Below are 57,671 nucleotides of genomic sequence, written 5' to 3'. Positions count from 1 at the left end.
AACTAATAGTGCACTTACTGCTAAGGCCAAGATTGTATTTTTCATAAAATATCTCTTTTTTAATTATTGATTAAGTGGATTTTTATCACATTTTACACATAAATTAGATCTAAGTGCGAGTCTACTTTGTGTCTAATTGTAATTAGCTATGTAAAGTTCACTTTAATGATTTTAAAGTATATTTGATTTCTGTATCTGGTTAAGCTTTGTTACACTTGTACTGTTGAGGCATTACTAAAAGAGAATGACATGCGAGCGAATTGGGATTCAGTGGTAGAAACAGTTTTAAGTCATCCTAAAACAGATGAACTGGGCATTTTGTTTCAATTATTATTTACTGAAGAAGAACGAAGTGCAGTTGCTGGTAGGCTTAAAGTGTTCCAACTACTTCTTCAAGGTGAGTTAAGTCAACGTCAGATATCATCGGAATATAAGGTTAGCATCGCGACAATTACACGCTGCTCTAACTACCTTAAAAATATGCCTCAAGAACAAAAAGAAAAAGTTAAACTGCTAATATTGGATTGAATGGATAATGAGGTCTGCAGTTTGGCTAAGGTTAAGATTACTTGATGGGATATGGCGCTTTTTTTGAGCGGAATCAGCTAAAAGCCTTCGCTTTTGAGCTAAGGCTTTCAATTAATCTAGATACCGAATTCAAAAGAATAAGCACTATATTATGAGCTATAAATGTAGAGCTATAAAAGTAGAGCTATAAAAGTAGAGCTATAAATATAGAGCTATATATTGATTAATATTTTGCTCTAAATGCTGGTGGCAGTTTATGGTGTCGGTAGCTAATTCGACGTATCAAGATGTAAGCACCGTAAGCTAATAGGCAGGCTGCAATTAATACACCTGAATCTTTAGGCAAAAAACGGAATATCAATCCTGCTGACATGATATAGATAAATGGAGTGTATCCATATAATGACTCTGGTATGAAACCGTCAACTCGTTTTCTTTTTTTATCTGTGCGACGATTTTTAGAACGTTGATTCCATATATGGGCGCCATAGAAAAAGACTAACAAGGAAGCAATTATTGCGTAGGGCTCTTGCAAAAATACCACACTGCCACCGCCTACAATGATGTAAGTTAGGGGTAATATTTCATAAATCGGTTTAATTAACATAAGCACTCCTTCGCTTTTTATTAATTGTTATTTAGCTTAAAAGATTAAGTCTTTAATCTTAACAACATTGTTATCAGCTAATCAGTAACAGTAAGCTTGCTTTAGAAAACATAAGCTGTAAGCACAATGATTGTAGTAACGATTGGAAATGTAAGAGTAGACTTACAATTCATATACAATGAATAATAACTCAAAAAAAATACGTTACCCAAAAAAATGGCTAACGCATTATTGATTTCAAACTTTAGTTTGATGTTACAATTCCTAAGCTATTGAATCTTTGTCTATGGCAATTCCAATCACTTAAAATTTAGTGGCAGCCACAACCGCCGTTACCATCACATCCAGGTTTTTCAGTGTCACATGCTTCATGTTCATGAGCGTGCTCGCTTCCACCACAACCGCCAGCGCCATGAACGTGTCCATGGGCAAGCTCTTCAGCCGTTGCTTCACGTACATCCACCACTTCAACGCTAAAGTTTAATGCTTGACCTGCTAGTGGATGGTTGCCATCAACAACGACAACAGTATCTTTCACTTCTGTTACTTGAACTGGACGTTGACCCATTTCTGTTTCAGCGATAAAGCGCATACCTGGAACGATGTCTTCAACATCACCAAATGCTTCAATAGGTACTTCTTGTTTTAGGCCGTCATGGTATTCACCATATGCTTGCTCAGTTGGAATATTCGCGTCAAATTTGTCACCGACCACTTTCCCTTCTAGCTCAGTTTCTAAGCCTGGAATTAAGCCTTCAGTTCCATGAAGATAAACCATAGGTTCAGCTTCAAATGAGCTTTCAATTAAACGACCTTCTTGATCGGTTAAACTGTAGTGAATAGTTACTGCTGCATGTTTTGTGATTTTCATAACGACTCCAATTCTTAATGTGGCGGCATAATACTATTGTTTTTACAAAGTCGCGATAATTTGTATCAGCTTTTGCTTATTCAATCACATGTTTTTAAGTCTAGGCTTTAAACACATTAATCTTACTTAATAGTAGGAAAATATCTGGCTGTTCGACTTCTAGTCATCTCGTATTCATAGCCGAGTCGATCATGAGTTCAATTATGGATAGCTAAAATTTACTGCCTTCTAGTTAATGATGAATCATTTTCATATGGTTTTTAGTTATAACTTGTATTTAATGTATGCTTTTAGATGTTTAGCTATGCAATTCGATTGAAAACCAATATTTTATCTATGGAGATTATTGTTTTCTAGGTTTTTAATTTAAGTTAATGAAATGAAAGTATAAATAAAGTCATTGGTTATTTCTTTACGTTGACGTAAACATACTTTAGTGCTGATTTATGGTTATGTAATTAGTCTAAAGCTCCCATTTTTATCGTTCTCAAAGCATAACCGCGCTAATGTGAGTCTTGTGCTTAAAAATAAACCGCTATTAGGGGTTGACAACATACGTCAAAAAAAGCAATTCTGTTATTAATTCAAAACAAATACATATTAAATCGAGTGTAATGATGAAGTCCTTTAACCATGTTGTAATTACCATTATTACAACCACCACAATTAACATTGTGGGGGCGGGCTGATTACACCCTAAAGATTTATTACAACAAGCCCGCTTCCCAAAAAGAAGCGGGCTTTTTGTTTTCAGATTTAAATTTATTATTTAGCGCTATCGAGTTAATGGAGTAAGAAGATGAAAGTGATGAAATTTGGTGGGACTTCGTTAGCCAACTGGCAACGATTTTTGATGGCTGCAGATATAATTGAACAATCAGCTGCCGATGAGGCTATTGCGACAGTATTGTCTGCACCAGCTACGATCACTAATGCATTATTAGAGCTAGTGAGCCTAGCGCAAAATAATCAAGATACAACAGCGGTTTTAACCCATATTGAAACCGTGTTCAGCGGATTATTTTCTGATGCGGCAAAGAGTGTCATTTCACCACAACAAAAGGCATTACTTGATGAAAAGTTAGTGCTGCAATTAGCTGATTGGAATGACAAGGTCACTGGTATAAAGCTGCTCAATGAATGTCCCGATCACGTTCAAGCACAAGTTATTGTTTCTGGTGAACGCTTATCTGCGGCGTTAATGGAACAAGTGATGTTGGCTAAATCATTAACTGCTGCCCAATTTGATCCAACTAAACTCTTTTTAGCCCATGGTAAACCACTTGAATCTATCGTTGATATCAATGAAAGTAAGCCTCGATTTGCACAATTACCATTAAGTGAAGCCAGAGTTTGGATCATGCCTGGTTTTACTGCTGCAAACGAGCAGGGTAAAACAGTCACGTTAGGGCGTAATGGTTCTGATTATTCAGCTGCGGTATTAGCTGCGTGTCTTGACGCATCAAGCTGTGAGATTTGGACTGATGTCGATGGGGTGTATAACACTGACCCAAGAGTGGTGTTAGACGCGAAGCTGCTTGAGCAACTTAGCTACCAAGAAGCTATGGAGCTTTCTTATTTCGGCGCCAAGGTACTGCATCCAAAAACCATTGCTCCTATTGCTCAATACCATATTCCTTGTTATATCAAAAATAGCTTCAACCCTTCAGCACCAGGCACATTAGTATCAAACCAAGCGGATAAAACAGGCTTACAAGTTAAAGCTATTTCAAATCTTGATGACCAAACCATGTTTAATATTTCAGGCCCTGGCATGAAAGGCATGGTGGGTATGGCGAGCCGAACGCTGGAAGCCATTTCTCGTAGTGGTATTTCTGTTTCATTAATCACCCAAAGCTCATCTGAATACAGTATCAGTTTTTGTGTTAATACTGATGAGGCTCATAAAGCGAAACAAGCATTGGAAGTTGAATTTGAATTAGAGATTCAATCTGAATTACTTGAGCCAATCGAACTAAGACAAGATTTAGCGATAGTGTCACTTATCGGCGATGGCATGAAAACCCACAAGGGCGCCGCGGCTAAGTTTTTCAGCGCACTGGCAAAAGCGAGCGTGAACATTATTGCTATTGCGCAAGGTTCATCTGAGCGCTCAATATCAACCGTTATTCAGCAGCGTAAAACAAAACATGCGATTTCAGCATGTCATCAGGCATTCTTTGACGTACAACAATATTTAGATGTGTTCTTAGTCGGTAGCGGTAATGTTGGTGCAGGCCTGTTAGAGCAAATTAAACAGCAAACGGCGATGCTAAAAGAGCAACACATCACCATGCGTGTATGTGGCATAGCGAACTCACGTAAAATGTTACTTAACAGCGATGGTGTTGATCTAGCTAATTGGCAAGCGCTGCTTGCTGATAGTGAAACCCAGTACAACCTTGCTGAAATGCTCGCATGGGGTAAAGAGCAGCAACTACTCAACCCTGTGTTGGTTGACTGTACTTCAAGTGAGTTAGTGTCAGATCGTTATTTGGATGTGATGAATGCAGGCTTTCATGTCGTGACCCCAAATAAGAAAGCTAACACCCGTGATTATGCTTATTACCAGCAATTACGCACCACAGCATTATTGCAACGTCGGCTATTCTTGTATGAAACAACAGTTGGTGCAGGTCTCCCAGTTATAGATAATTTGAAAAAGTTATTATTTGCTGGTGATAAATTACAGCGATTTAACGGCATTTTATCAGGGTCGTTATCGTATATATTTGGCATGCTGGATGACGGTATGAGCTTATCAGAAGCAACAGCTATCGCCCGAGATAAATGTTTTACAGAGCCTGATCCTCGTGAAGATTTAAGTGGTTTGGATGTGGCTCGAAAAGTATTGATTTTAGCCCGTGAAGTCGGCATGCCGTTAGAGCTGGATGATATTAATGTCGAATCTGTCCTGCCAAGCTCATTTGATGATTCAGGTGATGTTGAAACCTTTATGAGTCGTTTACCGCAACTTGATGCACAAGTCAGTGCGCGAGTTGAAGCAGCAAAAGCTGAAGGTAAAGTACTGCGTTATGTGGGCCAGATTGAAGCGGGTAAGTGTCATGTGCGTATTGTAGAGGTTGATTCATCAGATCCTTTATACAGCGTTAAAGGCGGCGAAAATGCGCTGGCATTTTATAGCCGTTATTATCAGCCTATCCCTTTTGTGTTACGCGGTTATGGCGCGGGTACTGATGTGACGGCTGCTGGCGCGTTTGCTGACGTATTAAGAACATTAAACTGGACTCGTGAGGTGGGGCTATGAGTAATAAAGTAACCTCAGAGCAAGCAATTACCGTTTATGCTCCAGCCTCTATGGGCAATGTGGGTGTCGGGTTTGATTTACTCGGCGCTGCACTTGCGCCAATTGATGGCAGTTTACTAGGTGATAGAGTGATGATTGAGGCTGCTGATGCAGGTGTTCATTATTCTCAAACTGGCCCTTGGGCGCATAAGCTACCAGAAGAAGGCAAACAGAATATCGTCTATCAGTGTGCTGAGTTTTTTCTTGAAAAACTCAATGCTAAACAAGGTGTGGCCATTTGTTTAGAAAAAAACCTGCCTGTTGGTAGTGGTCTTGGTTCTAGCGCAAGCTCTGTTGTCGCAGCGCTTTATGCATTAAATGAGCATTTTGAACAACCTTTTGATGAGCAAGCCTTATTGCTATTAATGGGCGAGTTTGAAGGTATGATTTCAGGTAGTGTGCATTTTGATAATGTCGCGCCTTGTTATTTGGGTGGCATGCAGCTGATGCTAAACACACCTGATAAAGTATGTGCAGGTATTCCTACTTTTAAGCAATGGTATTGGGTGGTCGCATACCCGGGTATCTCACTATCAACAGCGAAAATGAGAGACTTATTACCGCAGCAATATGATAAAGCGGTCGCTATTGATTTTGGCCGCCACTTAAGCGCATTTGTGCATGCAAGCTACCAACAAGATCCAGAGCTTGCTATTGCTGTGCTAAAAGATGTAATGGCTGAGCCATATCGCGCAGATTCAATTCCTGGTTATACCGATGCTCGTGCACAGCTTAAAAAGTTAGGTATGCTAACAACAGGGATTTCAGGCAGTGGTCCAACGCTGTTCTCTGTCACCGATAGCTTAGAAAAAGCTGAAACAGCTAAAGCGTGGTTAGAACAACATTATTTATCGCAGGCTGGTGGTTTTGCCCATGTCTGTCAACTTGATGAACACGGTACTCGTCGAGTTTAGTCCACCAATTTTAATTTAAAGGCGTTTAAAAATGGAATTATATAATTTAAAGCACCCATCACAAGTGGTGAGTTTTAGTGAAGCAGTAAAGCTTGGGCTAGGTAAAGATAGAGGGCTGTTTTTTCCTAAGTCGATTCCTGTACTTGAGAATGTAGACGAATTACTTGCACTGCCGTTTGTAGAACGAAGCCAACGTATATTGGGTGCATGGCTTGCTGATGAAATAGGCCAAGATAAAGTGAATGAGCTAGTGAATAAAGCTTTCACTTTTGAAGTGCCATTAGTGAAAGCTGATGATAAACGTGCGTGTTTAGAGTTATTTCATGGGCCTACATTGGCATTTAAAGACTTTGGTGCTCGCTTCATGGCGCAATGCGTTAATTTATTAGCGGGTAATGAAAAGCTGACTATTTTAACCGCTACATCTGGTGATACCGGCGCCGCTGTTGCTGATGCTTTCTTCGGGCTTGAATCTGTACAAGTTGTGGTGATGTACCCGAAAGGGAAAATTAGCGAACTTCAAGAAAAAATGTTCACCACCTTAGGTAAGAATATCCATACGGTCGCCGTTACATCTGACTTTGATGCTTGTCAGACATTAGTTAAACAAGCATTTGATGATAGTGATGTCCGTGATGGATTACATTTAAACTCTGCGAACTCTATCAATATTAGTCGTTTGTTAGCACAAATTTGTTACTATTTTGAAGCTGTTGCAAAAGCAAAGAAAACCAGTAATGACGACATAGTGTTATCAGTGCCAAGCGGTAACTTTGGTAATTTAACCGCAGGTTTATTTGCTAAAGCGATGGGCTTACCCATAAAACGTTTTATTGCCGCCACTAATTCAAATGACACAGTACCGCGTTATCTTGCAGCGGGTAATTGGGCGCCAAATTCAACCATTGCGACCATGTCTAATGCGATGGATGTGTCTGAACCATCAAATTGGCCGAGAGTTGAAGCTATCTGTGAAGCGTTGCATTGGCCATTATCTTCAGTTACAGGGGTCGCCCTTAATGAAGCGCAAACCGCAGCAGCGTTAAGTGATTTATATCAACTTGGTTATCAATCTGAACCGCATGCAGCGATTGCTGCTCAGGCTCTGTCTGATGAGCTTAAAGAGGGTGAAACAGGTATCTTCTTAGGGACTGCGCATCCTGCCAAGTTTAAAGATGTGGTTGATGAGCAATTAAATATTGATTTGCCGCTACCACCTGAACTTGCTGCAGTAGTGAACAAACCGATTTTATCTGCTGAACTTGACGCTGATTTTAGTGCATTAAAAGCGCACCTATTTAGTGTTATCAAGTAAGCTATTTTATCAGTATTTTAAAGCACCTTAGGGTGCTTTTTTATTGGTTGTTTATCAACCTTTTCTGCTTTTTCCCATTTTATGATCTTGGTCATAACAACCGCTTATTCATTGCTGTAGATTAAAAATCATAATGTTTGTTTACTCTTTAGACATGAAGGAATTGTGATGATGGATAAAATGATACTTAAAAGGCTAATGAATGATCATAAAAACATTGCCATATTATTGGATGTTCTAGCGAAGAAAAATCACAAACTTTCCGAAGGTGAAGCCGTTAATTTCGCCCTTATCAGAGACGTTGTTGAATACATGCAAGTTTATGCTGAACATAGCCACCATCCCTTAGAAGACATTACCTATGACTATTTTGTTAAAAAGTTTTCCAGCCCTTGTAATCAACAATTACATGAAGAACACAGCAGTTTAGCTGAGTCTTCTGGTGCACTCATGTACAGCTTAAACTTGATACTGTCTGATGTGGTGATTTCAAGAGAAAAATTGATTTCTGATTTAAAAGCCTATGTTGAAATGCAAAAGGCACATATGCAGTATGAAGAAAGTGAACTGTTCCCTCTATTTGCCAAACAGTTAGAAACTGATGACTGGGATAAGATTAAACTGCAGTGTGAACAACGCTTGGTTGATGATCCATTGTTTAGTGATACTGGTGACAATATTTTTGAAGACTTAAAAGAACATATAGAAGCGGGTTAATCAAAGTAGAAAGCATACCTATTTAAGTCGTAACTAGTTAGATGATCTTACTTCAATAGGAAGGGGATATTATTCAGGCGATTAGCAGGCAACAAAAAGAGCGCATCTAGCGCTCTTTTTAGTTGTTGGTTTGAATAACTATTCACTTAGTTATAAAACCTATAAAGGCATTGCTTCAAAATCAAAATCAAAACTAGTATCGATGTCTTGAAGTTCTTTAAGTAAGCGTTGTCTGTCCTTTAATTCCTCTATTTCTCGCCATTTACGTTTTTTGTTTGAGCTTTTTGAGCGAGTGGGTCTTTCAACAACTTGGTCTAGCGCACCACCATAGTCTAAACGATCCATGGTAAACCTCCCCTGTTATTATGATGTCTCTATGCAAATAAATACCATATTTCATCGTTATAGTGCAATAGTTATGTTTCATTAATGTTAATGAGATCTTAATTCTTCATGAATGTTGGCTGGTATAAATAGAGACTTGTGCTATGAGAAGGGACTTTAGATGTATAAAAAAGCCAGCTTTCGCTGGCTTTTTTAGTGTTTAAATCTGACCTTTACGATACAAATTAATTAATGAATTACTGGAGCAATCGAGCTCGCTAGCATCATTTTCGGCGCCAATGCGGTCTAGTACATCATTTCCGAGAACTTTACCTAACTCCACTCCCCATTGGTCAAATGAGTTAATTCCCCAAATAGCGCCTTGAACAAAAGTGCGATGTTCATAAAGGGCAATTAACGAACCTAGAGTTGTAGGAGTGAGTTTATCCATTAATAAAGTATTGCTTGGTTTATTACCTGACATCGCCTTGTGCTTTGATATAAGCACTTTTTCTGCATCAGGGATGTCTTTGTCTGCTAACTCAGCTAAGGCTTCTTCATAGGTGCGCCCTTGCATCAATGCTTGGGTTTGGCCAAAGCAGTTAGAAGCAAGTTGATTATGATGTTCACCTAATGGATTGTGACTTTGTAGTGGCATAATAAAGTCAGCAGGAATAAGCGCAGTACCTTGATGCAATAACTGATGATATGCATGTTGGCCATTAGTGCCTTCTCCACCCCAGATAACAGGGCCAGTGCTAAAATCAACGCCAGTACCATCTAGCATTACTGATTTACCGTTACTTTCCATGTCAAGTTGCTGGAAGTAAGCAGGAAGACCACGCAGGTAATGGTCATAAGTCAGTACAACATGTGATTGGGCATTATGGAAATTGCCATAAAGCACAGACAGCATGCCCATAATAACCGGCATATTTTGCTCAAGTGGTGCTTGGGCAAAATGTTGATCCATTTGGTTGGCACCCTCTAGCAACTGCTTAAAGTTATCCATACCGACTAACAGTGCAATAGGTAAACCTATTGCTGACCACAATGAGTAACGCCCGCCGACCCAATCCCACATAGGGAAAATGTTTTTAGCATCTATACCAAATTCAGTTGCCTTAGCAACATTGGATGTAACCGCTACGAAATGTTTAGCTACATCATTTTGGCTAGCGCCATTGGCCAGGAACCAATCTTTAGCACTTAAGGTGTTGGTCAGTGTTTCTTGGGTGCCAAAAGATTTTGATGACATAACAAATAATGTTGTTTCATTATCTAAACTTTTCAGCTTTTCACAGATAGAGCTGGCATCAACATTGGCAACAAAATGACAACTAAGTCCTTTTTGCCAATAAGGTCTTAATGCTTGAGAAACAATTTTAGGCCCAAGGAATGAACCGCCAATACCAATACTGACGATATCAGTGATAGTCTTGCCGGTATAACCTTTCCATTCGCCTTGAGATACTGACTCTACAAACTGAGTCATCTTTGCCAGTGTTTGCTGTACTTCAGGGACAATATTTTCCCCTTCAGCCATAATCACTTGCTCAGGCTGACTTCTCAGTGCGGTATGTAAAACCGCACGTCCTTCAGTATTATTGATAATGTCGCCATTAAACATGGCTGAAATTTTAGCGGATAAATTAGCTTCTTCAGCTAATTTAAAGAGCAAGGCTAAACCATCATTATCCACTCGGTTTTTAGAGTAATCTAATAATAAACCACAGCTCTTAAGGCTCATTTCTTCAAAGCGGTTATTATTTTGTGCAAATAATTCACGCATATGAGGTAACGCAGCAGCGTTTAACTTTAACTGCTGCCAGGTATTACTCTGAGTTAAATTAGTCATGCAAATCACTCCGTTGATTAGCTTAGTTTTGCGTTTAACATGACCTCAAGTTTACCTTGGTCAATGGCGAAATTACGAATTCCTTCAGCCAGCTTATCAACTGCCATTGGGTCTTGGTTATACTCCCAACGAAATTGCGCTTCAGTTAATGGCGTTGGTGCAGGCGCTGATGAAGTTGCTGGTTTAAGTTTTTGTGTAATAACAGCATCACTATTGGCTAGCTCTTCTAATAGTGCTGGGCCAATCGTTAGACGATCACAACCTGCTAACTCGATAATTTCACCGGTATTACGGAAACTTGCGCCCATGACTACTGTGTTATAGCCATGAAGCTTATAGTAGTTATAGATGTCGGTTACAGAAACTACACCAGGATCGGTTACAGCGGTGTAATCAAGACCAGTATCTTTTTTGTACCAATCTAAAATACGACCAACAAAAGGTGAAATAAGGTAAACACCCGCTTCAGCACATGCTCTAGCTTGAGCAAAACTGAATAACAGCGTTAGGTTACAGTTAATGCCTTCTTGTTCTAGTACTTTAGCGGCACAGATACCTTCCCATGTAGAAGCTAACTTAATCAGAATACGTGATTTATCAATACCAGCGTCTTTATATAACTTAATTAATTTGTGTGCTTTTTCAATCGACCCTTCTTTATCAAATGAAAGTCTCGCATCTACTTCTGTAGAGATACGGCCTGGGACGATTTTAAGAATTTCTACGCCGATATTTACGGCTAATTTATCACCAGCATCTTCAATTTGTTGGGCGACATTATTCGACTGTACTTTTGCCCAAGCGATAGCGTCATCAATGAGTGGAGCATACTCAGGGATTTGTGCTGCTTTAAGAATTAGAGAAGGGTTTGTGGTTGCATCTTCTGGTTGGTAGCGCTTAATTGCTTCAATGTCGCCGGTATCAGCGACGATAGTGGTTAATGCTTTCAGTTGAGCTAACGTGTTCGCCATGGAAATTTCCCTCTCAGTAACAAAGTTATTTTGTTCAATGCGGTTATTAGAAGCGATTTTACTGTATTTTCCAACAGATTATGTAAAAAAATTACAATAAAAAACGAAAAATGAACCGATAATCTGTAAAAGGTGTTATTTAATGTCTGATTTATTTGATATTTAGTTGGGAAAAGTTGTTAACTTACTCATTTGGAGGGTTAACACTCCTTTGCTTTCAAGCTTTGAATATTTCTGTCGGTAAACTTTTAAAAGCAAAAAGTCGCTGCAAGCAGCGACTTTAACAAGTTTGTATGACTGTTTAGTTTATTTTAGTACAGGGCGAGTTTCTGCACCACTAACAACAGCATCAATACGACGGTTCTGTTTGTTAGCTTCAGCTGAACTACCTTCAATGATTGGGCGAGTTACACCGTAACCAACAGCTTCAAGTCTATTTGCATCAATACCGTAATCTTGCACTAAGGTATCAACAATCGTTTGAGCTCTACGCTCTGATAACGCCATATTATAATCAGCATTACCTACGTTTGATGCATGGCCTTCGATAACTACAGTTGTGTGTGGGTTATCTTTAAGGTACTTAACTGCTTTTAATAGACGATCATGTGACTCAGCTTTCAAATCTGCAGAATCATTATCAAACAGTACTCCTTCTAAACGAGAAGACACAGGTGAGTCCTCATAAAGAGTACAGCCTTTTTCATCAACTTTATGAGTTGATGGTGTATCCGGACACATATCCATATCATCAGTAACGCCATCGTTATCTGAATCAATTGGTGCAGCTGCGACAACAACTGGTGCAGGTTTAGTTTCACCAAAGCGGTAGCTTAATTCTAAGCCCCAGTAGTTACTTTCCATTGAAAGCGTATCGTATGCATCGTCATCAAGGTTTTCATAGCGACGATACTTAGCTTGTAATTTTAAGTTTTCGGTAAAGTTATAACCAACACCAACGCCAACATACGGTGCAATACCACTGTCACTGTAGTATTCAGTATTATAATTTTTTTTGTTAGATAATAGATAGTTCATTGCACCGGCTTCTGCAGATAAACTCCACTTTTCAGCAAACGGATAAAAACCAACTAAACCTAAAGCCATGCCTCTAGCGCCGACATCGTTACGTTTGTCGCTGTAATCAGTCCATTCAGCGCGTCCCAAGTCTCTATAACCTAACTCAACACCAAAATAGTCATTAAATAAGTATCCACCAAAAACATCCCATGCATAAGGATCGTCTTCACCACATACTTTCATTGTTTTTAGGTCACAGTTAGGTTCATAGTTATTAATACCTAATCCACCACCGACATACCAAGGGGTTAACTCTTGTTCAGCCACCGCTGCAAAAGGTAACATTGAGGTGAGTAATACTACTTTTAACGTGTTCTTCATCATATATAGTCCATTGTTATTTTACTTCACCAAAACAAATGTTAAGCAGTTGTTTGCTACATGTGTTGCCGACACTTATGCGGTGTTCCTATTATATTATAGCCAGCAGGCTAATTATCGTTGTATTTTCAGCGGTTTTCCATAGCCAAAAGGATTAATTTTATATTCATTTGATAAAACTTATTTAAATTCGCTCTGCAATTGTAATTAAAGGTGGTGGGTATGTTGATTTTGTTGCCACGATTAACGTGGTTGATTGTATTAATGAGTAAACATAAAAAAAGCGCCCTAAGGCGCTTTTTTAGTGGATAACATTATAAAAGTCATAGAGTTTAGGACTCTATCAACGCGTCCAAACCCAGTTTTCAATCTCTTCAGGGTCAACACCGTTAGCTTTAATATAGTTACGATGCTCAACTAATCGTTGTAGCATGTTAGTTGTTATTTCAACATGTTGAGTTTCGTCGATAACACCTTGTTGGAATAACTTGTAAGCCATATCAATCACTAGGTGATAACGGGAAGTCCCATTTCGAACGCCCATATCAAATGGCGTCGTTGTAGAACCTTCTTCCTCATAACCTTTAATACGGAATCGTTTACTACCTTTATAGTCAAATACCAATTTCTTGATGGTATTTGGGTAGCCATGGTAATTAAATACTACGCCTTTATCTTCGGTGAATATCTCATCCATCAACCAAGGTTTATTTTGGAATTTACGACTACCTAAGCCGTTGCTATTAAGTTCAGTTACGCTGACGAAACGAATGCGAACTCTTGGCAGTAGTTCTCTGATGAGTACTAAAGATGCCATACATTCCTGGGTGACATAATCGCCACAACCAGCAAGTACCACATCAGGGTTGTCATCAGAGGCAAAATCCCAAACCATCACGCCATCTTTAGTTTGTTTACGTGCTTCATCAAGTGATAGCCATTGAGGTAAATCTTTTTTACCTGCCACTAAAATATTGAGCTTATCGCGATCTTCATAGGCGCGTTCTGTATAAGTCAGTGTGCTATTGCCATCTGCAGGTAAATAGGCAGAAATGATATCTGGATGCTTCTCTAGCATGGCGCCTAAGAATGAAGGGTTTTGATGCGAGTAACCATTGTGGTCCTGACGTTCTAATAAAGAAGACAGAACAACGTTGCAAGAAGGCACTGGTTTACGGAAATGAACCCCTTGGCTGGCATAAACGTACTTACAGTACTGATCAGCCATTGATGAAACTACTTGTGAGAAAGCTTCATATGTAGGGAACATGGCATGACGGCCTGTTACTGTGTAACCGTGCATCATTCCGAAGAGAAGGTTTTCCGACAGCAGTTCAATAACACGACCATCGCGAGCCATATCTTGATCCCAGCTTTCAATCGGCCATTGCCAAGCGCGATCTGTTTCTTCGAATACCGCTTGGAGCTGATTTGAGTATGTTTCATCAGGGCTAAAGATACGTAGGTTACGTTGATCTCTATTTAATTTGAATGCATCACGCATCCATTCACCCATTTTGTACATTGAAACGCCGCGTGTACCCCGTGGTGTTTCTGGTCCATAACTTAATTTTTTAAGGTCTGGCTGCGAAAGGGCACGAACTACTTCACCGCCGTAGCTTAAGTGTTGACGACCACAGCATAAATGTTTCGGTGGCAGTAAAGATTGAATTTCTTCATCAAAAGTAATTTCACCTGCAGCATTAATGCTACAAAGCTCATCGAATTTGTAACTGGCTAACCAATCATTAAGTGCTTTTAGATGACCCGCATCGGTTGCACATTTATTGACAATAACCTGGTGAGATTCGCAGTTGCCTTCAAGTTTTTTACCGCCAAACTCAGAAGTACCGGTCCAACCTTTAGCTGTACGCATCAGAATGACAGGCCAGCGAGGCTTACAAACATCTTCGCCATGGCGAGCACGTTTTTGAATATCATTGATCATCTCGTAAGACAGATCCATGGCCTCTTTCATTTGGATAAAGACATCTTCTTCTTGTTGATCATCAACAATGATTGGGTGATAGCCTAAACCGCGAAACTCAAGGTCTAACTCTTCATGGCTCATTCGGCCCATACGAGTGGGCCCAGAAATTTTATAGCCATTGATATGAACAATTGGCAGTACAGCACCGTTGGTTGCTGGATCAACAAGACGGTTGGCATACCATGATGCAGCCAATGGACCTGTTTCTGATTCACCGTCACCAACTAAACAGGCAGCAATTAAGTTTGGATTATCAAGAACTGCGCCCCAGGCTACAGATAATGAATAACCTAATTCACCACCTTCCAGAATTTGACCGGGTGCTTCTGGGTTAGCGTGTGATGGGTAACCATATGCAGCAGAGAATTTTTTACAGATATCTTCAATACCTGACTCATTATATGGAATTGTCTCTGGATAGAAGTGGCTTAAAGAACCTTCAACAAAAAGGTTTGCCTGAACAGCAGGGAAGCCATGTCCTGGACCGACTAAATAAATGAACTCTCTTTCGTGTTTAACGATTAAGCGATTAACATTGGCGTAAACAAAATTAATACCTGGACAGGTTCCCCAGTGGCCTAATAGCCGAGGTTTGATGTCTTTATGCTGTAGCTCTCTTTTGAACAGGACATTCTGCTTAAGGTAGATTTGCGAGGTAGCGAGAAAGTTAGTTGCTCTAACATATTTTTTAAGAGCAGTGATTTCATTTTGCTGTGTCATGGTGACCTCATTATGAAAGATAAGATTGATTTAATTCTTAATGAGAACACTGTATTCTCAATTTGGTTGCAATAATGTGTTCTTTGTCTAACTTTTTTATTAAATATTTTAATGATAAAGATGGTTCAAGGTTGGAATTCTGTTAATAGCTATAAGGTTTAGGGGCTGTAGGTTGTTATTTGAGATAGAGGATAAGGTCTGAGTTTAAGGAAGTGTGATCTATATCACCCGTGTTTGAAGTTGTTCTATGCTAGTTTTTTGTCCGAAAAAAAATTCGAGTGTGTTTGCAAAGTAAAAAAGCATCACAAAGTTTGCTAGGCTTTAATGGCTAAAGTCAGTAAAGTCAGTAAAGTTAACTTGAATACTACTAATATAATAATTAACTAATATATTCGCTCACCATATTTCAACTATATCTTTTAGACCGCTTCAAGCTGCCTAATGAAATTTTGATGGGTCAATTATAATAATTCGATAATTTTATTTTGTCTGAAACAACTGATTTGCTCAGACATATTTTCTACAAAATAAAGTTATTCCAAGGAATAGATTAAGCAAATGGTAATGTTAGAAACGATCGTAGATTTTATGAACAACTTACTGTGGGGCAAGTTGTTGGTATATGGACTTGTTGGCGCAGGTATCTTTTTCACTATTCGTCTTGGGTTTATTCAATTAACACAATTCGGACATGGTTTAAAATTGTTATCAATTAGCCGTCGCCCGGGCAAGCATGGTCTATCCTCTTTTCAAGTTTTTTGTACTAGTATGGCTGCTCGAGTCGGCGCTGGTAACATGGCCGGTGTTGCCGTCGCTATCGGCATGGCCGGTCCTGGCGCAGTATTCTGGATGTGGGCCATTGCAGTATTGGGTATGGCAACAGCCATGATTGAGTCCACCCTTGCTCAAGTCTACAAAGTGAAAGATGATGATGGCCAATACCGCGGCGGTCCTGCTTATTATATGGAGAAGGGTTTAGGTCAAAAATGGATGGGAATATTATTCTCTATCTTATTGATCATATGTTTCGGCTTAGTATTCAATGCGGTACAAGCAAATACCATTGCCGGAGCAATGACTGCAGTATTTGATTTTGATCCTATTTATGTCGCCATTATTATCACCATTTTAAGTGGTGTTGTTATTATGGGCGGCCTTAAAAAGGTAGCTCGTGTATCAGAAATTGTTGTACCAGTAATGGCATTAGCTTATATCGCTATTGCGTTAGTGGTTGTGCTGATGAACTTAGAAGAATTACCTGCAGTATTTATGCTGGTAATTAATAGTGCATTTGGCTGGCATGAAGCTGCTGGTGGCGCTGTGGCATATAGTATTGCTCAGGCTATGCAAGCAGGTATTGCTCGTGGCTTATTCTCAAACGAAGCGGGTATGGGTAGTGCAGCGAACATCGCAGCAAGTGCTTCACCTAACCCTAATCATCCTGCATCACAAGGTTACATACAAATGATGGGTGTATTCTTTGACACTATCGTTATTTGTACTGCTACTGCGGCAATTATTTTGCTTTCGGGTGATGCTGCTGGAAGTGGTGATGGCGTAGCGATGACGATTAATGCTTTAAATTCACATGTCGGCGATTGGGGCGGTGCATTCATTGCCTTTGCAATATTGTTATTCTGTTTTACATCAATTATTGCCAACTACTCATATGCAGAAACTAACGTGATGTTCCTTTCTGGTAATAAGAAAGCTGCACTGCCTATTTTCCGCTTAGTCGTTCTAGGAATGGTGATGTTTGGCGCGATGGCTAAAATCAATATTGTTTGGAATTTAGCTGATGTTTCTATGGGCTTAATGGCTCTTGTTAATATGGTTGCATTGCTGCTTTTATCTGGTTTAGCGGTTAGAGTGATTAATGATTATCGCCAGCAAGTTAAAGCAGGTGAAGAACCTGTTTTTGACCCATCTAAGTTCCCAGAACTTGAAGGGCAACTTGAAGGTGGAATTTGGGTTGGTAAGCAAGCCAAAGCTGAAAAGTAATGCTCAAATGAATTTGAATGCTTGTTAATATTTTAGACAATATTAGTACAATCTTAAAAAGCATTTAGTACAATCTAAAAAACCATGCAGTAATTGCATGGTTTTTTTTATGCAGCTCAGTATGATATGAGGCATTGAAATAGCATTCACAGTATAAAATAGGATAATTAGCCATGTTAGTATTAGTTTCTCCTGCCAAAACTCTTGATTTTGAAACGCCGGCTAAGACCAAGTCGTTTACTCAGTCGACCCTACTTGATCATAGTCAAAAGCTTATTGATGTTTGTCGTGAATTGACGCCGATGGACATAGCATCGTTGATGAAAGTGAGTGATAAAATTGCTGGTTTGAATGCGGCAAGATTTGCTGAGTGGCAGTCAGACTTTAATTTAGATAATGCCAAACAAGCTATGTTTGCTTTTAGAGGCGATGTTTATACGGGTCTTGATGCAGACTCAATGTCTGACAAAGAAATTAATAAAGCGCAAAAACATTTACGCATTTTGTCAGGTTTGTATGGATTACTAAAACCATTAGACTTAATGCAAGCTTATCGATTAGAGATGGGCACAAGTTTAGCTAATTCAGCTGGAAAAAACCTTTACGCATTTTGGGGCGAAACTGTCACGAATGAAATCAACCTAGCTGTCGCTGAACAAGCAAACGATATTGTGATTAACTTAGCTTCAAATGAATACTTTAAAGCGGTAAAACCAAAATTGTTAAAAGCGAACTTAATTACCCCAGTGTTTAAAGATTATAAAAATGGCCAATATAAGGTGATTAGCTTTTACGCTAAAAGAGCCCGTGGTTTAATGGCACGTTATATTATTCAGAACGATGTTAAATCATTAGCAGCTGTGCAGAAGTTTGATTTGGATGGGTACTATTATAGTGAAGACTTATCGACACCAGCAGCACCGGTATTTTTAAGAGAAGAGCAAATTAAGTAACCACTACAAGTTTCAGTTACATGTAACTGGTAAAAAATACTTAATAAAAAAGCAGCTAAGGTTTGAACTCCTTAACTGCTTTTTTGCGATAAAAGGCTGGTAGGTTATTGCTTATCAGTCTTTTTTGCTAAAGGGCGTAAATTGAGTTCGGATTGCGCCATGATGTATGCAAATTGAGCATAAGCAGCGACATTTTGAGCTAACGCGGTAGGGTCGATTTTATCTAAAGTGTCGTTAGGGGTGTGGTGATAATCAAAGTAATCAGTACCATCTTGTCTAAGTGAAGCAACTGGCACGCCCAATGAAGGCATCATAGACACGTCAGGACCACCTGTGGCTTTATTGTTACCTAACGTAACCCCATTGATGGTCATCGAGCTGTGTTCTGTTTTAACTTGCTCAAATACATTCGGGTTCACGTTAAAATCAATTTGATAAATTTCGCCTGCACCAAAGTCTGACTCAGCAGCAATGTAATGCAGCCCTAACTCATCAGCATGTTGCTTCGCATAAGATTTTGCCCCGACTATACCAACTTCTTCTGCTGCATATAGTACAACTCTTATTGTTCTTGCTGGTTTTTGAGGAAGGTCTTGAATCAGTTTTGCGGCAGCAGTAACAATGCCAACACCTGCGCCGTCATCTATTGCGCCAGTGCCTTCATCCCAAGAATCAAGGTGAGCACCGATAAGTACCACTTCATCAGGCTTACTACTGCCAGTGACTTCAGCAATAACATTATATGAAGTTGCGACACCTAAATTCTTTGACGATAGATTAAGCGATAAAGTAATGTCCTTATCTCTTTTTAACATTAAATTAATCATATCGGCATCAGGTGCTGATAACGCAGCAGCAGGTATCTTTTTTATTCCATCTTTGTAACGCATCATTCCAGTATGCGCCATACGGTCATGATCGGTTCCTATTGATCGAATAACGACTGCAACAGCCCCTTTCTCTGCTGCTGCGACTGCACCGCGTGAGCGTCCGCCAACAGACTGACCGTAACCTTTACCGCTAATGTGTCTTTCTGTCTTATGGTCAATGAAGGCAATCTTACCTTTTACTAACGCAGGATCTGCAGCTTGTAGAGCAGCAAGAGTATCAAAGCGAATTATAGTGGCTTGTATACCTGACTCAGGGGTTGCGACACTGCCACCAAGAGCTGAAATAACCAGAGGTTGCTCAAATGGTGAAATAATTGAAGCTTTAGCGTGTCCTCTTGACCATGCAGGAACTTGTACAGACTCTTTATAAACTTTATCAAAGCCTAAGCTGTTAAGTTTGCTCATTGCCCATTCAACAGCAATCAAATCTTTTTCTGAACCAGCTAATCGAGGACCGACTTCAACGGTTAAAGACTCGACAATGTCATAGCCAAGAGTTGAGGATAAGGCTTGATTTACAAGTTTTTGGCTAATAATGTCGTTTGATGATAATTCGGTTTGTGTTACTTGCGTGTCATTTGGTTGATTTTGACAACCTGAAATAGTGGCTAAAAGCATCCCAGCAAAAATTTGTTTATTATAGTTTTTCATGAGTTTCCTTCATTTTTATTAGCTAAGTCTCATTTTTAAAAACAATCTACCAAAAAGTGTGCTTCATGTCGCTGCCCCATTTGTTAGGGAAGGCTATATTAGCTTGGGAGATGACTTAGGAGAAACAGGCGAGTGATGAATATAGAACTGATGCAGCAGCGTGCAGATCATGCTGTCGTTATGCTGAAAGCACTGGCAAATGAACGTCGTTTGTTTATTTTGTGCCATTTGCTTAATGAAGGCGAGATGTGTGTAGGCGAGATGAATAAAAAACTTGGTTTAAGCCAATCTGCACTTTCGCAGCATTTAGCTTGGCTAAGAAAAGATAACCTCGTTTGTACACGTAAAGAAGCTCAAACGGTTTTTTACTCACTGAAAAGTGATGAAGTTAAAGAGTTAATAAAAGTGTTGGATAATTTATATTGCCATTAATGGTAATTAAGATAATTCCTGAGGCGCCTTAATAATCATCTTGCTGCTAATTTAGTATGCTGGGATATTGTTAAGGCGTTTTTTTATGTCTAGAAATGGGTAAATCGATGGGGAAGAGTTAACGTAAGGGATGGTTCTATCGCTGCGCTATAAATTTTAGACATAAAAAAACCGACCTAAGTCGGTTTTTTAAAATATAAATCACTAAAATTAAGCAGCTAGTGCTTTGATTTTTGCGTTTATGCGTGCCTTTTGACGAGCAGCTTTATTCTTGTGAATAATGCCTTTTGCTGCCAAACGATCAACAATTGGTTGTGCTGCTGCGAATGCTTCCGTAGCCGCTTTATGATCACCGCTCTGGATAGCAACGATAACTCTTTTAACGTATGTACGTAACATTGAACGACGACTAGCGTTATGCTGACGACGTTTTTCAGACTGAAGCGCGCGCTTCTTTGCAGACTTGCTATTAGCCAAGGTGCAACTCCTAAAACTGGGTTTAATACTTTGAGGGCGAGGAATATGCCTGCTTTTATTCATTTTGTCAATGAATATGGTAAAAAACTCGTCAAAAAGACAAATAAAATACCTTGCTTGGTTATCTTCAACCTCATTCGTGTAAGATGTGGCGCAATTCTATCAGTTCTTATAGCCCATAGACAGCATTAGAATTGAAAATTTGAGATATAGCAGAGTTATTTAAAACGCTAATGTGCAGCTTTGGAGCGACGTTTGAGTAAAAAGTTACTAAAATCAGGTGCCATAGTCAGTGTCATGACATTGGTTTCTCGTGTACTTGGCCTGATTAGAGATGTTGTAATTGCAAACCTAATGGGAGCGGGTAGCAGTGCCGATGTGTTCATTTTTGCTAATAAAATACCTAACTTCTTACGCCGATTGTTTGCTGAAGGTGCTTTTGCGCAGGCCTTTGTCCCCGTATTAACTGAATATCAGCAAAAGCATACCCCGGAAGAAACGCGAGAGTTGCTCGGTAAGGTTGCTGGTACTTTAGGCGGCATTGTTAGTGTCGTTACCTTAATTGGTGTTATCGGCTCTCCTCTTCTTGCTGCGTTATTTGCAGGTGGCTGGTTTTATGACTGGTTAAATGGTGGCCCTGACGGAGCCAAATTTGAGCTTGCTTCATTGATGTTAAAAATTACTTTTCCCTATCTGTGGTTTATTACATTAACGGCATTAGCGGGCTCCATTTTAAATACCCGTGGGAAATTTGCCGTTTCTGCTTTCACGCCGGTATTTCTCAATATCACCATTATTATTGCAGCGCTAGTCTTTGCTCCTAATATGGAACAACCCGAAATAGCACTCGCTTTAGGGGTGTTTTTTGGTGGTTTAGTGCAATTTTTGTTTCAAATTCCTTTTTTATTACGTGAAAATGCCTTAGTTAAACCTTCATGGGGCTGGAATCATAGCGGTGTGGTCAAAATTAGAACCTTGATGATCCCAGCATTATTTGGCGTGTCAGTCTCACAAATTAATTTATTGTTCGATACATTCATTGCATCGTTTTTAATGACAGGATCTATTAGTTGGCTGTATTACTCTGATCGCTTGCTTGAATTTCCATTAGGTTTATTTGGTATTGCCATTGCAACGGTGATTTTGCCTGCTTTATCCAGAAAGCACATTGATGATAAAGGCAGTGGCTTTAGCGACACCATGGATTGGGGGGTAAGGGCCATTCTATTACTGGGTATGCCCGCTATGCTGGGGCTCATTATTCTTGCTCAACCTATGCTAATGGTATTGTTTATGCGGGGAGCATTTACATTTTCTGATGTGGAAATGGCCTCTTATAGTTTAGTTGCTTACGGTTGTGGCTTGCTCAGCTTCATGATGATCAAAGTGTTAGCGCCCGGTTACTATTCCCGACAAGACACTAAAACACCTGTTAAGTACGGCATTATCGCTATGGTCAGTAATATGGTATTTAATATTATTTTTGCGATTCCCTTTGGCTATGTAGGGCTTGCTATCGCCACCTCTATGTCAGCTTTTCTTAATGCTGGATTGTTATACCGCGGTTTACATTTAGCTGGTGTGTACCGAGTTAATCGAGCCACGGTAACCTTTTTCATTAAGGTGACAATTGCCACAGCAGTGATGGTTTTGATATTGCTTTATTTACTACCTGAACAAACTGCGTGGCTGGATATGAGCATGATGGCAAAAGTTTATAACCTTTCAGAACTGATTGTTTTAGGAGCAAGTGGTTATTTATTGAGCCTAATCGTGATGGGACTAAAACCTTGGAAAATGAAACGTCAATCATGAATGCTGATTATCCATTCTATCTAGTATATAATCAGCCGATTTACAGTAGCAGTTGTTTGGCGTAATGGAACTAATTCGCGGTATACACAATATATTACCTTCGCATCATGGATGCGTGCTCACTATTGGTAACTTTGATGGTGTGCATCGTGGTCATGCGCAAGTGATTAATAATTTAGTTAATAAAGCTAAACATTTTCAGCTACCTGCTGTAGTTATGACGTTTGAACCACAGCCGCAAGAGTTATTTCGCCAACAAGATGCCCCAGCAAGAATTAGCTTATTAAGAGATAAAATTAGTTTACTAGAAGAGCTCAATATTGATCGTCTTCTGTGTGCTAATTTTAATACTCGTTTTGCTAATCAACCCGCGGAACAATTTATTGAAGATTTACTGGTCAATAAATTGGGCGTCAAATACTTGGTGGTGGGCGATGATTTTTGTTTCGGCAAGAATAGAACTGGCACATTTAAGATGTTGGTTGAAGCAGGTAAAAAGTTTGGTTTTACTGTGGTTAGTACTCAAAGCTTCATCTTAGGTTCAACCAGAGTAAGCTCCACTGCTGTTAGAGAACAATTAGCTTTAGGTAATCTAGAGCAAGCAAGAAGGCTGCTTGGGCACCCTGTGTTATTAACAGGAAAAGTCGCTCATGGGCAAAAAATAGGACGAACCATTGGTTTCCCTACTGCGAACATTGCATTAAAACGTAAAGTGTCACCAGTAAGAGGTGTTTTTGCGGTAAAAATGTACTGGGATGGTAGTGATATTTATGAAGGCGTTGCCAACGTTGGTTTTAGGCCAACGGTAGATGGGCAAATTTGCCAGTTAGAAGTGCACTTATTTGATTTTTCTGGTGACTTGTACACTAAAAGAGTTGAAGTTGAATTAGTGGCTAAAATCCGTGATGAACATCCGTTCGAATCATTGGATGCGTTAAAAAAACAAATTTTGAATGATGTAAATGAAGCAAAAGCTTTATTTAGCAATGATGCAGGCTGAAATTAATCAGTCCAAATAATGGTATAGGATCAATGACCGACTATAAATCTACTTTGAATTTGCCGGAAACAGATTTTCCGATGCGCGGTAACTTGGCTAATCGTGAGCCAGCTATGTTAGACCGTTGGACTCAAGACGAACTTTATCAAAAAATTCGTGACAGTCGAATTGGTCGCAAACCGTTTATTTTGCATGATGGTCCTCCGTATGCGAACGGCAATATCCATATTGGTCACTCAGTAAATAAAATCTTAAAAGATATCATTGTTAAATCTAAAACAATGGCTGGTTTTGATGCGCCTTATATTCCTGGTTGGGATTGTCACGGCCTACCAATCGAATTGATGGTAGAAAAGAAAGTTGGCAAACCGGGGCAAAAGATCTCTGCTGCTGAATTTCGTGAAGAATGCCGTAAATACGCTGCTAAACAAGTTGATGGTCAACGTGAAGACTTTATACGTTTAGGTGTATTTGGCGATTGGCATAATCCTTATTTAACGATGGATTACAGCACTGAAGCTAATATCGTGCGTTCTTTATCTAAAGTTATTGAAAGTGGTCACTTACACAAAGGTGTTAAGCCTGTTCATTGGTGTACAGATTGTGGTTCAGCATTAGCCGAAGCAGAAGTTGAATACGAAGATAAAAAGTCACCTGCTATTGATGTGGCATTTGATGCTGTTGATACTAGTGCGGTTGCAGCTAAATTTGGCGTTGAAGGCTATACAAAAACTATTTCAGCTGTCATTTGGACCACGACGCCTTGGACTATTCCTGCTAACCGTGCGCTTTCATTAAGCCCAGATCTTGATTACAGCCTTGTTGAGTTTGTAAAAGAAGGTGTGACTAAAACACTTATTCTAGCTGAAGTGTTAGTTGAGACTTGTTTAACTCGTTATGAAGCAGAATCACATACGGTAATAGGCACGACGAAAGGTGCTGAACTTGAGTTAATGCGTTTCAAACACCCTCTTTCAGCGTTTGACGTGCCAGCTATTCTTGGTGACCACGTAACAACTGATGCAGGTACTGGTGTGGTTCATACTGCACCTGGCCATGGTCAAGACGATTTCATTGTCGGTTTAAAATATGGTTTAGAAGTGGCGAACCCTGTTGGAGACAATGGCGTTTATAAGGCAGATACTGAGTTTTTTGCTGGTCAGCACGTATTTAAAGCTAACAAGAGCGTTGTAGATTTATTAGAAGAGAAAGGTCAGTTATTGTGCCATGTGGCGTATCTTCATAGCTATCCACATTGCTGGAGACACAAAACTCCGATCATCTTCCGTGCAACACCACAGTGGTTTATCTCAATGGATAACCATGGCTTGCGTAAGCAAGCTCTGAAAGAAATCGAACAAACTAAATGGATCCCTGAATGGGGCCAAAGCCGTATTGAAAAAATGGTTGAGAATCGTCCAGACTGGTGTATTTCACGCCAACGTACTTGGGGCGTTCCAATTACTTTATTGGTGAATCGTGAAACTGAAGAGTTGCATCCGGATAGTGTTTCTATCATGGAACGCGTTGCTAACCGTATCGAGCAACAAGGTATTCAAGCTTGGTGGGATCTTGAGATCAGTGAGCTAATCGGCGATGAAGCTGATCAATACCGTAAAGTGACCGATACTTTAGATGTTTGGTATGACTCAGGCTCTACTTTCTCTTCAGTTGTTGCATCGCGCCCTGAATTTAAAGGCCATGAAGTCGATTTATACCTTGAAGGCAGTGATCAACATCGTGGTTGGTTCATGTCATCATTAATGATTTCAACAGCAATGAACGGCAAAGCACCTTACAAGCAAGTGCTTACACACGGTTTCACCGTTGACGGTAAAGGCCGTAAAATGTCGAAATCAGTGGGTAACGTTATTGCACCGCTTCAGGTGATTAACAAACTGGGTGCTGATATCTTGCGTTTATGGGTTGCTGCAACTGATTACAGTGGTGAGATGACGGTTTCTGATGAAATCTTAAATCGCAGTGCAGATTCATACCGCCGCATTCGTAACACCGCTCGATTCTTATTAGCTAACTTGAATGGCTTTAATCCTGCAACGGATATGATTGCCACTGAAGATATGGTGTCGCTAGATCGTTGGGTTGTGCGCCGCGCAGCAGCATTACAAGAAGAGATTATTGAAGCTTACGAGCAGTATAATTTCCACTTAGTAACCCAAAAGTTAATGCAATTCTGTTCAGTTGAACTAGGAAGCTTCTACTTAGATATCATCAAAGATCGCCAGTATACGGCTAAATCTGATGGCCATGCTCGTCGTAGCTGTCAAACTGCCTTGTATCACATTGTTGAAGCAATGGTACGTTGGGTCGCGCCAATCTTAAGCTTTACTGCTGATGAAATCTGGAATCTACTTCCTGGTGAACGTGAAGAATATGTGTTTACTCAAGAGTGGTACCAAGGTCTAGAGTCAGTGACTTTAGAATCTGACTTAAATGATGAATACTGGCAGCAATTATTAGCTGTTCGTAACGAAGTCAATAAAGTACTTGAACAAGCTCGTCGCGATAAGCGTATTGGTGGTTCATTGCAAGCTGATGTAACGCTATATGCAAATGATGATTTAGCGGCAAAACTGGCGCAAGTAAATGATGAGTTACGTTTTGTATTGTTAACATCTAAAGCGCTTGTTGCACCATTAAGTGATGCTCCAGCTGACGCAATTGAAACTGAATTAGCATCTTTAAAACTTGTTGTCGCAACAAGTGAAGCTGAGAAGTGTGAGCGTTGCTGGCACTACAGTGAAGATGTGGGCACTATCGAGTCTCATACGACATTATGTGGACGTTGCGTGACTAACATTGAAGGCGATGGCGAACATCGCGACTTTGCATAAAGGACTAACTTAATGCCACTGACTTGGAAAGAAAGCGGCATTCGTTGGTATTGGGTAGCTGTATTGGTGTTTGTTGCCGATCAGCTGTCTAAGCAATGGGTGTTAGCCAATTTTGAGCTGTATGAGTCAGTACAGCTTTTACCCATCTTTAATTTTACTTATGTACGTAACTACGGTGCAGCATTTAGCTTTTTAAGTGAAGCTGGTGGCTGGCAGCGCTGGTTATTTACCATTATTGCTATCGGTTTTAGTACATTACTTACCGTTTGGCTACGTAAACAGTCATCATCATTATGGCGAACTAACCTTGCTTACACGCTAATTATTGGCGGTGCTATTGGTAATTTAGTTGATCGCTTGATGCATGGGTACGTAGTCGATTTTATCGATTTTTATTGGAAGACAAGCCATTATCCTGCGTTTAATATAGCTGATGCAGGTATTTTTATTGGTGCTGCACTGATTATTTGGGAATCATTTAAACCTGAAACTCAACCGACAGAAAGTTAGGGAGTCTATTTTGTCTGAGCAAGATCTTACACGTTCTATTTTGTGTCATATGAATATCGTCTTAGAAGATGGTTCAACTGCTGAAAGCACTAAAGCAACAGGGAAACCTGCGCGTTTCAATGTTGGAGACGACAGTCTTAGCCCTGCATTTGAATCTGAAATATCAAATTTGAATCAAGGTGATAAACATAGTTTTACTTTAGCGGCCATTGATACTTTCGGTGAGTCTAATCCTGATGCTGTTCATCACATGGATAGAAGTAAGTTTCCTGCTGATATGGAATTAGAACCGGGTGTTATTGTCAGTTTCGGTGGCCCTAGTGGCAGCGAAATTCCAGGCATGGTTCGTGAGGTTGTTGGCGATTCAGTCACAATTGACTTGAATCACCCCTTGGCGGGTCAAACGTTAACTTTCGAACTCGAAGTGGTAGAGGTACTTTAATATGCTTAAAGTGGATCCTACTTCACCAGAGTTGAATATCTTATTGGCTAACCCTCGGGGTTTTTGTGCTGGTGTTGACCGAGCCATTAGTATTGTAGAGCGCGCTTTAGAATTATTTGAACCACCAATATATGTTCGACATGAAGTGGTTCATAATCGGTATGTGGTTCAAAATCTCAAAGATCGCGGTGCTATATTTGTTGATGAATTAGAGCAAGTACCGGATAACTCTATTGTTATTTTTAGTGCCCATGGTGTGTCTCAAGCAGTACGAAAAGAAGCAAAAAATCGAGGGTTAAAAGTGTTCGATGCAACATGCCCTCTAGTGACTAAGGTTCATCTTCAAGTTACTAGGGCTAGTCGTAAGGCAGTAGAATGCATTTTAATTGGGCATGAAGGCCATCCCGAAGTTGAAGGCACTATGGGTCAATACGATAATCCTGAAGGTGGGGTCTATCTTGTTGAGTCCCCTGAAAGCGTAGCTTCTTTGCAAGTTAAAAACCCTGAAAACTTGTGTTTTGTTACCCAAACAACACTTTCAGTTGATGATACTTTAGATGTTATTGCTGCACTGCAGAAGCGTTTTCCTTCTATTGAAGGTCCGCGTAAAGATGATATTTGTTATGCAACTCAAAATCGTCAAGACGCCGTTCGGAATATGTCTTCAGATGCAGACTTAATGATTGTTGTTGGTTCTAAGAATAGCTCTAACTCGAATCGTCTCCGTGAACTTGCTGAAAAATCCGGAACTGAAGCTTACTTAGTTGATACCGCTGCAGATGTTGATGAAGCTTGGTTTAAAGACGTAAAAAAAGTAGCAGTTACTGCAGGAGCATCAGCCCCAGAAGTATTAGTTCAACAAGTTGTTGATGCTATAGCCAAATTTGAACCTTCAATGATTACAGAAGTTGAAGGACGTAAAGAGGATACCGTATTCGCAGTACCTGCAGAATTACGATAACTCTTTAACTTTTTGAAAAAACCGTAAGCCTGAAAGGTTTACGGTTTTTTTATGTCTGCAACTATTGGTCTATACTTAGGAGATCGCTAAAATTAATAAATGCTATACAATAAGGTATCAATTTAGTTACATCTTGCTCGACTAATAATAAACAGTATAGTATTTTGTATCCAAGTTTCAGATTTATAAAGAAAATTAATTTTATTTTGTCAATATCTTGGCAAAAAATGGAGGTTTGACACTCATGCTAGCTAAGAGGAATGGATTTTCCTTAATAGAAGTAATGGTTTCTCTGGTGATTCTGACTGTCGGGTTAATTGGTGTTTTTAATTTGCATATTATTTCCAAGCAAGGAAGTTATGAATCGTTTCAGCAAACACAAGCTTCTTATTTTGCAAATGACATAATAAATAGAATGAGAATGAACCGATCTGAACTTACAAATTATCAAGGTTCTTATTCTGGAACTACTTCAGCACCAGCCAAGGCATGTGATGTGATTGTTGGCGGTAATAGTACCTGCTCTAGTGTCGAAACTAGACTATGGGATCTTTATCAATGGGAAAGGATGTTCCAAGGGGATAATGAAAAATCTTCAGGCACTAATGTTGGAGGTTTAGATTCTTCCGTTGCTTGTGTTGATATAAATGGACGCGATGTGACAGTAGTGATGACATGGCGTGGAGTCAGAGCTTCTTCTGATGGCTTATCTGAAGGCAGTACATTTGCAAAGAATTGTGGTACTTCAAGTGATAGACGTCGTGCTTTGGTTATTGAAACGGCAATTATATAAGGTACTAAATAATGCCAATTAAGATAAAGCTACAAGCTGGATTGTCGCTTGTAGAACTAATGGTTACCATGATTATCAGCTTATTTCTGACTGTTGGAATTTTTACAATGTTCAACATGACATCAGCTAACGTAACTACCACCAGTCAATTTAATCAATTACAAGAAAGTGGACGCATAGCATTAGCTATTCTCGAGCGTGACCTTAGTCAATTAGGATTTACAGCAGATATTACAGGGACTGACTTAAATAGTATTAATACGAGAGTATCAGCGACAGCAGTTACTAATGATTGTATTGGCGCTGGTGCAAATAACGCAACCTTCCCAAATACACAACCTGCGCATTTTCGTCGACTTTGGGGTTATGAAGCGGGTGTCAGTGCAGCAAGTTTGGCTTGTATTACACCTAAATCCAATACTGATGTTGTTCAACTAAAGCGTTTACTTGGGCCTTCTGTTTTAGCTGGCGGAATGAATTCAACTCGATATCACGCTGCTTCGACTTCTGATGAGATAGAATTTTTTAATGGTAATGTTGCTCCACCTTCATTACTAAATAGTCGGATATGGGAATATCAACACCATGTTTATTACATCGAAGATGATGCAAGTATTCCAATTTTAAAACGACGTACTCTTTCAATTGCTAACGGCATGAATAACGATGAACAGTTAGTTGAAGGCATTGAAAACATGCGCATCCTATATGGGTTTGATAGTAACGGTGATGATACCGCTGACAGCTATATGCCAGCACAAAATGTGACAACATTGATGTGGGATAACGCATTCTTTCAACGTTTAGTGTCATTAAGAGTGTTTTTGCTTGTTCGTACGGCTAAAGAAGATAGTAAATATACCAATGATGTAACCTACAAATTGGGTGATAAATCAATTGGACCACTGAATGATAACTTTCGTAGGAAAGTGGTCTCAACAACTATTGTCCTTGAGAATCCTGTATTAATTCGTTAATAAGAGCTAAAGCTAAAATACTTAATGTATAGGTGGAAACATGCAACATTCAATAAGAAAGCAACAAGGGGTAGTACTATTTTTTTCACTTATAGTACTAGTTATCATGACTGTAATTGGAGTCGCTCTAGCAGTTAATTCTACGCAATCTTTACGAATGTCAGGAGCGGGTTCAGAACGCATTGAAGCAATGATTTCAGCTCAAGGTGCGCAAGAAAAAATGATTGCCGACAATAGCGGCTCCACGATGTCAAATATGGTTGCTGTAACAGTTATGAATGATGCTGAATTAGGTGTGGTAAATACAGTGTCACCAATGATCTTGGGGGTTGGCGATGTAGATTGTCAACGCCCAGAGAAAGCTACCTCAGGTGATTCGATTAAATGTAAACGTCTTGAAGTATCCAGTTCAGCAAATTTTGGCCGAAGTAACCTCGGTCAAGTCACAATCGTCTTAGGGTTTGAGCAAGAAGTGTTGTCAGGGAGTTAACAATGACGAAATTTATACTAAGTACATTATTCTTTGCCGTTATTTTCACTAGCGCAAATAGTTTTGCCGATGACACTGAATTATATGTTTTTGAATCAACGGCGCGTTCAGGTTCAAGGCCTCAAGTATTAATTATTTTTGATACTTCAGGAAGTATGGGAACTAATTTTACCACAGATGTTCCTTATGTTCGTGGTGACGAAAATGTGAGTAATAGTGGTTCCTTGTTGGCATCGACTAAACTGTTCTTCACTCGGAGCAGTAGTGATATTCCAACCGCTTCAAGTGACCAATATTTTTTGCATGGAGTAAATGGTTGTGATGTTGGTGAGAAATATTTAGAAGATTATGGCATGTTCACTGGATATGTTCGTGAACATAAATATATAGGTGAAAACGGCACATGGTCAGAATTGCCATTAACTGATGGCTCAGGCATTCAACAAGTTGATTGTTATGAAGATATTGCAGAAGGTGTTTATTACAATAATAATACCAATTTTTGGGGGTTCCCTGTTGATGGTTTAGGTACGAGTGCTGATCCTATTAGGTATACCGCAGCAAATAACTCTTCAACATCGAACGATCTTGCAACAGCAATTGAAAAAGCTAAACTAACCAATTTTGGTATAGGGCAACCAATTACTTTATATACCGAAAAGTATGTAAATTGGTATCACAGTACGAAATCACAACAAAGTTACTCTAGAATGGACATCGCCCAACGAGTTATTGAAGATACTATTGTGACTACACCTGGGGTCGATTTTGGTTTATCTGTATTCAACAGAAATGATTCAGATGGTACGAGAAGTGGTGGTCGTATTGTTTATGGTATTTCTCAAACAACTGAAGCGTCAAAGGGGACGTTGCTTACAACTATTGGCGATTTAAATGCTAATGGTTACACGCCTCTTTGTGAAAACTTATACGAAGCTTACAGGTATTTTGCAGGTAAGAGCGTTTGGTTCGGTGATGATGATCCAAATAGAACACCATTACGGGATACGAGTATTGAAACGGGAGGAAGTTATGACTCTCCTTTTGTTGGGAAGCAATGTCAAGATAAAGCCTATGTCATTTATGTTACAGATGGTGAACCGACTAGAGATAACAACGCTGATACCCAAGTCCTTGCTTTAGATGGCGTAACTACTGCTGATAAATATTCAGGAAATTACCTTCCAGCACTTGCAGGTTGGATAAGTGAAAATGACGTAAATACCAGTTTAGATGGTACACAAACTGTTAATACTTTTACTATTGGGTTTAGCTCTGGAGCAGCAAGTGCTGCACCGATATTAAAAGAAACAGCTTTACGCGGCAACGGCGCTTACTATTCAGCTAAGGATGCTCAAAAACTACAAGAAGCATTACAGGCTATTTTTTCAAGTATCTTAGAAACTAATTCTAGTTTCACATCTCCTTCGATTTCAAGTAATAATTTCGATAGAACCCAAACATTAGATTCTGTTTACTACGCAATGTTTTTACCTAATAAAGGACCTCGTTGGTTTGGAAATCTCAAAAAGTTTAAAGTAACTGGTTCTGGTGACGTAGTTGACCAAGATGGAAATAATGCAATTGGTGAAGATGGTAATCTTAAATCTTCAGCTTGCTCCTATTGGACTGCAAAAACGGTATGTGAAGCAACGAGTGGTGGTGGTGATGGTAATGATGTTGCCATTGGTGGCGCAGCGTTAATGTTGCAAGGTATTACAAACAGAACTTTATACGGAAATTTTGGTTCTACTGGAGGATTAGAGGCATTTACCAAATCGAACGCAAGCAACAGCCCAGGAATATCTGGTGATTCAGAACTTGCTTTGTTTATGGGGGTTGATGAAACTGAACTGACTAAATTATTTGATTGGGCAAAAGGTATTGATGTCGATGATGAGAACAGTAACAATTCAACGACAGATAAACGTACTGATATCATGGGCGATCCACTTCATTCTAAGCCTCTAGCTATCAACTATGGTACAGATGGCTCCCCCGATGTAAGAGTAATTCTTGGTACTAACCATGGTTTTTTACACATGTTTAAAGATAAAGGTGATTCAGTTGAGGAAAGCTGGGCGTTTATGCCTCAGGAATTACTGCCAAATTTAAGAGAACTAAGAGCCAATGTGCCAACAGGTATCCATTCAGTTTATGGTATGGATAGCTCACCAGTAGCATATGTTAAGCGAACGGCGAGTGGTGCTATTGAAAGGGCTTGGTTGTATGTCGGGATGCGTCGAGGTGGTAAGTCTTATTATGCTCTTGATATTACAAACCCTGATGCGCCTACTTTCCTCTGGAAAGTAGATCCTGACTCTCAAGGGATGTCTGAGATGGGGCAATCTTGGTCTGAGCCAGTTATTACTTATGTACCTGGATTTCCTTCTGGCAATACTTCATCTGACACCGCATTACCGGTCGCTATAATTGGTGGAGGTTATAACCCATCGACGAAAGACGGTGATGGGGTTGGTAGTGATGATACTAATGGTCGTAGTGTTTATATTTTAAATGCTGAAACAGGTGCCTTGGTACATCATTTTGGCAGTGAAGCTGGTAATAATAAAACTAACCTTAATGGGATAGTGGATAGTATTCCAAATAGAATTGCTGTACTTGATAGTAATAATGACAGACTGACAGATCGATTGTATGCAACTGATACAGGAGCAAATGTCTGGAGAATAGATTTACCGGGTGGCTCACCTGATGATTCGACATCTCCATGGACAGCACATAAATTTGCTGACTTAGGTGGTTCATCTCAAAGTAATGACAGGCGTTTTTTTGCGGAGCCTGCTGTTGCAAAAACAGTGTTTACTAATGTTTCTGATGTAACAGTGACGACCCCTGGAGGTACCAGTAATACTATTCGCTCCTATCAAAATGTGCCTTATGATGCGGTTACTGTCGGTACTGGCCATAGACCACACCCGCTAGATACGTCTCGGTCTGATAAGTTCTTTGTTTTACAAGATAGGAATGTGATAACTAAATCATTCACTGGAGTGACAGGTAGTGAAGTCCCTGATGCTTTAGATTTATCAAATTTATATGATGTATCCAGTACAGCCCCTTCTACAGAAGATGAAAATATTGAATTTGGCAAAAAGCGAGGTTGGTACTATAGCTTTGGCGGTGTAGGGGAGAAAAGTTTGTCTGCGTCCACAATAGTGAGGGGACGAGTTTTCTTCACTTCTTATGTACCAGGGGTAGCTTCGTCTGCTAGTCAGTGCCTAGTTAGTGGTAAAGGGCGTTTATATGGCTTTGATTTACATAAAGGCACTCGTTCTTATACCCAAGAATATTTAGAAATGGGCGACAGAGTACCCGATACACCACAGCTAGTTGTCCCACCAAATGGAGACGATGAAAGTTATATGTATCTAATTGGTATTGGCGCTGCTGGCGATGATATGGATAAAGCTGATGATCCCAGTGATGATGGCTGTCCACCAGGTGATGATAAATGTATCGGTGGCGGTTTAGGTGTGAATAAAATTTATTATCATATAGATGAGTAAGTTGATGACAAAGAATAATGGTTTTACTTTAATTGAGCTCATGATAGCTGTTGTTATTGTGGGGATCTTGTCTTCTATTGCTTACCCTAGTTACACTCAATTTGTAGCTAAAGCTGCAAGAGCAGATGGTTTGGCGGGATTAATGGATGTTGCAAACAGGCAAGAGCAATATTATTTAGATAATCGAAAATATACAGCAGACATGACCAAGTTAGGTTTAAGCGCAGATCCTTGGGTTGTCGATAATCAATATTATTCAATTGATGCAGTTGTTGTTAATAACACCGATTTTACGTTAACAGCATCGGCCAAAGGAACACAGGTTACAAGAGATCCAAGTTGTATTTCTATAACATTAAATTCAACCGGTACAAAATTACCACAGGAGTGTTGGAAATGATTCGGTTAATTATCTGTTTTTTTTGTGTTTTACTTAGTTCAGCTATTATTGCAGAAGAGCAAGAAACAACCAGTACGTATAAATGTTATATAGAAACTAGCTATGGTAATGATTTAGCCTTGTTTACTTGGTTTCCAAGTAAACAAGTACAGGCACAAGCATCTATTTTGACACAAAAAGTCAGTACAGTTTCAGGAAAACGAGCAGTCGTTAGAGGAATTGAGCAATGTGTGTTAACTGATGCAGTATTCAAATCCAAAGATGCACAAAAACTGGATGAAGAGATCAGTTCTTATTAAGTTGTGCTTATGTATGAGAGTTGATAGAAAAAGAATTTAAGTGTTATGGCTTTAAATCATAGAAACATTTACCTTTCCCACATTCTGTGGGTAAAGGTAAATTTAAAGGAGTTCGCATTATTGTTAGTTTATTTTCCCATGAGTGAGAGGGCATTTTTTTGATCAATTAATATCAGTCCATCAAACCATTTACTGACAACTAACAGAGGTTTCTATGGTGGATATTCTTCCAGATACTCCAATTGTAAACCCTTTAGAATCAGGATTAGTTTTATCGCCTGGGCAGTATATGATATTGCCTGTTTGACTGAGGTTCATTAGGCCGTCTGCATTAAATGTATATCGAGTTAATGATGAAGTGATAAAATCATTGCTGTCAAAGCTATCAACAGTTCTTAGTACAGTATCTTGAATTCCGTTAGTACTATCCAACGAACCTAGAGCACCATTATCAATAAAAACACTGAAACCATTGGTCCAATCTGAATCACAACTTGTTCCGTTGAACGGGCATATTGATACTCTACTGCCATAACTGACTGCTTGGCTACGGGCAAATTGGATACTTGAATTAATTTTACTGATGTTACTGTTAGCCCTTTGCCCCTCATATAGAGAAACTAATGAGGGAACACCGACTGTGAGTAATATTGCTGCAATTGCCACGGTAACCATCAATTCAACAAGCGTAAACCCTTTTAAATCATGTTTCATTTTTATTATCCTTGATAATGTTATATCAGTATAACCAAGACGATAAATAAAATCAGTTAAATGTTAAAGGTTGGTTTTTATGGTTTGCAGGTAATAAGCTTTTTTGTTGAGTATCTAACCTTGCCGGCTTGATTTACAATTAGCGCTTTCGAGAATGGGTTGTCTATTGACTCTGGGCAATATGTTAACGTTCCATTAGTTCCAGAGGCCAAACCATCTGGTTGATATCGAAGTGCAAGTCTATTGTATTGAATTATGTCTTCTTCATGAAACTGACTCACTTCAAGCATAACGACATCATTTTCATTAAGTTGATTAATTGTTTTTGAGTCAGTAAAAACTGAAAACCCTTGATTCCACTTCCCACCACATTTACCGTCAACAAGAGGGCATACCGTGACTCTAGTTCCGTAATTAATTGCTACATTTCGTGCGAACAGCATCGATTGTTGAATAGTTCGAAGGTTGCTATCAACCCTGAATTGTTGTTGCAAAGATTTAAATGAGGGAAATGCAATTACTGAGAGCAAACCGAATATTGTAATAGAGGTCATTAATTCGACTAAATTAAAGCCACGGCGATAATATTGAATATTCATAATCTAACAATCCTTGTTAATTAAATGCCGCATCCTGCAGCGCATATAGAGTATAGACAGGGATTGACTTATTGCACGAAAAGCACGTTTTATAATTAGCGTAAAATAGCTACAGAAAACTACAGCTCTTTAGCGTAGTATAATAAATAGTATTGTATTTTAACGATATAGCTTAAAATTTATGTAATAGTAAATTAGCTTATATAACGTGTTGCCTGTGAATGGAGTGAGTAAATGAAAAAAGTAGAAGCCATTATTAAACCATTTAAACTTGATGATGTGCGCGAGTCACTTGCGGAAATTGGCATTACAGGTATGACTGTGTCAGAGGTTAAAGGCTTTGGTCGTCAAAAGGGTCACACAGAATTGTATCGTGGCGCTGAATATATGGTTGATTTCTTGCCTAAAGTTAAAATCGAACTTGTTATTCAGGACGAACAATTGGATCAAGCAATTGAGGTTATTGTGGATACAGCTAGAACCGGTAAAATTGGTGATGGCAAGATCTTTGTAACTGATGTTGAGCGTGTTATTCGTATCCGTACTGGCGAAGAAAACGAAGAAGCAGTTTAATTTTAGAACAAGTATAGTTCCATTAAAAAACCTAAATAAATAGACTATTTATTTAGGTTTTTTTAATTCTAGAATAAGTTTAAGGCTTACTCGATGAGTCTCTAATAACGGGTTCTGGAGTAAATACCATCGACTTTTTCTCAACAGATTGTTTGCTGTTTGCAATCAATAATTCAGTCGCTACTTTTGCAATTTTAACATTGGGCTGATGTACCGTGGTTAATTTAGGCCAGGTTTGACGGGAGAAAGGGCTATCCTCAAAACCAACAATAGATAAGTCCTTTGGTATATCCAAGCCCGCTAAACGCGCTGCAAATAAAGCGCCAGCAGCTATTTCATCATTACAAGCGACTAAAGCGGTGGGGCGATTAGGTAAGCTAATTAACTTGTTAGCCCCTTCAACACCTGATTCAAATGAATACTTCCCCTCTAAAATCCAGTTATCGTTAATGGCTAACTTATTATTAGTTAAAGCACTTTTAAAGCCGCTTAAACGCTCTTTAGTTGATTCATGTTGCTCATCACCACTTAAAAAACCAATATCAGAATGGCCTATATCAATTAAGTGTTGGGTAATTTCTAGTGCGCCGTGTTTATCATCCACTAAAACCGTTAGGCCATTTAATTCATCGGTCTTATCGCCAGCAACAATACGAACATAGTTAGCATTAATTTCATTTAAGGCTGCGAGTATCTTAGGATCTTCGGACATAGGGGGAGTTAAGACTAACCCTGAAAGACGAGAGTGCCTGACCATTGTGGTTAGCTCATCGCAAATTGATGCCGAAGTCGCGTCACATGGATGAATTAGCAACTCATAACCTTTATCTTGGCAGGCTGAAAGAATACCATTTTGCATATCAATGACATAGTAAGCATTGGGGTTATCATAAATGAACCCTATTACATATGACTTGGTACTAGCCAAATTTCTTGCTGCTAGATTAGGTTGATAGTTAAGTTCGCTAATAGCGGCATTAACTTTATCTATGGTCGCTTGTCTAACCGAGGATTCTTTGTTGGTCACTCGGGAAACCGTCTTAATAGAGACACCGGCATGTTTGGCTACATCATTTATTGTTACTTTCATTATTCTTTAGCTCTTAAACTCAGGCGATGAACTTAGCATTTATTTATATCCATTTGACAACATTTATCCCCTCATAATTGCAATCAAAAATCGTGATAGTTAATAAAAGTAAGTCTATTTAGCTCTAATAGTGCTGATTTTTGCCCAAATAGGCAATCTAGAATTGTTTTTCTGGTTGGATGAGTTCATCACGTACATAATTTGTAGCATTTTTGATACAAAATGATTTTTTATTTAATTTATTGATATATAACAATTAATACTCGCGTTGTGATTGTGGTTCATTGGGCATTCGAACGTTAAAAGCACAATAAAGTTATTTTGTTGTGGCAAGCCTGTTAAATATTGTGTAGTGTTTGACCTAGACATGACAGCGTTGTCATTCCGGTTGGAATGGTTATGTATCCAAAAACGATAAAAAAGTTATGGAAGGGAAATGAAGATGCGACCTATTAATTTTAAGAAAAATGTTTTGGCAACTAACATTGCTATATTACTCGGCAGTATGGTTTCAGTTGGCGCATTTGCAGCCGATGCTGAAGCTACAGATGAAAATATCGAAAAAATTGAAGTTAAAGGCATGCGTGCCTCGATGAAGGCTTCAGTAAATGATAAACGTTTTTCTAACGCGGTAGTTGATGCCGTGACTGCTGAAGATATTGGTAAATTTCCTGATGGTGACGTGGGTGAGTCATTAGGACGTATACCGGGTGTAGCAGTGAGTCGTCAGTTTGGTCAGGGACAAGGTGTTTCGATTCGTGGTGCTTCAAGCAGCCTGACTCGTACATTATTAAACGGCCATTCAGTTGCTTCAACTGGTTGGTTTGACCAACAGTCAATCGACAGAAGCTTTAACTACAGTTTACTACCATCAGAAATGGTCGGTGGAATTGAAGTTTATAAATCGTCACAGGCTGATTTACCTGAAGGCGGAATCGGTGGCACTGTCATCGTTAAAACACGTAAACCATTAGATTTAGATGCTAATTCTGTATTCTTTAGCGCTAAAGGGGATTACGGTACTATTTCTGAAGAAACTGATCCTGAATTATCAGGCTTATATAGCTGGAAAAATGAAAACGAAAACTTTGGTTTTCTACTTTCAGCAGCAGTATCAGAAACAAGCTATCAACGTAACGGTATTGAATCATTAGTGGGTTGGGGTGATATCGTTCCTACTACATTTGAACAAGACCGTGAACGAACAGCGATTAACGGTGCATTGCAATATAGTCCGACAGATAACTTAAACTTTGGTTTAGATTTTATGAGTCTGGATATGCAAGCAAATAATGCCAATACGTCGTTATTTGTTATGTTCCCAGATGATAAAGATGAAGCGTGTGAACAGCGTAATTCTTTAGGGACTTGTACTTTCTATCGTCGTGATGGTAATGGCGCAAATCCTGGTTGGGCACAAACCTGGGCTCGTCAAGCAAGCATGGATTCAAATACTTACGATTTCAATTTCGATTACGAAAATGACAATTTTAAAGTTGAAGGTCGAATAGGTAATACTAAGTCTGAAGGTGGTACAGAACTTACATCTAACTATGGTTTCTGGTTAGGCGAAGCAGCTGATTATGCCGGTACTTATGATGCGACTGGTGAAGTCATTAAAATTGATGTCGCTAATAAAAACTTCACAGCTGATGACTTTGGTGGCCAATTGTCTCCTGCAGGTTGGGCTCTGAAAAAGCAGCCAAACTCTGATGAAGAAACTTATGCTCAACTTGATTTTACCATTCCAACTGATTTAGGTGCTATTACAGCAATTAAAACAGGTGTGCGTTATGCCGATCATGATGTATCACAAGAGACTATCCCTGCAATAGTTAGCGCTGACGTAGCTTCGAAAGATGCGTCTGCTTATTATAATGGCCAAATTTCATCGGGTGCAGGTTATACATTACCTAAGCCGGATATGGATGCCATGTTAAAAGATGCTAAAGCAGCTATTGATGGTTTCTCTAAAGAAGGTACTGTTTACAAATCGGGTTACGGCACCATTAATGAAGAAAACCTATCTTTATATTTAATGGCTAATTTCGAAGCTGACGGTATGCGCGGTAACTTCGGTTTACGCTATATTTCAACTGATGCGACGTCTGATTATTTTGCACTACAAGCAGATGGTTCATATGCTGATAATTTAAGTACTGCTGATGCAAGTTACAGTGATGTATTGCCAAGTGTGAACATTGCGTTTGATGTTGCACCTGACGTCATTATTCGTACTTCAGCATCACAAGTGATTTCACGTCCTAACTATGCTGATATGTTTGCTTCATCATCTTTAGTAGGTTATCAAGATGGCACCGCAGGCAACGAAGTGGTTAATACTGGTAATATTTCTCTTGAACCATTTAAAGCTACTCAAGCCGATTTAGGTGTTGAATGGTACTTTAGTCCAGACGGTTTAATGGGCGTATCTTACTTTATTAAAGATGTTAGCTCGTTTGTTACTTCTGCACAGACACTAGATGAAAGTATTGGTATTACTGACCCTGATTCTGGTGAGGATAGCTGGACTGTATCGAGCAAGAAAAATGGTACTGGCGGTCAAATCCAAGGTATTGAGCTGCAAATTCAAGATGGTTTTGATAACGGCTTTGGTTACTCAGCGAACTATACTTTTGCTGATTCAGATGCCTCTGCTGAAAACTACCCTGACGAAGTTAGCGTGTTCTCTGACTCTTCTAAGCATACAGTTAACTTAGTCGGTTACTACGAGATGGAAGACTTCTCTGCTCGTGTTGCTTATAACTGGCGCAGTGAGTACATGATGCGCGAATTACCAGGTTTCTACGGTAACCGTGAACATCAAGATTTCGGAACACTTGATTTAAGTGCTAGCTACAACATTACTGATTACTTAGGTATCACGTTTGAAGTGGTTAACTTACTTGAAGAAGACAGTGTTCAACTAGGTGTTGCACCTGATGATGCTGAAGTTAAGCCTGAGCTTAAAGGTGGTTACCCAGCTTGGAGCTTTGAAGGTGAAGCACGTTATAAGTTAGGTCTGAACTTACGTTTCTAAACTTACATTGTTAATAAGTTTAGTGATTAAAAAGCCTAGCATATTGCTAGGTTTTTTGTTTTTTCGAAACCTAAACAGGATTTGAAGTTCAGATAGCATGAATCCATATATTGATATTAGTATTGAACAATTAATTACTGAAAAATACATTTGAGTCAATTGTCGCTGTAGTCTGTAGAGGTTAAAACATGAACGTGAGTAAGATTGTTATTATTGGTGGCGGTACAGCGGGCTGGTTAGCGGCTAACCATATTGGTAAGGCGGTACAATCATTACCGGGTGTCGAGGGTGTAACAGTCACGTTAATCGAATCTCCTGACATTCCCCCTATCGGTGTTGGTGAGGGCACCGTTCCTGCGATTAGGCAGTCATTACAAAGTTTTGGCATCAGTGAAACCGACTTTATCCGTGAATGTGACGCTACTTTCAAGCAATCAATTAAGTTTTGTAATTGGCTAGATAAAACTAACCATGGCGCTAATAACAGCTATCACCACTTGTTTGATGTTCCTAGTCCTCTGGGTGATGACTTAACTTCACTATGGTCACAGTCGCACAAAGATAAACCTTACAGCTCAATCGTGTCTCCTCAGCATTATATTTGTGAAGCGTTAAAAGCCCCTAAGTTGATAACCACGCCAGAGTACAAAGGATCAGTTAGCTACGCCTATCATTTGAATGCTGCAAAATTTGCCAAATTACTGTCTAAAAATGCAATAAATAAATATGCAGTAAAACATTTAAAGGCTAATGTGCTCGATGCTAATGTCGATGGCGTTGGTAATCTAACCGCGCTGAAGACTGATAAACTTGGTGAGTTAGCGTTTGATTTTTATATCGATTGCAGTGGCTTTGAATCAATTTTATTAGCTAAGAAAATGGCAGTTCCCTTTGTCGATAAATCACATCAACTATTAGTGAATAAAGCTATCGTTGCTCAAGTGCCAATTCCCAGAACTCAAGCTATTCCCCCATATACCATCGCAACAGCGCATCAAGCAGGTTGGATTTGGGATATTGCTTTACCAGATCGCAGAGGAACGGGGTTTGTCTATTCCGACAACCATATGTCGAGTTTAGAAGCTGAACAAAAATTCAATCACTACCTAGGTGGCAAACTAGATCAGGTTCCATATCGCGAGATTCCGATGAAAGTCGGTTATCGAGAAAAGTTTTGGCACCACAACTGTTTAGCCCTTGGCTTAGCACAAGGTTTTTTAGAGCCCATAGAGGCTACATCTATTTTGTTAACCGACTTCGCAGCAGGCTATTTAGCTAAACGCTTACCGCAAACTCTGGAGCAAATGCCATCCTTAGCCACAAGGTTTAATGACACGATGACTTACGCTTGGGAGCGGGTCGTCGAGTTTGCAAAAATGCATTATTGTATTTCAGATCGCACAGACTCTGATTTTTGGCTTGATAACCGAAAAGAAGAAACCATACCCGAATCACTGAAACAAAAGCTGCAGTTATGGCAAGACTACTATCCAATTACAGATGATCTTTTTTCAAGGTTTGAGGTGTTTAATATCGATAACTATTTATATGTTTTATATGGAATGCAATATAACACCAGAAATCAGATGTTAAATGACGCTTATTTAGGGCGGGCTCAGAAGCAGGCTGAGCAAATTAAGCGTATTGGAGAAAACTTAACAGCTGAGTTACCAGAACATCGAGAGCTACTTAATAAGATCTATCAATACGGGCTTCAAAAGGTATAGCAAAATACCTTTAGTACATTAAAGCCTTATTTGGTTACAAATTAACCCTAAAGCAGATAAAAAGCGCAGTTTATTTAAAAATTCACGTTATAGCTGGTGGTACTTTTTTTCTCTATACGGTAACGTTACAGCAGATTAAACGACAGTAAGCTTTAGCCTTAACAAGTTATCTAAAAATTTTGGGATTTTTATTTTAATCTACAAGCAAAATTTTAAAACAAAAGGGACTAGAATCCCTATTTTTATGCAAATCATTATTGATTAGAAGCGCCTGAAGGAGCCAAGATGTCTAACCAAATTACGTTACTTGAGCAAGCGAAACACGGTGATTTAAAAATCACTCCATCAACTTTTGGTCATGTTGCTGACCAACACATTGTTCCAGTAACTTTGCACGAAATTGGTCGTGCTTCCACTGAATACCCGATTGTATTCGTTAAAAATGCTGATAGTGGTGAATTCCAAGCTGTTGCTATGCTAGGCCTTAAGCCTGGCCAAAACTTAAGCGTTAAAGACGACAAATGGCAAGGGCTTTATATTCCTGCTGTTGTGCGTGATTACCCACTTGGTCTTGTATTAAATCCAGATGTTAAAGATAAAGTTTGGATTGGTATTCGTGAAGGCGCAGCTGAAGTGAGTAAAGAAGATGGCCAAGCGTTATTCGAAGGTGACAAAGAGTCTGCTTACCTAGAAAGCCGCAAGAAAGCACTGATCGCGCATTTTGAACAAGATCAAGCAAGCCGCAACATTCTTGGCTTTTTAGCTGAAAAAGAATTGTTAACCACACAAACGTTAACCGTTGATGTTGCTGGTGAGAAACGTAACATCAATGGTTTATACCTAATTGATGAGCCTAAGCTAAACGAGTTATCTGATGAAGATTACTTAGAGCTTAGAAAACGTGGTTTACTAGGTCCAATTTATGGTCACTTAGCATCGCTAAACCAAGTAAACCGTTTAGCACGTACTGAAGTTATGTCTAAGGCATAATCTTTAGTCCGGTTTTAGAAGGCACTAATTTCTCTTTTGAAATAGTGCCTTTTTTTATGTAAATTGTTTTACGGCCCATAACTAGATCTTAATATATGCATTATCAATTGCTTATCTAATCTATTTTCCAGCTTTATTTTTAACCTACTTTTTCTAACTATATTCTTGACCTGTATTCCCTATCTATTTCATCCATCTTTATAAGCAGCGACTTATCACATCTCACTAATTAGCTTAAGACGCTGGTTAAGTTTTAATTAAGGTTTTTCAATATTGACAAGTTATTGTATTTATTAGGATAAAAGTCTACCTGTTAATTTAATGTATCTAAATGCGAAAAAAATGTAGAAATAAGCTTCTATATTCGGTAAATTAATAAATGACAGCGTTGTCATGCTTGTGTGATTCGTTGTTTTAAGGTCAACATGGATAATTACAGGTCATTATTATCTATGCTGTTAATTGTATTTCGGTCGGGCGAAGTACGATTGGCTTTTATACTTTTAGTCTCTCAGTCTCTCCCCAGAAACGAGTAAACAGGTATAAGCCGGAGGCACAATTTGTCTTCGGCTATTTTTTTATCTATTTTAGGGTGCGGTATAAAATGTTGGCTGTTCTTATCTGTATTTTTTAACGTAAAAATACTAAAAGTTATCACTATCATCATTTATGACATGAGGCTTTTAGTGAATACCCCGAATGATCTGACATGTGATTACCATAAAGCTGTAGTTTCGAATATCGAGGCTGAAGTGATAAAACCATTAATTTTAGATTTAGGGATAAATTGAGGAATATATGAAAAAGACCATTATTGCATCAGCGTTACTTCTGTCTTTGGGTGTTGCAGGTTGTAAACACGCTTCTCAACAACCGCTAAATAATGACGCCAACCCTGATATTAATTCTAGAACAGATGCTGAATTAATCTCCCAAGCGAATTCTAATAAATGGACACAATTATCACTCCAGCAATTTGGGCAAGATTTAAATGTAACTTATCGAATGGTCAGCAACGTACCAGAAGAAAGTTGCTTACCAGAACAAACTGACCAACGTTGTTTTATTGCTGAAATTGACTTAACCAGTTCAATCAATATAACGGGATCTGACTGGACTATATTTTATAGTCAGATGCGTCCCGTTCAGGACGTGCTTAATCCAGAGTTCGCGATCACGCGAGTTCAAGGTGACTTACATAAAATCACCCCCACTGAACAATTTAGCGGTTTTAGTGAAGGCGTCACGAAAACGATTGGATTTAGAGGCGAGTTGTGGCAGTTATCTGAAACCGACCCAATGCCAAATTATTACATCGTGGTTGATGGGCTTGATCCTGTTGTTATCACAAGTACACAAATAGCCGTAGACGTTGAAACAGGAATGGAAGTGAGACCTTATGTCGAAGCTTTCACTGATGAAAAAAAGCATTATCGCAGAACGCCAACTGATAACTTAGCGTGGAGTCGCAGTGACAAATTGTTTGAAGCAAATCAGTCTCTCAAGGACGATAGCTCTGCAGTGATTAATCGTATAATTCCAACGCCATTAAATATTCAAGTATCATCTGAGAATACGCCAGTAAGCTTGAGCAATGGTATTAAGGTTATCTACAACCAAGTTGAATCAAATGATGTCGCGGCGGCTTTATCAAGGCTTGTGAGGTTAGGCGTTAAGCAAACTGACTCAGGCATTCCGCTGAAGTTAATTAAAACTGATAATGACGCTGCCATAGGTGCTTACCAGCTAGAAATTACTCGAGATAGTATTAATATCACAGCGGCTAATAGTGCTGGATTCTCATATGGCTTATCTTCTCTTTCGTCACTAATCGATACGCAAACATTGGCGTTAAATACTATGACTGTTGATGATGCCCCGCGTTATGACTTTCGTGGTATGCATATTGATGTTGCGCGTAATTTTCATAGTAAGCAGCTTATTTTAGATTTAATCGAGCAAATGGCCGCTTACAAGCTTAATAAATTACATTTGCACATGGCAGATGATGAAGCTTGGCGCTTAGAAATTGATGGCTTGCCAGAACTTACTGATATCGGCAGCAAGCGTTGTCACGATTTGAGTGAAACAACATGTTTGATCCCGCAACTTGGTAGTGGACCATTTGCAGATGCCAGTGTTAATGGTTTTTACAGTAAAGCTGATTATATTGAGATTTTACAATATGCCACAGCACGTCAAATTGAAGTCATTCCATCAATGGATATGCCAGGTCATTCACGTGCAGCAATAAAGTCAATGGACGCACGATACCGTAAGTTCATTGAGGCGGGTGATAGTAAAGCGGCTAATGAATATTTGCTTGCAGATGCTAATGATAAAACGGTGTATTCGTCAGTCCAATATTACGATGACAACACGCTTAACGTTTGTTTAGAGTCGACATATCATTTTGTTGATAAAGTGATTGATGAGATAGCAAAGCTGCACAAACAAGCGGGTCATCCTCTACATCGATACCATATCGGCGCGGATGAAACAGCGGGTGCATGGAAGCAATCACCTCAATGCATTGATTTTGTCGCCAATAATGACCAAGGCGTTAATTCAATTGATGACTTAGGCGCTTACTTTATCGAACGTTTAGCCAATATGCTTGATAAAAAAGGCATAGAGCCAGCGGGTTGGAGTGATGGTATGAGCCATACTAACCCTGACAATATGCCTAAAAAATCTCAGTCAAATATCTGGGATGTGATTTCTCATAATGGCTTCCTAAGAGCGCACAAGCAGGCCAACCTCGGTTGGGATACCGTGCTTTCAAATCCAGAAGTTCTATATTTTGATTTCCCTTATGAAGCTGATCCTAAAGAGCATGGTTATTACTGGGCGTCTCGTGCATTGAATAGTCAAAGAATCTTTAGTTTTATGGCCGACAATTTGCCTGCTAATGCTGAGCAATGGAATGATATAGAAAATAACCCTTTCACCGCTGACGATACCATTAAGAAAGATGAACAAGGGCGAGTGGTGTCAGAACCTTTACAACAAGGTAAAGGTTTTAGCGGTATTCAAGGTCAAATTTGGAGTGAAACTATTCGTAGTGAGCAAGTCGCTGAATACATGATGTTCCCAAGGGTATTAATGTTGGCAGAAAAAGCTTGGCATAAAGCTAAGTGGGAAGTGCCATATCAGTACCAAGGTGCAGTTTATAGTAGTGAGACAAACTATTTTACAGGCGAAATGAGGCTTGAGCAGCAGCAACAATGGAATAGCATTGCCAATACTTTGGGCCATAAAGAACTGGCTAAACTTGATATTGCAGGAATTGAATATCGTATTCCGACAGTGGGGACTAAAATCGTGGATGGTTTATTACACGCCAATATTGCTTTCCCTGGTTTGAGAATTGAGTACCGAGTACTGCATAACACTAAAACTAGCGCATCAAGCAATTCAGCTGAATGGATTGAATATCAACAGCCTGTAAAAGTAGAAGGTAAAATAGAGATAAGAGCGATATCTCCGTCAGGAGATCGTAAAGGGCGCTCACTCACTTTATAGCTAGCTTGATCAACGGTGAATTATCTCTTTTAAAAGACGTTAACTTAAATGTTAACGTCTTTTTTGTTTTGCGGGGGGCAAAAAATCTATTACTAGTGAACTTTGTTAAGAATAATTACTCAATATTATCAATGCTTTAGTTTGATTCTTGGAGGCTGTTTAGTAAGGTATCTAAAAAACAAATGACAACGCTGTCATTTGTGGTGTAACATAAAGTTAACTTATACGAAAAGCCTTATATATTTAGTTTCAATAAGGTTTGGGTCATAGCGATAAGAGGGATGTCATGGTCGTTAATCAGCAAAATGAATCACAGCTTTATATTGGTATTGACGGCGGTGGAAGCAAGTGCCGCGCAACAATCTATAGTGAAGTAAAAGGTGTGATTGGTACTGGTGTAGCTGGTAGAGCTAACCCTCTTCATGGGTTAGAACAAACTTTTAATTCAATTATAGAGTCAACCCACTTGGCTTTGGCTGACGCCAATTTAACGACTGCAGATACTAAGCATCTGATCGCAGGATTAGGGCTTGCTGGCGTAAACGTGTCACGCTTATTTAATCAGATTAACCAATGGCAACATCCGTTTGCGCAAATGTATTTAACCACCGATCTACATACCGCTTGTATCGGTGCTCATAACGGTGCTGATGGCGCAGTCATTATCACCGGAACGGGTTCATGTGGCTTTGCCCATGTAGGTGATGAAAGTCTACTCATAGGCGGGCACGGTTTTGCTTTAGGTGATAAAGGCAGTGGGGCATGGTTAGGTCAAAAAGCGGCTGAACATGTATTACTTAACCTGGATGGCTTTGCTGAAAACACTGCGTTAACCCATGCTATTTTAGCCCATTTAAATGTCAATGATGCTATGGGGATTGTTGAACATCTTGCTGGCCAATCTTCTAGTACTTATGCCAAGTTAGCGCGCACGGTGCTGCAATGTGCAGAACAAGGTGATGCAGTCGCGATGGGGATTGTAAACCAAGGTGCTAAATATATTAGTGAAATGGCGAGGAAACTATTCGCGATTAATCCCACTCGATTTTCAATGATAGGCGGTTTGGCAGAACCTTTAAACCGTTGGCTTGATACCGATGTGGCATGCAAGGTCGAAATGGCTATGTCTCCACCGGAAATTGGTGCCATTCTTTTTGCCCAACAACAATATGCTCAACAAGCTCTTTCTCAACAAGATTTGGTTGAAAAAAATGAGCAAAGCACTGCTGAGCAACAATAGAAAATCCAAAGTAGGCAAGCCCAAGTGGGCAATAAATATTAAACAAATTTACAGTGTTGAGGCTGAGCTAACTCAACGAACAGCACTAGATAATTCAATGAATCAACTTGTAATTTAATAAAGGTTAACTCGATGACAAATACAATTATGGAACGCGAAGCACGTTCAGCACCTCAAAAAATCGCTGAGCAACTCGCAGCTAATGCAGGCTTAACCAAAGAGTTAGGTGAAAAGCTTCGTAGTTTTAAACCAAAGTTTGTGATGATTGTTGGTCGTGGTTCTTCCGATCATGCAGGTGTGTTTGCTAAGTACTTATTTGAAATTGAAGTCGGCATTCCAACATTTGCAGCAGCACCATCTGTTGCCAGCGTGTATGGTAAGTCGCTGCAATTAGAGGGCGGGTTAGTGATTGTTATTTCGCAATCAGGCCGTAGCCCAGACATTTTAGCGCAAGCAAGAATGGCTAAAAATGCAGGTGCTTTTTGTGTGGCATTAGTTAATGATGAAACTGCGCCAATTAAAGATATTGTCGATGTGGTATTACCGCTTAGAGCGGGTGAAGAAAAAGCAGTAGCTGCCACTAAAAGTTATTTAGCGACATTATCTGCCATTGTGCAGTTAACCGCTGAGTGGACGCAAAGTGAATCTTTAGCAGCAGCAGTTGATTCAATGCCAGCGGCATTGCAAACAGCAGTTGATGCGGAGCCACAACTGACCGCAGAGTCTTTAGAAGGGGTTAATAACCTCGTCGTTCTAGGCCGTGGTTTAGGTTATGCGGTAACGAAAGAAATCGCCCTAAAAATGAAAGAAGTTTGCTCGATTCATGCTGAAGCTTTCAGTAGCGCAGAGTTTTTACATGGGCCGGTAACTTTGGTTGAAAAGAAATTAGCTATCGTAGATGCTTGTATTAATGATGAGTCATATGAAAGTCATATAGAGCAAATTGCTAACGTTAAACAACGTGGCGCTGATTTAGTTCATTTAAATCAAACTTCAGCTGATATTCATCCTCGTGTGGCGCCACTTGCATTACTACAACGCTTTTACATTGATGTTGCAGCAGTTGCCATTGCGCGTGGAATAGATCCAGATCAGCCTGAAGGGCTTAAAAAAGTCACTCAAACACTCTAATCACATAAGTTAAGCAAATTAGCTAATTAGTAAAACGAACTTAGTGTTAACGAGAATAAGTATAAAGAGAACAGTATGAGACAAACCCTAATAGTAGAACGTTTTTTTGATGGTCAGCAGTTTCATCAAGATGCAGCAATTTCTATAGAAGATGGCAAAATAATTGCCTTGAACTCTGTAGCGAATGTGAAAGAAACACGTTTACAAGGTACGTTAGTGCCAGGGTTTGTTGATGTTCAAGTTAATGGCGGTGGCGGCGCGTTATTCAATAACTCACCCACTGTTGAATGTATTGAAACAATAGGACGTGCTCACGCTCAGTTTGGAACCACTGGTTTCTTGCCAACTCTGATAACTGATAAAGTTGAAGTTATGGCGCAAGCGGCAGATGCGGTTGCTGAGGCTATCAAGCTACAATCTGCAGGAGTATTAGGCATTCACTTTGAAGGACCACATTTAAGTGTCCCGAAAAAAGGTGTTCATCCTCAGTCATTTATACGCAGTATTTCAGATGAAGAGTTAGCCATTTTTGCCAGGAAAGATCTTGGTATAAAAGTTGTCACCTTAGCGCCTGAGAATGTTTCGGTAGAAGTGATAAAAACCTTGGTCGCAAACGATGTCAAAGTCTGTTTAGGGCATTCAAATGCAGATTACGAGACTGTCGTAGCAGCATTAAATGCTGGCGCGAATGCGTTTACCCATTTGTTTAATGCCATGTCAGCTTTTGAGTCTCGAGCTCCTGGAATGGTTGGTGCAGCGCTAGAAAGTGATGACGCATGGTGTGGATTAATTGTTGATGGACATCATGTCCATAGTGCAACCGCTAGAGTGGCACTTAAAGCTAAACCTCAAGGTAAGGTAATGTTGGTTACTGATGCCATGCCACCTGTAGGGCTTGATGATGATGCCAGTTTTGAATTGTTTGGTACAGAGGTTATACGCCAAGGCGATAGATTAAACGCAAAGTCAGGTGAACTAGCAGGTTGTGTACTTGATATGGTCGGCGCAGTTAATAATACCGTTAACATGTTAGGCGTCTCGTTTGAAGAAGCATTAAGAATGGCTTCTTTGTATCCTGCTCAGTATTTACAGCAACCAAAGTTGGGAAAAATAGCAGTAGGGCAACGAGCTGATTTTGTGTTACTTACACCCAATAAAAATGACTACACTCGCTATCAAGTGAGTCAAACATATATCAATGGTGATTTGGTATTCTCTAGCAGTAAAAAGGGCTAGGTTAATGCAAACTCATCAATCAGAAGCATCTCTTCAATCAACCAGCATTAGCGTTAAATCCGAATCGATTCCGAGTTCAGCGACTAAAGATGGCGCTAAAAAAATACGATTAATGTCGTTAGATGCATTACGTGGTTTTGATATGTTTTGGATACTCGGCGGTGAAGGAATATTTGCAGGGTTATTTTTGCTAACAGGTTGGGCTGGCTGGAATTGGTTTGATGCTCAAATGCACCATAGCCAGTGGCATGGTTTTACCTTTTATGACGTCATATTTCCGCTATTTATATTTCTTTCTGGTGTTGCGTTAGGCTTATCTCCTAAGCGTTTAGATAAGTTACCTATGAAGCAGCGCTTACCTTTATATCGTCATGCTGCGAAAAGACTGGGATTATTGATATTTCTTGGTGTGTTATATAACCATGGATGGGGCACAGGAATGCCTGCAGAACCTGACAGTGTTCGATTCGCCAGTGTCCTTGCTCGTATTGGTTTCGCGTGGTTTATCGGTGCGATGTTGGTATGGCATACCAGTCTCAGAACGCAAATAATCGTCGCCATCAGTATGTTAATTGGCTACGGACTTATGCAGCTCTACCTTCCTTATCCTGAACTCATTCAAACCCCAGAGCTACTGCAGTCAACGGTTAATCAAACTAACCAACTGTTTGCCCGATTCACGGCTGAAAACAGCCTTAATGCTTATGTGGACTCGATACTTCTGCCTGGCACGGCTTATCAAAATAGAGCCTTAGATCCTGAAGGCGTGTTATCAACACTGCCCGCAGTGGTTAACGGTTTAATCGGTGTGTTTGTGGGTCATTACATTGTTAAACCGCAACGGCCTAAGTTTGGTTTGTCAGGTGAGTGGTTAAAAGTATCGACTATGCTCGTTATAGGCTTACTGTTGTTAGCACTAGGCTGGTTACTCGATGTCATCATCCCAGTGAATAAAGACCTATGGACCAGTAGTTTCGTATTGGTGACAAGTGCATGGAGCATTATCTTACTAGCGCTTTTTTATGCAATCGTAGATGTTTTTAAATGGCAGAAGTGGTCATTCATTTTTGTGGTTATTGGCACTAATGCCATCATTATCTACATCGCATCAAGTTTGATGAACTGGCAATACTTTGCCAATAGTTTATTTGGTGGACTCATTAGTGCAGCGCCATCGGATTGGCAGCAGTTGCTATCAATATTGAGTCTACTGGCAGTGCAATGGTTTATTCTTTTGTGGCTTTATCAACGAAAAATATTTATTCGAATCTAAGTTGTTGGCCCCTAAGATAAATTTGTGGGTCTGCTCAGCTATTATCTATATTTGATTACTAATATAAATGACAGCGTTGTCTTTATCGGGTTTATGTTTTAACATGAAATGCACAACAGCTATGATATACAGCAACATGAGTTCATCGTACTGTTGATAAAACCTCAAATAATAATAAGACTAATATGGGGTGCTGACTGGATGTTAGTGCCGAAATATCAATGACAATAAGAAGCAGGTTTATGGAAACAACAATGAATAATAGTCAGCAAAAAAGCAGCATACTGCCAATGGCAATTGTCGCAATACTCTTTTTCGTACTAGGGTTTGCCACATGGCTTAATGGTTCGTTAATGCCATATCTAAAGCAAATACTTCAGCTTACTCCCTTTCAAGCGTCGTTAATCTTATTTTCTTTCTATATTGCAGTAACGTTTACCGCACTACCTTCAGCTTGGCTTATCCGTAAAGTGGGTTATAAAAACGGTATGGCATTGGGCATGGGTATCATGATGTTGGCGGGATTAATGTTCATTCCTGCTGCTAAAACCCAAGTATTTGCATTGTTCTTACTAGCGCAACTCGTCATGGGAACAGGGCAAACACTACTTCAAACAGCGGTTAATCCCTATGTCGTTCGCTTAGGTCCTGAAGAGTCAGCTGCTGCTCGAGTCAGTGTTATGGGCATTTTGAACAAGGGAGCAGGTGTCATAGCACCTATGGTATTTACAGCACTTATCTTAGATAGTTTCAAAGATCGCGTAGGTACGACGCTTAGCCAAGTTCAAATTGATGAAATGGCAAATAGTCTCATTCTTCCTTACCTTGGAATGGCAATATTTATTGGTGTTCTAGCCTTTGCTGTTAAAAAATCGCCGCTTCCAGAACTTGAGCAAGATGAAGCTGAAGAGGGCACAAGTAAAGGGCAAATCAAACAAGCTTTAGCTCGACCGAACTTAGCACTGGGCGTAGTAGCACTATTCGTTTATGTTGCCGTAGAAGTGATTGCGGGAGATACTATTGGTACATACGCATTAACACTGGGCGTTGAAAACTACGGGGTCATGACGTCATACACCATGATCTGTATGGTTATCGGTTATACCTTGGGTATTATTTGTATTCCACGCTTTATATCCCAGCCTAATGCTTTACTTATTAGCGCGATACTTGGTGTAGTGTTATCGCTAGGCATTGTGTTTGGTGACAACAATTCATTTGTTATATCTGAAAGCTTATTGGTGCCATTTGGCGGCGCGCACTTACCTGACACCTTGTTATTAATTGCATTTTTAGGACTCGCTAACGCGATTGTTTGGCCAGCAGTTTGGCCATTAGCATTATCGGGTATGGGTAAGTTAACCAGTACTGGTTCTGCATTGTTAATCATGGGTATTGCTGGTGGTGCATTTGGCCCAGTATTTTGGGGATTAACCAGCTCGGCTACAACGCTAGGTATGCAAGGTGGCTATTTAGTCATGATCCCTTGTTATTTGTTTATATTATTTTATGCGGTTAAAGGTCATAAAATGAAAAGTTGGAAATAATCCTGTAACTCCCACTCCTGGATTATTAAGAGAGCCAGTTTAGCTAATACTATATTGTTAAGCTGACTGGCACTTTTTGTCGGCTTCAACAATACATTTTTAATGTTTATGTTCGCTTGTGATTTTTATATCAATGAGTTGTCTCTGTAAAAATAACTTCAATAAATACTCTTCATTATAGTCATTCCTGCAATTTGACAGAATATGGCTGTATGAATCCTGTCTACTTTATCTTGTGACTTCCCTTTTAAGTAAGATAGTTCTGAAAGATCTTCTTACTTAAAAGTTTCGAAAATAGAAGATGCATTAGTACACTCTCGGCTTACATTTTCGAACTGTGATTGTTTTCTAAAATTTGATAGCGGTTATTTTTTGTGCTAGAGCTTGAGCCAATCTTTCGTTAGCTTTATCATCTAGCTGTTTTAACACTGAAAGTTTTGAAGATAAGGATTAGTTAGCTATAAAGTTTTGTAACAAACATTGATTATCTGCTGTATTAGTTTCTTTAGAGTTAGGAGCTGCTCGCCGTTGTTCTTTTTGTTCAGTAGTTATTTCACTGAAGATTTTGTTAAGTGATTCATCTGAGATTATTACTGTGATTATTATTTGATGAGTTTTCACTGATTATTCTATTTTTTTAGTTTGAAATAATGCTAATAGAATTAGATCAAAAGTCTATAACTTAGATTAACGAGTGTTTTTTAAACTTAGATAAATTTCTAATAATAGATGTTCTATAGCGTTACATAGGCGGCACAAATTTTGGGTGCTCTAATATGTTATTGATAATTGTTAAATAGAAAATATGGTCTCCCCACAAGTGAGTTTGGTTGACTTTAACCAAAGTTAACCATTTTTAACTAAATGCTATTTATCAATGTGTTACCTTGTTTTTGTCGTTTTTGACATTAATCAAAATTACTGTAAATTAGTCAAAATAGTTCCCTGTGGCGGCACATAGGCGGCACAATATTTGAGGCTAAGTGATTATGGGTAAAGAATTAACCTTCACAAAACGTTGTTTTGATCAGCTAAAAATAGCCCCAAAACGCTATAGAATTGCCGATTTAGGCCTCAGAGACTCCGTAAACGGCCTAATTTTAGAAGTTATGCCATCAGGGAAAAAGTATTTTCGCTTTAGGCGCAAGCACTTAGGTAAAGACGTCACTGTTACAATAGGAATCTCCCCAGACATTACCATCGATCAAGCCCGTAAACAGGCTAAAACAATAGCGGTTAATATTGCTCAAGGGATTAACCCTAACGAGTCAAAACGAGAGGCGAAACAAGCCCAAGCATTAGAAGATGCACTGTCCATAACGGTTGCTCAATTGTTTGATGCCTACGTTGCAGAGTTCACCATTAAAATTAAGTCAGGTGAGCGCCGTCAAAAATCCTTAGATGATGTTTATTCAATTTGGAATAAGCATATAAAAACACGCATTGGTCATTTAAAAGCTGAAACCATTTCGATAGTCGATGCTGATAACTTTATTAAACTCATCATCACCAAAAGTTCTGTTGCGATTCGCAATAAATGCTTAACGCTGCTCAAATCGATGTTTAGCGCCCAAAACCCCAATCCATTTTTCCACATCAAAAAGCTTGCTGGTACAAAACGAGAACGTATTTTAAGTAAGCTTGAATTGAGTCGATTACTGCAAGCACTAGAACTTGAGTTACCTATCTATCATGATGTGGTGATGATGTTGCTATTAACAGGTCAGCGTAAAAGCTGTGTCTTCAGTATGGAGTGGCGGGAGATTGATCATCAGCGTGGTATTTGGCTTATTCCGACCAGCAAAATGAAAGTAAAAAAACCTCATGCTGTGCCACTCACTAAAGAAGCGATGGAAATTTTAACCAGGCGAAGCCAAGACGCTAATCAAGGCGAACGCTTTGTATTTCCCAGCGATCGCAGTCAATCAGGTCATGTTATCGAAAAAGCAGGTAAGGGCAGTTTCTGGCATCGCATTACAGAGCGTGCAGAGCTTCGTGGCGTAGAGAAAGGGGATAACGTCACCATACATGATTTAAGGCGCACCATTGCAAGCTGGAGCGTCATGCGTGGCGGTAATATTCAAACAACGAGTAAACTCTTAGGTCATAGCGATATTAGCATTACAGCTAGCACCTATGCCCATTTGGATATTGAGCAGGTGAGAGCTGAGTTAGGAATCACTACAGCTCAACTACTTGGGACTTACCAGCATGAGTCGAAGGTGGATAGATTGGTAAGGGAAATAGAACAGCTCTCTGGAGATGAGAGAAAAGAGCTGTTCAATAAAATAGAAAACCTAAGCTGATTTTACAATCCATTCATATCATAAAGTTTGCTTAGTTCTACTTGATCCTTTTCCGAAACCAACAAAGGAAAAGCTTCAAAAGAGACTTTAAACTCGCGGATATCGCTTAAGCTTTGTGCATTAAAGTAATCATTAACAATTGAGTTATTGTATCGATGAGATAAAAGTATTTTAACTTTTTCAAAAATAGCTTTATCAATAGACTCTTGCGCTAAGATAGTCGTGTCTTGAATCATCACTGACCTGATTTCAATCAAGCCATGAAGGTAAGATACTCTCACATTCCAATTTTCAATATCTAATGCATCGTTTCCCTTAGAGTTTAATCGATATATTTCTATTCCACATTCTGGGCATTTTTGTCCTAAACAAGGTTCATCAAATTGTTCATGCTTAGTTACAGCATATGTATCATTAAGCATGCTTAAAAATAATCCGCACATTATCATACAGACTAAAATAATATTATGGCGATATGGAAAAAGTTGATGAGACATAATTTTACCTGTGACTTAGTAACTCAGAAATCATGGTGGACAGTTTCAAACTTTGTTGCTGGCTAATATTCAAAGGCGTTTTATTAATACTCGTTTGCATTAACTCCATAATTCGATCTTCGTGCTCAGTGTTAGGCCAATCATGAATGCTTTGTTGTGCATGAAGTGCATTTTGAGAAGTTGTAAAAATAAGGTGATCAATGGCACTTAGAGAGCTAATGTGTTCATGCTCAATAACGGTGCTTCTTAGTTGCTCCAACTCCTCCAATTGGAGAATTAGAACACTTCTTATTCGAGCACTGTTTCGGCTAGTTATACTCGTAATAGATTCTGAAATGTTGATCTTACATTCATTTGAAACTTCATCTGATAAACAATATCCAAAAGCACAAGTTTCATCAGCTTGTGAAGTGTTCGGAGCTAAAGACGTTATCTGAATCATAACAATTGTGAGTAAAGATATTTTTTTCATAGAAATCCATTTCGTACTATTTTTTAAACTCTAACCTAAAAATCATGATGTTGCGATAGTCCAGTTTACTTGTATTGATTAACCCAAAGAAGCTAAAGATGCTTTATCAAGGCGAACGCTTTGTATTTCCGAGTGAGCGAAGTCAATCAGGCCATGTTATCGAAAAGGCAGGTAAGGGCAGTTTCTGGCATCGCATTACAGAGCGTGCAGAGCTTAGTGGAGTAGAGAAAGCCTATAGTTTCAAAAAGAGTTGTCACCATACATGATTTAAGGCGCACCATAGTAAGCTGGAGCGTTATGCGTGGCGGTAATATCCAAACTACCAGTAAATTATTAGGTCATAGCGACATTAGTATCACAGCAAGTACCTATGCGCATTTGGATATTGAACAGGGCTGAGCTAGGTATCACTACAGCGCATTTACTAGGGACGTTTGAGCAAGAATCGAATGTTGATAGGTTAGTTAGAGAGATAGAACGGCTCTCTGAAAGTGAAAAGAGAGAGCTATTGAATAGAGCAAAGCTCTGATTACTTCCTCGCTCTACTTTTAGCTTTGAATGCTAACAGTTTCAAATATTGCCATATTTTCAAAAAAATCTTAATTACAGGGACTTTTTGTAAAACCATAGGCAGGAACATAAGAACTAAAAAACCAAAATACATCGAAATGCCAAAGCCAAAAACTTTTAACGTGGATGTGAAATTTGCAGC

Annotated in this window: 48 protein-coding genes (1 of these 48 running past the window's edge); 33 read left to right on the top strand and 15 right to left on the bottom strand. The window is 39.3% G+C overall.

What is annotated here, in order from left to right; genetic code table 11:
- Positions 1-45, bottom strand: partial view of a c-type cytochrome gene (locus FPK91_RS07625; protein ID WP_144210132.1) — the 5' portion only. 405 nt of this gene lie to the left of the window's left edge; only the first 45 of its 450 coding nucleotides appear in the window; it begins with the start codon at positions 43-45; its stop codon lies off the left edge, out of view.
- 204 nt (positions 46-249) lie between these two features.
- Here FPK91_RS07625 and trpR point away from each other — a divergent pair, with 204 nt between their 5' ends.
- Positions 250-528: a trp operon repressor gene (trpR, locus tag FPK91_RS07620; RefSeq protein ID WP_144210130.1), complete on the top strand. Its 279-nt coding sequence runs from the start codon at positions 250-252 to the stop codon at positions 526-528.
- A gap of 223 nt (positions 529-751) precedes the next feature.
- Here trpR and FPK91_RS07615 read toward each other — a convergent pair whose 3' ends face one another.
- Complete coding sequence (locus FPK91_RS07615) at positions 752-1,135, bottom strand: hypothetical protein (RefSeq protein ID WP_144210128.1); 384 nt, start codon at positions 1,133-1,135, stop codon at positions 752-754.
- Between the two features lie 310 nt (positions 1,136-1,445).
- Positions 1,446-2,006 carry a peptidylprolyl isomerase gene (gene slyD / locus FPK91_RS07610; RefSeq protein WP_144210126.1) on the bottom strand — a complete coding sequence of 187 codons (561 nt, stop codon included), beginning with the start codon at positions 2,004-2,006 and terminating at the stop codon, positions 1,446-1,448.
- 799 nt (positions 2,007-2,805) lie between these two features.
- Here slyD and thrA point away from each other — a divergent pair.
- From thrA to FPK91_RS07590, 4 genes are all read left to right on the top strand, one after another.
- Positions 2,806-5,274 carry a bifunctional aspartate kinase/homoserine dehydrogenase I gene (gene thrA, locus FPK91_RS07605; protein ID WP_144210124.1) on the top strand — a complete coding sequence of 823 codons (2,469 nt, stop codon included), beginning with the start codon at positions 2,806-2,808 and terminating at the stop codon, positions 5,272-5,274.
- Positions 5,271-6,227: a homoserine kinase gene (gene thrB, locus FPK91_RS07600; RefSeq protein ID WP_144210122.1), complete on the top strand. Its 957-nt coding sequence runs from the start codon at positions 5,271-5,273 to the stop codon at positions 6,225-6,227. The genes thrA and thrB overlap by 4 nt, the downstream gene beginning before the upstream one ends.
- Positions 6,228-6,258: 31 nt before the next feature.
- Entirely contained in the window at positions 6,259-7,542 is a 1,284-nt protein-coding gene (thrC, locus tag FPK91_RS07595; RefSeq protein ID WP_144210120.1) for a threonine synthase, read from the top strand.
- Between the two features lie 168 nt (positions 7,543-7,710).
- On the top strand, positions 7,711-8,259 hold the full coding sequence (locus FPK91_RS07590) for a hemerythrin domain-containing protein (RefSeq protein ID WP_319593232.1): 549 nt from the start codon (positions 7,711-7,713) through the stop codon (positions 8,257-8,259).
- 159 nt (positions 8,260-8,418) lie between these two features.
- On the opposite strand, the gene FPK91_RS07585 is transcribed toward FPK91_RS07590, so the two are convergent.
- The 5 genes from FPK91_RS07585 to FPK91_RS07565 form a co-directional block, all read right to left on the bottom strand.
- Complete coding sequence (locus tag FPK91_RS07585; protein WP_144210118.1) at positions 8,419-8,604, bottom strand: DUF3545 family protein; 186 nt, start codon at positions 8,602-8,604, stop codon at positions 8,419-8,421.
- A 199-nt stretch (positions 8,605-8,803) separates the two neighbouring features.
- Complete coding sequence (gene pgi / locus FPK91_RS07580) at positions 8,804-10,441, bottom strand: glucose-6-phosphate isomerase (RefSeq protein WP_144210116.1); 1,638 nt, start codon at positions 10,439-10,441, stop codon at positions 8,804-8,806.
- Positions 10,442-10,458: 17 nt separating this feature from the next.
- Positions 10,459-11,412 carry a transaldolase gene (gene tal, locus FPK91_RS07575; protein ID WP_144210114.1) on the bottom strand — a complete coding sequence of 318 codons (954 nt, stop codon included), beginning with the start codon at positions 11,410-11,412 and terminating at the stop codon, positions 10,459-10,461.
- Positions 11,413-11,718: 306 nt separating this feature from the next.
- Positions 11,719-12,816 (bottom strand): OmpA family protein, encoded by a 1,098-nt coding sequence (locus tag FPK91_RS07570; RefSeq protein WP_144210112.1) that lies wholly within the window; start codon positions 12,814-12,816, stop codon positions 11,719-11,721.
- 340 nt (positions 12,817-13,156) lie between these two features.
- A complete protein-coding gene (locus FPK91_RS07565) occupies positions 13,157-15,523 on the bottom strand; it encodes a phosphoketolase family protein (RefSeq protein WP_144210110.1) in 2,367 nt (788 codons plus the stop codon).
- 564 nt (positions 15,524-16,087) lie between these two features.
- On the opposite strand from FPK91_RS07565, the gene FPK91_RS07560 reads away from it, so the two are divergent.
- Entirely contained in the window at positions 16,088-17,524 is a 1,437-nt protein-coding gene (locus FPK91_RS07560; RefSeq protein ID WP_144210108.1) for an alanine/glycine:cation symporter family protein, read from the top strand.
- A gap of 173 nt (positions 17,525-17,697) precedes the next feature.
- The gene (gene yaaA, locus FPK91_RS07555; protein WP_144210106.1) at positions 17,698-18,477 is read left to right on the top strand and encodes a peroxide stress protein YaaA; all 780 of its coding nucleotides are present in this window, start codon (positions 17,698-17,700) and stop codon (positions 18,475-18,477) included.
- 104 nt (positions 18,478-18,581) lie between these two features.
- On the opposite strand, the gene FPK91_RS07550 is transcribed toward yaaA, so the two are convergent.
- Positions 18,582-20,018 (bottom strand): M20/M25/M40 family metallo-hydrolase, encoded by a 1,437-nt coding sequence (locus tag FPK91_RS07550; RefSeq protein ID WP_144210104.1) that lies wholly within the window; start codon positions 20,016-20,018, stop codon positions 18,582-18,584.
- 135 nt (positions 20,019-20,153) lie between these two features.
- Here FPK91_RS07550 and FPK91_RS07545 point away from each other — a divergent pair, with 135 nt between their 5' ends.
- Positions 20,154-20,450: an ArsR/SmtB family transcription factor gene (locus FPK91_RS07545; RefSeq protein WP_144210102.1), complete on the top strand. Its 297-nt coding sequence runs from the start codon at positions 20,154-20,156 to the stop codon at positions 20,448-20,450.
- A gap of 210 nt (positions 20,451-20,660) precedes the next feature.
- On the opposite strand, the gene rpsT is transcribed toward FPK91_RS07545, so the two are convergent.
- Complete coding sequence (gene rpsT / locus FPK91_RS07540; RefSeq protein WP_144210100.1) at positions 20,661-20,927, bottom strand: 30S ribosomal protein S20; 267 nt, start codon at positions 20,925-20,927, stop codon at positions 20,661-20,663.
- Between the two features lie 255 nt (positions 20,928-21,182).
- Between rpsT and murJ the strand changes: the two genes are divergently transcribed.
- The 12 genes from murJ (at position 21,183) to FPK91_RS07480 (ending at position 34,999) form a co-directional block, all read left to right on the top strand.
- Positions 21,183-22,742, top strand: coding sequence for a murein biosynthesis integral membrane protein MurJ (gene murJ / locus FPK91_RS07535; protein ID WP_144210098.1), 1,560 nt, complete (start codon positions 21,183-21,185; stop codon positions 22,740-22,742).
- A gap of 64 nt (positions 22,743-22,806) precedes the next feature.
- Complete coding sequence (gene ribF / locus FPK91_RS07530) at positions 22,807-23,742, top strand: bifunctional riboflavin kinase/FAD synthetase (RefSeq protein WP_144210096.1); 936 nt, start codon at positions 22,807-22,809, stop codon at positions 23,740-23,742.
- A gap of 32 nt (positions 23,743-23,774) precedes the next feature.
- Positions 23,775-26,597, top strand: coding sequence for an isoleucine--tRNA ligase (ileS, locus tag FPK91_RS07525; protein WP_144210095.1), 2,823 nt, complete (start codon positions 23,775-23,777; stop codon positions 26,595-26,597).
- Between the two features lie 12 nt (positions 26,598-26,609).
- The gene (lspA, locus tag FPK91_RS07520) at positions 26,610-27,107 is read left to right on the top strand and encodes a signal peptidase II (RefSeq protein WP_144210093.1); all 498 of its coding nucleotides are present in this window, start codon (positions 26,610-26,612) and stop codon (positions 27,105-27,107) included.
- Between the two features lie 49 nt (positions 27,108-27,156).
- Complete coding sequence (fkpB, locus tag FPK91_RS07515) at positions 27,157-27,549, top strand: FKBP-type peptidyl-prolyl cis-trans isomerase (RefSeq protein WP_144214246.1); 393 nt, start codon at positions 27,157-27,159, stop codon at positions 27,547-27,549.
- Positions 27,550-27,580: 31 nt separating this feature from the next.
- Positions 27,581-28,510, top strand: coding sequence for a 4-hydroxy-3-methylbut-2-enyl diphosphate reductase (gene ispH / locus FPK91_RS07510; RefSeq protein WP_193559196.1), 930 nt, complete (start codon positions 27,581-27,583; stop codon positions 28,508-28,510).
- Between the two features lie 244 nt (positions 28,511-28,754).
- The gene (pilV, locus tag FPK91_RS07505) at positions 28,755-29,303 is read left to right on the top strand and encodes a type IV pilus modification protein PilV (RefSeq protein WP_144210089.1); all 549 of its coding nucleotides are present in this window, start codon (positions 28,755-28,757) and stop codon (positions 29,301-29,303) included.
- Between the two features lie 11 nt (positions 29,304-29,314).
- Positions 29,315-30,280: a PilW family protein gene (locus tag FPK91_RS07500; RefSeq protein ID WP_144210087.1), complete on the top strand. Its 966-nt coding sequence runs from the start codon at positions 29,315-29,317 to the stop codon at positions 30,278-30,280.
- A 52-nt stretch (positions 30,281-30,332) separates the two neighbouring features.
- The gene (locus FPK91_RS07495; RefSeq protein ID WP_144214244.1) at positions 30,333-30,770 is read left to right on the top strand and encodes a pilus assembly PilX family protein; all 438 of its coding nucleotides are present in this window, start codon (positions 30,333-30,335) and stop codon (positions 30,768-30,770) included.
- 2 nt (positions 30,771-30,772) lie between these two features.
- Positions 30,773-34,300 carry a pilus assembly protein gene (locus FPK91_RS07490; protein WP_144210085.1) on the top strand — a complete coding sequence of 1,176 codons (3,528 nt, stop codon included), beginning with the start codon at positions 30,773-30,775 and terminating at the stop codon, positions 34,298-34,300.
- A gap of 4 nt (positions 34,301-34,304) precedes the next feature.
- Complete coding sequence (locus tag FPK91_RS07485; RefSeq protein ID WP_144210083.1) at positions 34,305-34,700, top strand: type IV pilin protein; 396 nt, start codon at positions 34,305-34,307, stop codon at positions 34,698-34,700.
- On the top strand, positions 34,697-34,999 hold the full coding sequence (locus FPK91_RS07480; RefSeq protein ID WP_144210081.1) for a TapY2 family type IVa secretion system protein: 303 nt from the start codon (positions 34,697-34,699) through the stop codon (positions 34,997-34,999). The genes FPK91_RS07485 and FPK91_RS07480 overlap by 4 nt, the downstream gene beginning before the upstream one ends.
- A gap of 189 nt (positions 35,000-35,188) precedes the next feature.
- Here FPK91_RS07480 and FPK91_RS07475 read toward each other — a convergent pair whose 3' ends face one another.
- Positions 35,189-35,713 carry a GspH/FimT family pseudopilin gene (locus FPK91_RS07475; protein WP_144210079.1) on the bottom strand — a complete coding sequence of 175 codons (525 nt, stop codon included), beginning with the start codon at positions 35,711-35,713 and terminating at the stop codon, positions 35,189-35,191.
- Positions 35,714-35,790: 77 nt separating this feature from the next.
- On the bottom strand, positions 35,791-36,312 hold the full coding sequence (locus FPK91_RS07470) for a GspH/FimT family pseudopilin (protein ID WP_319593231.1): 522 nt from the start codon (positions 36,310-36,312) through the stop codon (positions 35,791-35,793).
- A 234-nt stretch (positions 36,313-36,546) separates the two neighbouring features.
- On the opposite strand from FPK91_RS07470, the gene FPK91_RS07465 reads away from it, so the two are divergent.
- Positions 36,547-36,885, top strand: coding sequence for a P-II family nitrogen regulator (locus FPK91_RS07465; RefSeq protein WP_144210077.1), 339 nt, complete (start codon positions 36,547-36,549; stop codon positions 36,883-36,885).
- Positions 36,886-36,964: 79 nt separating this feature from the next.
- Here FPK91_RS07465 and FPK91_RS07460 read toward each other — a convergent pair whose 3' ends face one another.
- The gene (locus FPK91_RS07460) at positions 36,965-37,975 is read right to left on the bottom strand and encodes a LacI family DNA-binding transcriptional regulator (RefSeq protein ID WP_144210075.1); all 1,011 of its coding nucleotides are present in this window, start codon (positions 37,973-37,975) and stop codon (positions 36,965-36,967) included.
- Between the two features lie 442 nt (positions 37,976-38,417).
- Here FPK91_RS07460 and FPK91_RS07455 point away from each other — a divergent pair, with 442 nt between their 5' ends.
- From FPK91_RS07455 to FPK91_RS07410, 10 genes are all read left to right on the top strand, one after another.
- Complete coding sequence (locus FPK91_RS07455) at positions 38,418-41,015, top strand: TonB-dependent receptor (RefSeq protein WP_144210073.1); 2,598 nt, start codon at positions 38,418-38,420, stop codon at positions 41,013-41,015.
- A gap of 188 nt (positions 41,016-41,203) precedes the next feature.
- Entirely contained in the window at positions 41,204-42,742 is a 1,539-nt protein-coding gene (locus FPK91_RS07450; protein ID WP_144210071.1) for a tryptophan halogenase family protein, read from the top strand.
- A gap of 285 nt (positions 42,743-43,027) precedes the next feature.
- Entirely contained in the window at positions 43,028-43,732 is a 705-nt protein-coding gene (locus FPK91_RS07445) for a SapC family protein (RefSeq protein ID WP_144210069.1), read from the top strand.
- Positions 43,733-44,530: 798 nt separating this feature from the next.
- Positions 44,531-47,257: a family 20 glycosylhydrolase gene (locus tag FPK91_RS07440; protein WP_144210067.1), complete on the top strand. Its 2,727-nt coding sequence runs from the start codon at positions 44,531-44,533 to the stop codon at positions 47,255-47,257.
- A 286-nt stretch (positions 47,258-47,543) separates the two neighbouring features.
- A complete protein-coding gene (gene nagK, locus FPK91_RS07435; protein WP_144210065.1) occupies positions 47,544-48,497 on the top strand; it encodes an N-acetylglucosamine kinase in 954 nt (317 codons plus the stop codon).
- Positions 48,498-48,629: 132 nt separating this feature from the next.
- Positions 48,630-49,628 (top strand): glucosamine-6-phosphate deaminase NagB-II, encoded by a 999-nt coding sequence (gene nagB-II, locus FPK91_RS07430; RefSeq protein ID WP_144210063.1) that lies wholly within the window; start codon positions 48,630-48,632, stop codon positions 49,626-49,628.
- A gap of 75 nt (positions 49,629-49,703) precedes the next feature.
- The gene (gene nagA, locus FPK91_RS07425; protein ID WP_144210061.1) at positions 49,704-50,864 is read left to right on the top strand and encodes an N-acetylglucosamine-6-phosphate deacetylase; all 1,161 of its coding nucleotides are present in this window, start codon (positions 49,704-49,706) and stop codon (positions 50,862-50,864) included.
- Between the two features lie 112 nt (positions 50,865-50,976).
- The gene (nagX, locus tag FPK91_RS07420) at positions 50,977-52,137 is read left to right on the top strand and encodes a transmembrane glucosamine N-acetyltransferase NagX (protein ID WP_227006754.1); all 1,161 of its coding nucleotides are present in this window, start codon (positions 50,977-50,979) and stop codon (positions 52,135-52,137) included.
- A gap of 242 nt (positions 52,138-52,379) precedes the next feature.
- On the top strand, positions 52,380-53,684 hold the full coding sequence (gene nagP, locus FPK91_RS07415; RefSeq protein ID WP_144210057.1) for an N-acetylglucosamine MFS transporter NagP: 1,305 nt from the start codon (positions 52,380-52,382) through the stop codon (positions 53,682-53,684).
- Positions 53,685-54,673: 989 nt separating this feature from the next.
- Complete coding sequence (locus tag FPK91_RS07410; protein WP_144210055.1) at positions 54,674-55,990, top strand: tyrosine-type recombinase/integrase; 1,317 nt, start codon at positions 54,674-54,676, stop codon at positions 55,988-55,990.
- Between the two features lie 2 nt (positions 55,991-55,992).
- Here FPK91_RS07410 and FPK91_RS07405 read toward each other — a convergent pair whose 3' ends face one another.
- Complete coding sequence (locus FPK91_RS07405; RefSeq protein ID WP_144210052.1) at positions 55,993-56,487, bottom strand: hypothetical protein; 495 nt, start codon at positions 56,485-56,487, stop codon at positions 55,993-55,995.
- Between the two features lie 4 nt (positions 56,488-56,491).
- A complete protein-coding gene (locus tag FPK91_RS07400; protein ID WP_144210051.1) occupies positions 56,492-56,959 on the bottom strand; it encodes a hypothetical protein in 468 nt (155 codons plus the stop codon).
- Between the two features lie 98 nt (positions 56,960-57,057).
- Between FPK91_RS07400 and FPK91_RS21070 the strand changes: the two genes are divergently transcribed.
- Together FPK91_RS21070 and FPK91_RS21065 are read left to right on the top strand one after the other, a co-directional pair.
- On the top strand, positions 57,058-57,225 hold the full coding sequence (locus tag FPK91_RS21070) for a hypothetical protein (protein WP_227006713.1): 168 nt from the start codon (positions 57,058-57,060) through the stop codon (positions 57,223-57,225).
- 31 nt (positions 57,226-57,256) lie between these two features.
- Positions 57,257-57,358, top strand: a complete 102-nt coding sequence (locus tag FPK91_RS21065) for a hypothetical protein (RefSeq protein ID WP_227006712.1) — start codon at positions 57,257-57,259, stop codon at positions 57,356-57,358.
- The last annotated feature ends 313 nt before the right edge of the window (positions 57,359-57,671 follow it).

The sequence above is a fragment of the Shewanella donghaensis genome, from assembly GCF_007567505.1.
In the GTDB taxonomy this organism is placed as follows: Bacteria; Pseudomonadota; Gammaproteobacteria; order Enterobacterales; family Shewanellaceae; genus Shewanella; species Shewanella donghaensis.
Note: the sequence above shows the minus strand (reverse complement) of the source record. Positions and strands in the feature narration are given on the sequence as shown.

What these genes read in the sequence shown, in the direction of transcription:
- FPK91_RS07450 (WP_144210071.1), top strand. Translation starts at nt 41,204, where the DNA reads ATGAACGTGAGTAAGATTGTTATTATTGGTGGCGGTACAGCGGGCTGG.
- lspA (WP_144210093.1), top strand. Translation starts at nt 26,610, where the DNA reads ATGCCACTGACTTGGAAAGAAAGCGGCATTCGTTGGTATTGGGTAGCT.
- FPK91_RS07500 (WP_144210087.1), top strand. Translation starts at nt 29,315, where the DNA reads ATGCCAATTAAGATAAAGCTACAAGCTGGATTGTCGCTTGTAGAACTA.
- FPK91_RS07405 (WP_144210052.1), bottom strand. Translation starts at nt 56,487, where the DNA reads ATGTCTCATCAACTTTTTCCATATCGCCATAATATTATTTTAGTCTGT.
- FPK91_RS07570 (WP_144210112.1), bottom strand. Translation starts at nt 12,816, where the DNA reads ATGATGAAGAACACGTTAAAAGTAGTATTACTCACCTCAATGTTACCT.
- nagB-II (WP_144210063.1), top strand. Translation starts at nt 48,630, where the DNA reads ATGACAAATACAATTATGGAACGCGAAGCACGTTCAGCACCTCAAAAA.
- FPK91_RS07585 (WP_144210118.1), bottom strand. Translation starts at nt 8,604, where the DNA reads ATGGATCGTTTAGACTATGGTGGTGCGCTAGACCAAGTTGTTGAAAGA.
- FPK91_RS07410 (WP_144210055.1), top strand. Translation starts at nt 54,674, where the DNA reads ATGGGTAAAGAATTAACCTTCACAAAACGTTGTTTTGATCAGCTAAAA.
- FPK91_RS07550 (WP_144210104.1), bottom strand. Translation starts at nt 20,018, where the DNA reads ATGAAAAACTATAATAAACAAATTTTTGCTGGGATGCTTTTAGCCACT.
- FPK91_RS07465 (WP_144210077.1), top strand. Translation starts at nt 36,547, where the DNA reads ATGAAAAAAGTAGAAGCCATTATTAAACCATTTAAACTTGATGATGTG.
- FPK91_RS07545 (WP_144210102.1), top strand. Translation starts at nt 20,154, where the DNA reads ATGAATATAGAACTGATGCAGCAGCGTGCAGATCATGCTGTCGTTATG.
- yaaA (WP_144210106.1), top strand. Translation starts at nt 17,698, where the DNA reads ATGTTAGTATTAGTTTCTCCTGCCAAAACTCTTGATTTTGAAACGCCG.
- FPK91_RS07470 (WP_319593231.1), bottom strand. Translation starts at nt 36,312, where the DNA reads ATGAATATTCAATATTATCGCCGTGGCTTTAATTTAGTCGAATTAATG.
- pilV (WP_144210089.1), top strand. Translation starts at nt 28,755, where the DNA reads ATGCTAGCTAAGAGGAATGGATTTTCCTTAATAGAAGTAATGGTTTCT.
- fkpB (WP_144214246.1), top strand. Translation starts at nt 27,157, where the DNA reads ATGAATATCGTCTTAGAAGATGGTTCAACTGCTGAAAGCACTAAAGCA.
- nagK (WP_144210065.1), top strand. Translation starts at nt 47,544, where the DNA reads ATGGTCGTTAATCAGCAAAATGAATCACAGCTTTATATTGGTATTGAC.
- FPK91_RS21070 (WP_227006713.1), top strand. Translation starts at nt 57,058, where the DNA reads ATGCTTTATCAAGGCGAACGCTTTGTATTTCCGAGTGAGCGAAGTCAA.
- trpR (WP_144210130.1), top strand. Translation starts at nt 250, where the DNA reads ATGCGAGCGAATTGGGATTCAGTGGTAGAAACAGTTTTAAGTCATCCT.
- FPK91_RS07565 (WP_144210110.1), bottom strand. Translation starts at nt 15,523, where the DNA reads ATGACACAGCAAAATGAAATCACTGCTCTTAAAAAATATGTTAGAGCA.
- FPK91_RS07560 (WP_144210108.1), top strand. Translation starts at nt 16,088, where the DNA reads ATGTTAGAAACGATCGTAGATTTTATGAACAACTTACTGTGGGGCAAG.
- FPK91_RS07485 (WP_144210083.1), top strand. Translation starts at nt 34,305, where the DNA reads ATGACAAAGAATAATGGTTTTACTTTAATTGAGCTCATGATAGCTGTT.
- FPK91_RS07400 (WP_144210051.1), bottom strand. Translation starts at nt 56,959, where the DNA reads ATGAAAAAAATATCTTTACTCACAATTGTTATGATTCAGATAACGTCT.
- tal (WP_144210114.1), bottom strand. Translation starts at nt 11,412, where the DNA reads ATGGCGAACACGTTAGCTCAACTGAAAGCATTAACCACTATCGTCGCT.
- FPK91_RS07590 (WP_319593232.1), top strand. Translation starts at nt 7,711, where the DNA reads ATGATGGATAAAATGATACTTAAAAGGCTAATGAATGATCATAAAAAC.
- pgi (WP_144210116.1), bottom strand. Translation starts at nt 10,441, where the DNA reads ATGACTAATTTAACTCAGAGTAATACCTGGCAGCAGTTAAAGTTAAAC.
- FPK91_RS07480 (WP_144210081.1), top strand. Translation starts at nt 34,697, where the DNA reads ATGATTCGGTTAATTATCTGTTTTTTTTGTGTTTTACTTAGTTCAGCT.
- thrB (WP_144210122.1), top strand. Translation starts at nt 5,271, where the DNA reads ATGAGTAATAAAGTAACCTCAGAGCAAGCAATTACCGTTTATGCTCCA.
- nagX (WP_227006754.1), top strand. Translation starts at nt 50,977, where the DNA reads ATGTCGTTAGATGCATTACGTGGTTTTGATATGTTTTGGATACTCGGC.
- FPK91_RS21065 (WP_227006712.1), top strand. Translation starts at nt 57,257, where the DNA reads ATGCGTGGCGGTAATATCCAAACTACCAGTAAATTATTAGGTCATAGC.
- FPK91_RS07475 (WP_144210079.1), bottom strand. Translation starts at nt 35,713, where the DNA reads ATGAAACATGATTTAAAAGGGTTTACGCTTGTTGAATTGATGGTTACC.
- nagP (WP_144210057.1), top strand. Translation starts at nt 52,380, where the DNA reads ATGGAAACAACAATGAATAATAGTCAGCAAAAAAGCAGCATACTGCCA.
- FPK91_RS07460 (WP_144210075.1), bottom strand. Translation starts at nt 37,975, where the DNA reads ATGAAAGTAACAATAAATGATGTAGCCAAACATGCCGGTGTCTCTATT.
- FPK91_RS07455 (WP_144210073.1), top strand. Translation starts at nt 38,418, where the DNA reads ATGCGACCTATTAATTTTAAGAAAAATGTTTTGGCAACTAACATTGCT.
- thrA (WP_144210124.1), top strand. Translation starts at nt 2,806, where the DNA reads ATGAAAGTGATGAAATTTGGTGGGACTTCGTTAGCCAACTGGCAACGA.
- FPK91_RS07445 (WP_144210069.1), top strand. Translation starts at nt 43,028, where the DNA reads ATGTCTAACCAAATTACGTTACTTGAGCAAGCGAAACACGGTGATTTA.
- FPK91_RS07440 (WP_144210067.1), top strand. Translation starts at nt 44,531, where the DNA reads ATGAAAAAGACCATTATTGCATCAGCGTTACTTCTGTCTTTGGGTGTT.
- ileS (WP_144210095.1), top strand. Translation starts at nt 23,775, where the DNA reads ATGACCGACTATAAATCTACTTTGAATTTGCCGGAAACAGATTTTCCG.
- thrC (WP_144210120.1), top strand. Translation starts at nt 6,259, where the DNA reads ATGGAATTATATAATTTAAAGCACCCATCACAAGTGGTGAGTTTTAGT.
- ribF (WP_144210096.1), top strand. Translation starts at nt 22,807, where the DNA reads ATGGAACTAATTCGCGGTATACACAATATATTACCTTCGCATCATGGA.
- nagA (WP_144210061.1), top strand. Translation starts at nt 49,704, where the DNA reads ATGAGACAAACCCTAATAGTAGAACGTTTTTTTGATGGTCAGCAGTTT.
- slyD (WP_144210126.1), bottom strand. Translation starts at nt 2,006, where the DNA reads ATGAAAATCACAAAACATGCAGCAGTAACTATTCACTACAGTTTAACC.
- FPK91_RS07490 (WP_144210085.1), top strand. Translation starts at nt 30,773, where the DNA reads ATGACGAAATTTATACTAAGTACATTATTCTTTGCCGTTATTTTCACT.
- FPK91_RS07615 (WP_144210128.1), bottom strand. Translation starts at nt 1,135, where the DNA reads ATGTTAATTAAACCGATTTATGAAATATTACCCCTAACTTACATCATT.